Annotated in this window: 30 protein-coding genes and 2 pseudogenes (1 of these 32 running past the window's edge); 22 read left to right on the forward strand and 10 right to left on the reverse strand. The window is 45.4% G+C overall.

Annotation, left to right across the window (positions count from 1 at the left end; translation table 11 throughout):
* Positions 1–119: 119 nt before the first annotated feature.
* The 6 genes from LGZ99_RS02275 to greB all read right to left on the reverse strand — a co-directional run bounded on the left by LGZ99_RS02275 (position 120) and on the right by greB (position 7457).
* Positions 120–1082, reverse strand: coding sequence for an Abi family protein (locus LGZ99_RS02275; protein WP_051769221.1), 963 nt, complete (start codon positions 1080–1082; stop codon positions 120–122).
* A gap of 170 nt (positions 1083–1252) precedes the next feature.
* Positions 1253–1525: a FeoC-like transcriptional regulator gene (locus LGZ99_RS02280; RefSeq protein WP_051769224.1), complete on the reverse strand. Its 273-nt coding sequence runs from the start codon at positions 1523–1525 to the stop codon at positions 1253–1255.
* A 9-nt stretch (positions 1526–1534) separates the two neighbouring features.
* Positions 1535–3847, reverse strand: coding sequence for a Fe(2+) transporter permease subunit FeoB (gene feoB, locus LGZ99_RS02285; protein ID WP_036837547.1), 2313 nt, complete (start codon positions 3845–3847; stop codon positions 1535–1537).
* A 47-nt stretch (positions 3848–3894) separates the two neighbouring features.
* Positions 3895–4128, reverse strand: coding sequence for a ferrous iron transporter A (feoA, locus tag LGZ99_RS02290; RefSeq protein ID WP_036837548.1), 234 nt, complete (start codon positions 4126–4128; stop codon positions 3895–3897).
* 271 nt (positions 4129–4399) lie between these two features.
* A complete protein-coding gene (locus LGZ99_RS02295; RefSeq protein ID WP_036837549.1) occupies positions 4400–6724 on the reverse strand; it encodes a Tex family protein in 2325 nt (774 codons plus the stop codon).
* A 259-nt stretch (positions 6725–6983) separates the two neighbouring features.
* Entirely contained in the window at positions 6984–7457 is a 474-nt protein-coding gene (gene greB, locus LGZ99_RS02300) for a transcription elongation factor GreB (RefSeq protein WP_036837551.1), read from the reverse strand.
* A 313-nt stretch (positions 7458–7770) separates the two neighbouring features.
* Here greB and LGZ99_RS02305 point away from each other — a divergent pair, with 313 nt between their 5' ends.
* On the forward strand, positions 7771–8031 hold the full coding sequence (locus LGZ99_RS02305; protein ID WP_021323369.1) for a type II toxin-antitoxin system ParD family antitoxin: 261 nt from the start codon (positions 7771–7773) through the stop codon (positions 8029–8031).
* Positions 8032–8395: 364 nt separating this feature from the next.
* On the opposite strand, the gene LGZ99_RS02310 is transcribed toward LGZ99_RS02305, so the two are convergent.
* Positions 8396–9556 (reverse strand): FAD-dependent monooxygenase, encoded by a 1161-nt coding sequence (locus LGZ99_RS02310; RefSeq protein ID WP_021323368.1) that lies wholly within the window; start codon positions 9554–9556, stop codon positions 8396–8398.
* Complete coding sequence (locus tag LGZ99_RS02315; protein ID WP_262978819.1) at positions 9553–16773, reverse strand: non-ribosomal peptide synthetase; 7221 nt, start codon at positions 16771–16773, stop codon at positions 9553–9555. Before LGZ99_RS02315 ends, LGZ99_RS02310 begins: the two co-directional genes overlap by 4 nt.
* Before the next feature lie 665 nt (positions 16774–17438).
* Between LGZ99_RS02315 and LGZ99_RS24770 the strand changes: the two genes are divergently transcribed.
* From LGZ99_RS24770 to pttC, 16 genes and pseudogenes are all read left to right on the forward strand, one after another.
* Positions 17439–17600 (forward strand): GreA/GreB family elongation factor, encoded by a 162-nt coding sequence (locus LGZ99_RS24770; protein ID WP_081704197.1) that lies wholly within the window; start codon positions 17439–17441, stop codon positions 17598–17600.
* Between the two features lie 139 nt (positions 17601–17739).
* The gene (ompR, locus tag LGZ99_RS02320; protein WP_021323367.1) at positions 17740–18459 is read left to right on the forward strand and encodes an osmolarity response regulator transcription factor OmpR; all 720 of its coding nucleotides are present in this window, start codon (positions 17740–17742) and stop codon (positions 18457–18459) included.
* A complete protein-coding gene (gene envZ / locus LGZ99_RS02325) occupies positions 18456–19787 on the forward strand; it encodes a two-component system sensor histidine kinase EnvZ (protein ID WP_262978820.1) in 1332 nt (443 codons plus the stop codon). The genes ompR and envZ overlap by 4 nt, the downstream gene beginning before the upstream one ends.
* Positions 19788–19999: 212 nt before the next feature.
* Positions 20000–21040: a phosphate ABC transporter substrate-binding protein PstS gene (pstS, locus tag LGZ99_RS02330; protein WP_262978821.1), complete on the forward strand. Its 1041-nt coding sequence runs from the start codon at positions 20000–20002 to the stop codon at positions 21038–21040.
* A gap of 97 nt (positions 21041–21137) precedes the next feature.
* Positions 21138–22094 (forward strand): phosphate ABC transporter permease PstC, encoded by a 957-nt coding sequence (gene pstC / locus LGZ99_RS02335; RefSeq protein WP_262978835.1) that lies wholly within the window; start codon positions 21138–21140, stop codon positions 22092–22094.
* Between the two features lies 1 nt (position 22095).
* Complete coding sequence (gene pstA / locus LGZ99_RS02340; protein ID WP_023044412.1) at positions 22096–22980, forward strand: phosphate ABC transporter permease PstA; 885 nt, start codon at positions 22096–22098, stop codon at positions 22978–22980.
* A gap of 32 nt (positions 22981–23012) precedes the next feature.
* Positions 23013–23783 (forward strand): phosphate ABC transporter ATP-binding protein PstB, encoded by a 771-nt coding sequence (gene pstB, locus LGZ99_RS02345; protein WP_390893998.1) that lies wholly within the window; start codon positions 23013–23015, stop codon positions 23781–23783.
* 14 nt (positions 23784–23797) lie between these two features.
* Positions 23798–24517: a phosphate signaling complex protein PhoU gene (phoU, locus tag LGZ99_RS02350; RefSeq protein ID WP_021323362.1), complete on the forward strand. Its 720-nt coding sequence runs from the start codon at positions 23798–23800 to the stop codon at positions 24515–24517.
* 153 nt (positions 24518–24670) lie between these two features.
* A complete protein-coding gene (locus LGZ99_RS02355; RefSeq protein WP_262978822.1) occupies positions 24671–25507 on the forward strand; it encodes an ABC transporter substrate-binding protein in 837 nt (278 codons plus the stop codon).
* 79 nt (positions 25508–25586) lie between these two features.
* Positions 25587–26324: an amino acid ABC transporter permease gene (locus LGZ99_RS02360; protein ID WP_262978823.1), complete on the forward strand. Its 738-nt coding sequence runs from the start codon at positions 25587–25589 to the stop codon at positions 26322–26324.
* A gap of 1 nt (position 26325) precedes the next feature.
* The gene (locus LGZ99_RS02365; RefSeq protein ID WP_036837563.1) at positions 26326–27069 is read left to right on the forward strand and encodes an amino acid ABC transporter permease; all 744 of its coding nucleotides are present in this window, start codon (positions 26326–26328) and stop codon (positions 27067–27069) included.
* Positions 27070–27497: 428 nt separating this feature from the next.
* Positions 27498–27650 (forward strand): annotated as a pseudogene (locus LGZ99_RS02370) (ISKra4 family transposase); the annotation flags it as partial.
* A 253-nt stretch (positions 27651–27903) separates the two neighbouring features.
* Entirely contained in the window at positions 27904–28107 is a 204-nt protein-coding gene (pttA, locus tag LGZ99_RS02375; RefSeq protein WP_231398182.1) for a phototemtide A NRPS accessory protein PttA, read from the forward strand.
* Positions 28108–28206: 99 nt separating this feature from the next.
* Positions 28207–28991 (forward strand): annotated as a pseudogene (locus LGZ99_RS02380) (IS30 family transposase).
* Between the two features lie 78 nt (positions 28992–29069).
* The gene (gene pttB, locus LGZ99_RS02385; RefSeq protein WP_051769231.1) at positions 29070–39947 is read left to right on the forward strand and encodes a phototemtide A non-ribosomal peptide synthetase PttB; all 10878 of its coding nucleotides are present in this window, start codon (positions 29070–29072) and stop codon (positions 39945–39947) included.
* Positions 39929–47083: a phototemtide A non-ribosomal peptide synthetase PttC gene (gene pttC, locus LGZ99_RS02390; RefSeq protein WP_051769234.1), complete on the forward strand. Its 7155-nt coding sequence runs from the start codon at positions 39929–39931 to the stop codon at positions 47081–47083. Before pttB ends, pttC begins: the two co-directional genes overlap by 19 nt.
* A gap of 121 nt (positions 47084–47204) precedes the next feature.
* Here pttC and LGZ99_RS02395 read toward each other — a convergent pair whose 3' ends face one another.
* A complete protein-coding gene (locus LGZ99_RS02395) occupies positions 47205–48668 on the reverse strand; it encodes an ArnT family glycosyltransferase (RefSeq protein ID WP_036837566.1) in 1464 nt (487 codons plus the stop codon).
* A 189-nt stretch (positions 48669–48857) separates the two neighbouring features.
* On the opposite strand from LGZ99_RS02395, the gene yihI reads away from it, so the two are divergent.
* From yihI to LGZ99_RS02420, 4 genes are all read left to right on the forward strand, one after another.
* Complete coding sequence (yihI, locus tag LGZ99_RS02400; protein ID WP_023044097.1) at positions 48858–49370, forward strand: Der GTPase-activating protein YihI; 513 nt, start codon at positions 48858–48860, stop codon at positions 49368–49370.
* Between the two features lie 193 nt (positions 49371–49563).
* Complete coding sequence (gene hemN, locus LGZ99_RS02405; RefSeq protein ID WP_021323349.1) at positions 49564–50937, forward strand: oxygen-independent coproporphyrinogen III oxidase; 1374 nt, start codon at positions 49564–49566, stop codon at positions 50935–50937.
* A 375-nt stretch (positions 50938–51312) separates the two neighbouring features.
* Complete coding sequence (gene ltaE / locus LGZ99_RS02410) at positions 51313–52371, forward strand: low-specificity L-threonine aldolase (RefSeq protein WP_036837568.1); 1059 nt, start codon at positions 51313–51315, stop codon at positions 52369–52371.
* 1127 nt (positions 52372–53498) lie between these two features.
* Positions 53499–53936 (forward strand): hypothetical protein, encoded by a 438-nt coding sequence (locus LGZ99_RS02420; RefSeq protein WP_036837575.1) that lies wholly within the window; start codon positions 53499–53501, stop codon positions 53934–53936.
* Between the two features lie 271 nt (positions 53937–54207).
* Here the strand turns inward: LGZ99_RS02420 and LGZ99_RS02425 are convergent, their stop codons facing one another.
* On the reverse strand, positions 54208–55887 hold the full coding sequence (locus LGZ99_RS02425) for a ShlB/FhaC/HecB family hemolysin secretion/activation protein (protein WP_021326206.1): 1680 nt from the start codon (positions 55885–55887) through the stop codon (positions 54208–54210).
* A gap of 1174 nt (positions 55888–57061) precedes the next feature.
* Here LGZ99_RS02425 and LGZ99_RS02430 point away from each other — a divergent pair.
* Positions 57062–57671, forward strand: partial view of an Eco57I restriction-modification methylase domain-containing protein gene (locus LGZ99_RS02430; protein ID WP_023043811.1) — the beginning only. Its footprint extends 2597 nt past the window's final position; 610 of the gene's 3207 nt are visible here — the first part of the coding sequence; the start codon lies at positions 57062–57064; its stop codon lies beyond the right edge, outside the window.

Raw genomic sequence — 57671 nt, forward strand, 5'->3', positions numbered from 1 at the left:
TTACGGCGGGGAGTAGTCACAAGGGTAAAGAATCCGCCGCAGGAATGTGGCGGTTCAATGTCAGTTTTCCTGATCATTTGATAAATCATGGAGACTCAATTTATTGCTAAGAAAGGCTTTTAATTCCATATATTTTCTTTGTCCCATCCTGGGGGAATTCCCATTGAATGAGTTAAGATATGTATGTAACTGTATTTATTTATGAGGTTTTTTAATTCAACTTCGAATTTTTCTGATGGACTTATCAAAGTCTTAGACATTATTTTTAATACAATCAATGTCGTATAAATTTTATTTTTCATTGTTGGTCTGATTGTTATTCTATTTCCAATAATATTGTTATTATTATCTACGAATCCTGATGGTAAACGATAGTTACTATTCCATGTCCTGGAGCTATGCGAAGATTTGTTTCTTAACTCCTTTAGTGCGTAAAGCCACGATTTTACTTCTTTAAATGTATTGGCACCCATAGCTGTTGCAAAGTCATTGAGATGATTTTTTCCTGAGGATGTAAATTTTGTCGTGTCTAAAGCAGCAATCAGTTTCATCATCGAATCAAAAGACATTAATTCTATAGCTATCCAAAATGGAGGATTTTGCCTATAAGACTCTTTTGTGCTTGTATAGTTATTTTTATAGTAAACAGCGAATTCCTGAGTAGATTTTTCCATGAGTGCTTTTATTTTCATTCTTTCTTGATATGGTGCTTTATTTGGTGTGAATACATCATCGCAGAGATACCAAAAAGGGTCGTTTAGATACTTTGTTATTACTTGGTCAAGAATACTCTTTGCTTTAACTTCTATTCTTAATATGTATTTGTTACATAGTTCTCTTAATTCACAGTCAAACAAATATAAGTCAAAGCCATTTTTAAATTCAGTACCTGATACATATTCTTTCGTTGAATGATTTAGATAAGGGTATAAGTATGATTTAAATCTATACCAGTTAATCAGGGATAGTGTTTTCTCAGCAAAAACTTTATCAAATGGAGGAGTAAATAAAACACCTTTATCTTCAAGATGAATATTTACCAGCTCTGCTGGAGTTAAAAAAGGCTTGTTATAGACAGACATCTAATAGAATCTCATATGATTAGTGTTGAGAAAGTGCTATTAACAAAATAATTCTACTAAGTTTTTTCTGTATATGATAAAAAACCCGCTGATTTCGTCGATGAACTGACGCTATCGCGGGTGTTGATATTCACAATTTATAGTATCTTTTTAGCAAGGTCAAGTGATGACTATATATTGAATTGATTAGTTTTTTTTATTATCTGATGCCCCTCGGCGATCCGATAAACTGCCGTATCACATTTCTGTGTTTCAGGGCATTGTTTGCAACTGCCGCTCAGGCAGGCAGTTGCATCAACCTTTTCCAGTTTGCCCATCACGGTAAGCTGTTCAAGCATAGCGGCAATCATCTGTACGGACGCACAAAGCTGGCGGCTCAACAGCCTGGCATCTGCCCGTCCATTCAGAGCGACTGCATCCCTTACTTGTAACAGGCTAATCATTCTTAGCTCCTAATGACAGCTTCCACTGGAGCAGTGGCAACTATTTCCTGGGTTGTTGATTAACTTCATTGCCACGCGGCTGCGCGCCCGACGCAGGAAGCAGAACACCAGTGCGTTAAATAGAACGACGGTCAGAATGATGATCAGGCTGCTTTGTGGATGCTGTGAGAAAGTCACCATCTGGTAGAACAGGGCTGAAATTGAATAAGCCACATTCAGTCCCCACAGAATGGAGAATATCATCCAACCACGGCTTGTTTCACGCGCGATCGCGCCCATTACAGAAACACAAGGCACATATAACAGAATAAAGATCAGATAACTGTAAGCTGAAATAGCGGAGCCAAATTTTGTACTCATGATTCCCATAGAACCGCTATCCATCTCTCCGTCGCCTTTACTGGCTTCGATTGGGTTGGAAAGCACGCTCAAAGTGAAGGTGTCTTTCAGGCTTTCCCAGGTCTCACCAGCAGCATCTTTCAGTTCACCAAGCAGGTTGAACCCATTTGCATCAAATGGCTTATTTGTAATGCTTTCTGCGGTGTACAAGGTATTCAGTGTCCCGACAACCACTTCTTTTGCCATCGCACCGGTTATCAGTCCCACGGCTGCCTGCCAGTTATCTGCGTGAACGCCAATTGGCTGTAACAGTGGTGTAATAACTTTGCTAACCGAAGCCAGTGCTGATTCGTTGATGCTATCCACAGTTTTACCAGAGAAAGAGAAGCTATTGAGCGCACCAATAAACATACTGGCGATAACAATGACTTTACCTGCACGGATAACAAAACCTTTCAGGCGTTGCCATGTTTGCAACAGCAGGGTTTTCAGATGAGGAATATGGTAAACCGGCAGCTCCATCACAAATGGTGAGGCTTCACCACGCATAATGGTGTATTTCAGCATCAGGCCAGTCAAAATCGCGACTACAATGCCCAATATATAAAGAGAGAAAACAACGGTTGCACCGTTTTTGCCGAAGAATGCAGCGGCAAAAACGGCAAAGATGGCCAGCCGTGCACCACAAGACATAAACGGCGCCATCATAATCGTGATCAGGCGCTCACGCGGTGCATCCAGTGTTCTCGCACCCATAATTGAGGGTACGTTACAACCGAAGCCAACGATCAATGGGACAAACGATTTGCCCGGTAGCCCCAGAACCTGCATCAGACGATCCATAACAAACGCTGCCCGTGCCATATAACCGGAGTCCTCAAGGAAAGAGAGGAACAAATACATCATGCCGATTTGTGGTACCAGTGGCAGAACCGTGTTGATACCGCCGCCAATACCTTGCGCGAGGAAAATCGTCAGCCCTTCAGGAAAATGTAATGTATGACCAAGCCATTGAACGCCATGAATGAAAACAGCGATAGAACCCGCGTCGAAAATAGGCTGTAATGCACCACCGATATTAATCGCCAGTACGAACATGAAATACATAACAGCCAGGAAAATAGGCACACCCAACCAGCGGTTGAGTATGACGTTATCAATTGCCTGGGTTAGTTTGTTTGGCATGGCTTTTTGGCTGTCGATCACGGCCATGCATAATGTGTTAATACTTTGATAGCGTGCATCGGCAATAACCAGTTCAAGTTCTTCGTATTGCTGTTGTTGCAGGCGTTCTTTGGATTCAGCCAGTATTGAGGCCGTAAGGCCGGAGCGTTCCAGGCTGTAAATGTCCCCTTCAAGTATCTGAAGGGCTAACCAGCGGCGTTGTTGAGCATTAAAATCGTCTGAAATTGCACCAGATAGCTGATCAACTTCTTGCAACAAGCAATCAGGATAGCGAATCAGTGACTGCCCGGAATTCTGTTTATGGCGGTCAATTGCTTGTTTTAGTTCATTGAGTCCGGTTGCGCGGGTTGAAACCATTGGAATAACCGGACAGCCAAGGCGCTTCTCCAATTCAGCAATATTGATTTGAATATGCTGGCTTTTAGCGATATCCAGCATATTCAGCGCAACAATGCATGGAATGCCTAATTCCAGCAGTTGTAATGTCAGGTAGAGATTTCGCTCAAGGTTAGAAGCGTCTACGACGTTAATCAGCATGTCAGCATCACCGCTCAGGATGTAGTGGCAAGCTATCTGCTCATCAAGTGATGTTTGTTCAGAAATTGTGGTCAGAGAGTAGGTTCCCGGCAGGTCAACCAGCTCAATTTTATGGTCTTCAGTGGTAAAACGGCCAACTTTGCGTTCTACCGTGACGCCTGCCCAGTTGCCTACACGTTGACGGGCGCCAGTAAGTTGGTTGAATAATGTCGTTTTGCCGGCGTTGGGATTGCCGATTAAGCCAATGGTCAGTGCTTTCATATTCTTGGTGCCAGATTAGGAGTAACAGTTTTATTGCTTGCAGTGGATTATGCATTGCATTGGACGTTGTCTAATGTGAGAAATTCCAGGTCTTTTTTTCTCAGAATCAGGTTAACTCTACGGGTCTCAATTTGTATCGGATCACCTAAAGGTGCTAAACGGACAACATGAAAAGAGGAACCGGGCAACATGCCTAATGACAGCAATTTCTGTCGGTAAGCCGGGCTGATCTTGGGAGAAAAGCCAATAATCTTGTAACTGTGGTCTGGAAGAAATTGCATATAACCTTCCGGGATGCGTGATAAGTAAAATAATCTCGAGAACCTGAGTCGTACTTAATATTATGTAAAGTACGATTTTTATCCTATGTATGTTAATTGCAAATAAGAATAATAACCAACATTAATTTCAATGTTAATCGTATTTTCAATAATAGTTGATGTTCAGTAAGTAACCGAGATTGACAGGGATAAGTGTATTTGGATTTTGTCTGACAGCCGAGATGAGATATGCACTACCAAAGCAGTGCATATTGTTGCGGTTATAAAACTATCAACGTTTTTTTCCGAATGCGGCAGCCAGTGCGTCACTCATGGCACTGTTTCCGGCTGGCGTTGAAGCGCGCGGAGTAGTACGGTTTCTGTCATTGCGCTCAGGGCGGCGGTCAGTTTGAGTATTGCTACTGCGGCGCGAGTTGGTTTCTCCCGGTTGTTCATCAAGACGCATGGTCAGAGCGATACGCTTACGGTTCAGGTCAACTTCCAGCACTTTGACTTTGACGATATCGCCTGCTTTTACCACGGTATGAGGATCTTCCACAAAGCGATCTGACAGCGAAGAGATGTGCACCAGGCCATCTTGATGAACACCGATGTCAACAAATGCGCCGAAGTTAGTCACGTTAGTAACCGCACCTTCCAGTACCATCCCCAGGCGCAGATCATTCATCGTTTCCACACCGTCGGCGAAGGTCGCGGTTTTAAACTCTGGGCGTGGGTCACGGCCTGGTTTTTCCAGCTCTTTCAGAATATCGGTAACGGTTGGAACACCAAATTGTTCTGTGGTGAAATCCTGAGGCTTCAATCCACGCAGTGAGGATGGATTGCCCATCAATGCTTGGAGTTTTTGCTCAGTGGCCGCCAGAATTTTCTCAACCACCGGATAGGCTTCCGGGTGAACAGTCGATGCATCCAGCGGGTTATCACCGTGATTGATACGCAGGAAGCCGGCGCACTGTTCAAACGCTTTTGGCCCAAGACGGCTGACTTTCAGTAATTGTGCACGGTTATTGAAGCGGCCATTCTCATCGCGCCAGTTTATGATGTTCTGGGCAATCATGCGGGTCAGCCCGGCAACTCTGGTTAATAGAGGAACAGATGCAGTATTCAGATCCACGCCGACGGCGTTTACACAATCCTCAACTACCGCATCCAGTTTTTTAGCAAGTTGGGTCTGGCTGACATCATGTTGATATTGACCTACGCCGATAGATTTTGGATCGATTTTCACTAATTCAGCCAGTGGATCTTGCAGGCGGCGGGCGATAGAGACTGCACCGCGCAGTGAAACGTCCAGGTCAGGAAATTCCTGTGCTGCCAGTTCAGATGCAGAATAAACAGATGCTCCTGCCTCACTGACAATCACTTTTTGGCCTTTTATCTCCGGGAACTGTTTTTGGACATCGGCGAAGAAACGTTCTGTTTCGCGGGAAGCGGTGCCGTTACCAATAGCGACCAGTTCCACCTGATGTTTGATACACAACGCGGCCACGCTTGCGGCAGCTTTGGCGGTTTGCCCGGTGTGCGGATAGATAGTGTCTGTAGCGATCAGTTTGCCGGTTGCATCAATAACGGCAACTTTAACACCGGTACGCAGACCGGGATCGAGCCCCATTGTTGCGCGCATACCTGCTGGTGCGGCCATCAACAGATCTTGCAGGTTACGGGCGAATACCTTGATAGCTTCATCTTCTGCTTTTTCACGTAAAGTGCTCATCAATTCCGTTTCAAGATGCAGTAATACTTTGACACGCCAGGTCCAGTTTACAGCGGCTTTGCGCCAGCTATCCGCCGGTGCATTATTCAGGCGCAGATTAAGATGTTGGGTAATAATCTGTTCACCGTAGCTCTCTTTGGGTGGTTCATCAAACTGGGGATCAGCATTTAGGGAAAGTTGCAGTATTCCTTCATTACGGCCGCGGAACATGGCTAATGCGCGATGAGAAGGGACCTGTGCGATAGGTTCATGGTAATCAAAATAATCGCGGAATTTAGCACCTTCTTCTTCTTTTCCTGTGGCGACTTTGGCGACCAGATGGGCATTTTTCCATAAATAGTCACGAACTTTTGCCAATAATGCCGCATCTTCAGCGAAACGTTCCATCAGGATATAACGAGCGCCATCCAGAGCGGCTTTAGTATCGGTTACACCTTTATCGGCATCAACAAAGGTGGCGGCAACCTGCTCCGGTTCTTGTTGTGGATCTTGCCACAGAGAGTTTGCCAGAAGTTCAAGACCTGCTTCAATAGCGATTTGCCCACGGGTACGACGTTTCGGCTTGTATGGTAGATAAAGATCTTCCAGTTCTGTTTTGCTCAGGGTGCCATTAATTGCTTCGGCTAATTCTGGTGTCAGCTTGCCTTGCTCGTCAATGGATTTAAGAATGGTTTGGCGGCGGTCTGACAGTTCACGCAGATAACCAAGGCGGCTCTCAAGTTGGCGAAGTTGGGTGTCATCCAGACCGCCGGTGGCTTCTTTACGATATCGTGCAATAAAAGGGACAGTATTCCCTTCATCAAGCAGACTCATGGCTGAAAGTACTTGTTGTGGCTGGGCCTGTAGCTCACTTGCAATAATTCGGCTTAAAGATTCATTCATGTTGTGTTTTCTTCTGGTGGATAGGCTTCAAATATTCACAAAAACCCCTTTATACGTTCTGAGAGAAACAATTTCCAGTTCGCGTCTGATCTTATTCTGACGGGTTACAACATGATTCAACGAATTTATTGTCATTGATGTTATAGCAACGGTTGCTAAATCAAGCCTTTTCGTTAGATGGAAAAAAGTGACCATATTCCCCGCAAGGGCTGATCTGCTCTGAATCACGGGATATAGCTATGTCGAAATAGTTGGTATGTTATTTCACATATTCTATTTCATTTACGTACCACAAAACTTCTCCTGTTGGTGTATAAACGATTGCACTGTCTCCGACCTCTTTCTTCAATAAAGCCCGGGCCATTGGAGAATCGATTGATATGTAGTCTTTGCGACCAAAAATTTCATCGTACCCGACAATACGGAAGCGTTTACTCTCCCCTTGATCATTTTCGATTTCTACCCATGCACCAAAGAACACACGCCCATCTTGTTGAGGGGAGTAATCAACACACCGTAGTTCTTCCAGACTCTTGGTTAGGTATCTGACTCTTCGATCAATCTCCCGTAGTCTCTTCTTGTTATATTGATAATCTGCGTTTTCGCTCCTGTCTCCGAGACTTGCCGCCCAAGTGACTTTTTTGGTGACTTCTGGGCGTTCTTCACACCATAGATAATCTAATTCTTCCTTTAGTTTGTTGTAACCTTCGCGGGTTATAAGCTTAGTCTTCATTTTATGTTGTAGATACAGTGAGTTGCATTGATAAACATCATTATAAATAATTATGGCAATCCTTATATAGTAGACTTTAACGAAACTGTGGAATTTTCCCCTAAATTCTCATTGAGAGTGAAACGAACTGTTAGGATTAGGGGGCGATGGATAGCTAACAACCCATCGGGCTGTCATTAATGTAGCGGCTGTGGTCACAAAATGGAAAAAATGCCCTTATCATTGAGAAATTAGGCCTGTCCAATGTGTGGACAACACCTTGACGATAATAAGAAAAAGGAAAATATTAATAGATAATAGTGGAGAAAGTATCATGGCTACAAGTGTTGCTTTAAGTCCTCACTTCGAGGGGTTTATTCGTGAGCAAATCAACAGCGGACGTTACAACAATGTCAGTGAAGTGATCCGGGCTGGGTTACGCATGTTGGAAGAGCATGAACAGGCGCAGAAGCTGGCAGAGCTACGTGCAGCGGTGAGTGCTGGCATTGAAAGTGGGGAAGGTCTGGCAGCAGGTGAGGTGTTCGGAGAGTTAAAACATAAATATCAGCGGATGAACACAAACGGACAGGAATAATGAGGTTAAGCATATCGCCACTGGCGGCGCAGGATAATCCTGTTTTCAAGCTCAGGAAACCAGACCCGAATACAAAGAGTGTTACATGGTTCAAGAGATATAACTTTATTACTTTGACAGTCGGAACATACAGGCTGGATGTCACAATGTTGCTGGGTAGGTAACAGGTAAATAACCTGTTACCTATAAGGTCGCCGGAGTGAGGTGCAGGGCAAGTTTGTTACCAGCCTTCCCACCTTCTATTAAAAGCATGATGACATCGGAATGTGCCCGATGATCCGATAGGCATCTCAATAGTGGTCTGAACCTGTATCAGTATGCACAGGATTCGGTGACGTAGATTGAATTGCCATTTTATAATGTCTCAACTATCCAGGGTAAATATCAGGGAGCTTTTGATATTCTGTTTTAATGCGGACTCAGGTGCCAAGCGCAAGGCCAGATTTCGTTTCAGTCGAGGGAAAAAATGATCCTCCTGCTCAATATCACTCATCGCTCTTGAGGCATTGACCATCATTTCTGCCCTTGGGATGCGTGTTTTTTCATAAAAACGCAACGCAGCTATAGGATCAGCTTTCTGCATGATAGCGTGAGCCAGAACAGCAGCGTCTTCCATTGCCATTCCGGCGCCTTGCCCTAAGCTGGGTAACATAGGGTGCGCGGCATCGCCTAATAATGTAATGCGGTTTTTTCCCCAATGTGGAGAAAAAGGACGATCCTGAGCGGGAACGGCGATAATGTCTGTCGAAGGCGTTTTTAAGATGATATCTGAGACAATATTTGACCAGCCTTGGTAGAAACTTGCAATGTCTTGGTTGGAGCCTTCCCATGTTCGCGCCTGTTTGTCTTTCATATTGGCCGTTCCCCACCAATAGATTTCTCCCCCGCCAATGTCAATTAAACCAATCCGTTTACCGGCCCCCCAATAATGCACGATATAACCTGGCGTAATTTGCTGATGCTGGTAACGCGTGATAGCCAGCCAGCAAATATAATCAGCAGTGCGGATAGGTTCTGAACCATGCATTAGAGTCCGCACAGTAGAATAAATACCATCGGCACCGATGAGTATGTCTCCTTGGGCTTCACGGCCATCAGCAAACTTCACAGACACTCCAGTGGCGGATTGATTAATCTCAACCGCCTTGGCGAATACTTTGACTTCAATATCAGGCAACTGTTGCAGCAGTGCTTGCTGTAATGCTTGACGCGAAATACACACGCTGGCAGCGCCATTTTCTGCGGAAACCTTTGCCAGAGGTAGTCGCCTTAATAAACGATCGCCCGCGGTACGTATTTCAAAGGTTTTGACAGGAGCACCGAAGTGCTCCAAATTAAGATTGATGCCCAAGGCGTTAAGCGCAACTGAGGCATTAGACATCACTGATAACCCAGAACCACTGGTCCTCAGCTCTGGTGCTTGTTCGTAGATCTCAACGGTGCAACCGATGTGTTGCAGAGCGACAGCGGTCGTCAACCCACCAATTCCTGCTCCGATGATAATGACTTTCAAAGGTTTGTTCATTTTATGCTCTTAATTGATGTTGCGGTTAGAGAGGAGGAGATACGCATTTCATGCAAAATCACTTTTGCTACCTCGGCAACGTAGGGTTCTTCCATTATTTCCAGATGATCGCCAGGGACATCAATGACATTTAACTTACCTGTAGTCTTATTGCCCCAGCCATTTTTGGGATCACGATATTCACTGCGAACAGCGTCATGCATTGAACGTAATACGTTTGGTAAAGGCTGGGTCGCATGTAACAATGTCATATCAATATCGGCAATATTTTGAGTTGAATAATCCGCCGCAGCCTGCCAATTAGTCTTGTAGACTTCAAACAGTCGCTGCACCACAGCTCTTGAACTCGCTTGTGGAATGGCTCCGGTAGCGATGGCATGTTCGGTAATATGTTCAAAACGTTCCTGTAAGGTGGTGATGTTTTCAGGAACAATCTGTTCAGGTAAACCCGCCCCTTGGTTAAGCCATAGCAGTTCCCAGAAGAACCAATTCAACAAGGCATTATCATCTGTTTTCCAGCGTGATTGTGCATTCAGCGACATCGTATCTAGTACGAATAGGTTAGCCGTTTTTTCGCCTGACTCTTTCAGTTGCCGGGCTATTTCAAAAGCGACAAAGCCGCCATATGACCAGCCGCCGAGTGAATAGGGTCCTTGTGGCTGTACTTGGCGGATAGCTTGAATATAATTAGCTGCCTGCTGTTGTACCGAGGCGAGAGGTGTTGATCCGGCGTCAACGCCATGAGCCTGCAATGCATAAAATGGCTGGTCAGCTGGAAAGTGCTTAACTAAACGCAGGTAAGACAGAACGTTACCGCCCATAGGATGGACAAAGAATAGCGGGTGGCGTTTACCGGTGGTACGCATCGGCACCAGTGGGCTAAAGTGCGCTTGTGCATCACTGTGGCGAACCCGCAGCGCCAACTGAGCAATTGTTGGATCACTGACAAATACCGATAGCGGAATATTGACGCCAAAATGTTTTTCAACCAGTACCACCAAACGCATGGCTGTCAGAGAGGTTCCTCCCATATCAAACAGATTCTGATGTACAGAAATCGATGGGATCTTTAATAAATCGGCGGCCAGTTCGCATAATATGCGCTCATAGCTATCGTCAGGTTTCCCATCATGATTGTCGATATGTTGCCGGGTGATAACGGTTTGGCTTAATTGATTGTCATCCCTTTTGCCACTCGGTGTTTTAGGCAGGGAATCCAACCATTCGATATGGCTGGGGATCATATATTGCGGCAGAGTGGCAAGCAGATGCTCAGATACCTTATCAACTATATTGTCACTCTTTTCTCCCACCAGAAATGCCACCAGAAAATGGTCATTGGTGTTACGTTGCTGAACAACAACGGCGACGTCTTTGATGAATTTATCTGCACCTGGTGTACTGGCAATAGCGCGTTCTACTTCGGCCAGCTCGACCCGGTAACCACGTACCTTAACCTGGGCGTCTTTACGTCCCAGGCACAATATCACACCATTATTCAATTTGATGCCCAGATCGCCGGTACGATACCATTTCCCCGGAGAGTTTATGAGTGTAATAAAACGTTCAGCGCTCAGTTCCGGTTGATTGTAATATCCCAGGGCTAATGAGGGGCCACTGACATAAATCTCACCACGTACTCCAGGTAAAACTTCCTGTAGATCATCATTCAGGATCAATACGTTAGTATTGTTAATCGCGGTGCCGATAGGTGGCAATGTTGGGAAGGTTTCAGTATTGCCGCTCATGGTAAATGAGGTAATAACGTGTGTTTCCGTTGGTCCGTACTGGTTTTCAAGGAGCCCATCTTCGAGTTTGCCAATGAACTTCCTGATTTCATCCGTAACGCGTAACTGCTCTCCTGATGAAATCACCACTTTTAGCTTTTCAGGGTAAATATTCAATGTATCCGCTGTTTCTGCCAATTGTTGCAGGGCAACATAAGGCAGATAAATGCGCTCGATTTGGTGCTGATGAAGCAATCGGAGCAGGTTAGCTGGATCTTTGCGCTGCTCATCGCTGACAAGATGTAATGTTCCGCCCGAGGCTAATGTGGAGAAAATTTCCTGGAACGAAACATCAAAACTCAGTGGCGCATATTGCAGTGTCGATGATGCCCGGATTCCACTGGCTGTTGTGTTTTGCCATTTCACTAAATTAGCCAGACTTCGATGCGGCATGGCAACGCCTTTTGGTATACCGGTAGAGCCGGAAGTGAAGAGTAAATAGGCTATCTGCTCAGGATCAATAGTAACGGCGGTAGGTTGTATTAATGAGTCTGGCCCTTGCAGCAGCTCATTCACATCAATTAATGGAGTAGAGGAAAGTCGGGGGCTTGCTGGCTGCTGTTCTGTATTGGTCATAATGATCAATGGTTTTACCTGCCCAATCATTGCTTCAATGCGTTGGGCTGGATAACTTAAATCCAGCGGAAAACAGATCCCCCCTGCACGTAATACACCGATCAATGTTGCAATCAATTCCGGTGAACGCGCCAGAGCAATCCCGATTGGCGTTTCTGCGCGAACGCCCTGCTTTACTAAAGCATCAGCGATAAGTGCCGATTTATGCCAAAGTTCATCAAATTGCCATTTTTCATTACCATATTTCAGTGCGATTGCCGACTTATGCTGGCTGACAGCCCAACTGATCGCATCAATAACCGATGTGAAAGTTGAAGAAGGGGTAATAGTCTGAGTGGGTATTTGGGGTATGGTGCTAAGTGAGGCTTTTTCGTCACTTTGGTTGACAATATTTTTGAGAATGGCTAAGTAAGCATCAATAAACATATCAGCCTGAACCGATGAGAACACCGTACCATCAAAGTCACAGCGTAATACGTTACGGCCGGTAGCAAAATCCGTCATAACGTTGACCAGGATTTCAAAGTTGGTTTCTTCCCAAGGCGTGAATGAAATCAAACGCAAATCGGGGGAATTAAAGACTTCTGCTAGCGCATGGAAATAGACATAGTTAAAAGCCGTGCTGATTTTTGCTCCATCACCCGCAGCTTGCTGGATAGCATTCAGTGGGTATTTTCGATGTGGTGAATGACGTTGCTCTGTGATAAAGACGTCATTGACACATTCTATCCAGGTTTTACCTGTTGCTGAAAAACGAACCGGTAATGTATTAAGGAATAACCCCAATAAATATTCTGAGTTCTGTACCTCAGGCCGGCTATGAGTGATCAAACCTGTTGCAATTTCATCCTGTTCAGCAAATAAGGCAATTGTGGCGCAGTGTGCAGCGAAAAATACGGATTTAGTTGATACACGTTTTTGTTGTACCCAGTCTTTTAGCCGTTCTTCTATATCATCAGGTATTGATACTGATTTCGATATCAAAACCTCATCAGATGGAACATCATAGAGTCTATAGCCTGTGACCTGTGTTCGGGATAATCCGGCAAGTTCATTCTGCCAATAGATTTTGTCCTCCACGGATGTCAATGATAGTAACTCATTCCGCACAGACAATGCGGGTGACGGCAGACGGATATCAGTAATACCCTTTCCATCGCTATCAATATAGTGATGCAGTAATTCACGTATCAGATTAGCCACACTGCTGCCATCCAGGATTGCATGGTGAAAACTCAGAATGAGTTCAAGCGTTTCTGCTGTTTTAAATAATCTGATGTTAAATAGTGGGGCACGATCGAAGAGATAATGATGGCGTGTCTGCTGATGTATATATTGGATAATTTGATATTCAGCGTGGACAATATCAATTTCACTGAGATCAGTAATTGCAACGGCTGAATCAATATCAATAGATTCACTCACAATTTGCAGAGGTTCTTTAAAATCAGCCAGATTAAAGTGTGAACGCAGGGCTGGGTGTCTTTGAATCAATATTGCCGCACTTTTCCTGAAGTGATTGGGTTCCCACTCAGCTTGAAGGGTATAGCGGAAAACATCTTTGTACTTTGCTGAATCATTGGCCTGCTGGCTATGATAGATCAAACCCAGTTGTAGCTGTGTCGCCGGATAGGCATCCGCAAAACCAGATAATCTGGCCTTTTCAGCTTCATCAATCAGGGCAAATGGCAACAGATCCAACGTGTCTGCGATAGGTTGCGAGAGTTCAACCTGATGGCTCAACTCAGAAATGGTCGGGTATTGCGTCAACTGTGACAGAGTGACTTTGATACCTGCTTTTTCAGCTTCAGAACGGATTTTCAGCATCAGGATTGAATCACCGCCAATAGCGTAGAAACTATCCTTGATACCAACATTGCTGATGTTCAGAACGCTTTGCCATATTTTAACCAGGGTTTTTTCAAGTTCGGTCGAGGGCATGTGTGCCGCCTCAAGAACTTTATCCTGCGTTAGCTGACTCAGCGCATTGCGATCCGCCTTACCATTTGGTGTTAGGGGAATAAAGGGTACAGCAATAAATTTTGCAGGTACCATAAATTCAGGTAAGGAGTCTAACAGGCGGTCACGCAGCGTATCAGCGGTATAATTTTTACTGGCGACATAATAGGCGCAAAGATAGGTGCCACGTTGTTCATCATGCTCAGGCAGGACTTCTGCACTGGTAATGCCTGACATTCTCTCCAGCGTGTTCTGGATTTCGCCCAGTTCGATCCTGTTTCCGCGGATCTTCACCTGATTATCAATACGTCCAAGATATTCGATGCTGCCATCAGACAACCATCTGGCTAGGTCTCCGGTGCGGTACCAACGCACTGTTGTTGCTAAACCGGATATATCACGGATAAACTTCTCATCAGTTAATTCAGGCTTGTTAAGATATCCACGAGCCAGGCCCACGCCACCAATTTGCAGTTCCCCTGCTACACCAATTGGTTGCCGGGTGTTGTGAAGCGACATAATACGCAGCGCGGTATTATTGATAGGATAACCAATTGGCACCCTGGTAATGTCTTCTGTTGAATTAGGAAAGATCTCATAATAGGAAACATCGACTGTTGCTTCGGTTGGCCCGTACAGATTAACTAATAACGGCATGTCTTTGCCAAACTGCGTAAATATCCTCCTGAATTGATTTACCCGGGCGGGGGATAATGCTTCGCCACTGGTGAAAATTCTGCGCAAACTGCCGATCTGAGTGATCAACTCAGGTTGCATTTCCAGTGCATTAAGGAAAGGAAGCAGCATCGAAGGAACAAAATGCACGGTCGTTACATCATGTTCTTTAACCGCTTTAATGATCTCTAAAGGATCTTTTTGTGCTCCGGGCGGCAGCAAAGCGACAGAGGCGCCAGTCATTGACCACCAGAAGAGTTCCCATATGGAAACGTCAAATGAGATGGGTGTTTTTTGCAAAATAACATCGGTTTCATTTAACGGATATTTTTCCTGCATCCATTCCAGCCGGTTAACAACGGATCTGTGCTCAATCATCACACCTTTCGGCCACCCAGTGGAACCTGAGGTATAAATGATATAAGCCAATGAATTGGGGGCAGAACGATTAAGTAGCGGTAATGTTGCGCTATCAGATGAATACCGGCTGTTTAGGACTCGATAGTGTTCAGCAAATGTTCCATTTATCGGGTGTTCTGTCAGAATAACGGAAACGCCACTGTCTTGCAGAATATACTCTATTCTTTCAGCAGGATAAGAAATATCAATGGGCAGGTAAGTTGCCCCCACTTTCAGAGTGGCAAAAATGCAAGCCAGCATTTCCTCGCTACGTTCCATCATAACGGCAACAACATCCCCGGATTGCACTCCATGCCTGACCAGCATGGATGCGATATTATCGGTATGAGCCTGTAATTGTTGATAGCTCCAGGATTGTGGCGCGTGTTGTGCCGACTTAATGGCAATGGCCCCAGGATGTAAAGCAGCCTGTTTTTCAAATAAGGTAGACATGGTTTCGCGATCAGAGAAAGAGACATTCGGTCCCTGTTCAAAGGCTTGCAGTTGTTGTTCCTCTGTCGGAGAGATATCAATATGTGAAACCCAACTGTCCGGTGCTGTGATGATTTGTAAAATGATCTGTGAGAGTGATGCGGTAAATTGTTCAAATGAATAGCCAGTATTGAAAACATCAGCGGCACCCCAGAAATTGATAGCGACATCATTGTTATCACCATGGGTAATCATATGAATGGCTAATACATCTGCTTCATGACCATTAGCGCAAGCATTTGAATAGTATTCAATTTTTTCGAACGCAGGAATTTTCTGTAACTGAAGATAGGAAACGGTGACATCAAATAGTTGGCGGGAAATATTGCCAGCCCTATTGTGTGTTTTTATCAGTTGGCTCAGAGGAACATATTCATATTGTTTCAGAAATTTAATTTTTTTCTTAATTTGCTGTGCTAATACCCGCAAGCTCATCTCGGAGTCAACGGTTACGGAAATTGGCAGCGTATTGGCCCATTCACCAATAATATTGATATTACTTTGCTGACGGTTAAATAGCGGGATGCCGATAGTGATATGAGAATTATTGTGTATCCGTGCTAATAAAATAGCAAGTGCCGTGGTCATAACAACAAGAGGGGACATTCCAGTTGATAATGCACTTTCAACCTGAGAACAGGTTAATGTCATCTGTTGTTTTATAAATTGGGTATTTTTGGTTGACTTCTTACGGGTAAATAAAATGGGTTCAATTCCCTCGATAGTTTTCGCCAGCGCAGAGACATCATTCACTATGGAATGGTGTTTTAGATGTTCTAGCGAGCGGGTAATAGCTGCCAGATACTTTTTTTGAGTGTTAACATATTCAGAGAAGGGTTCTGGACTTTGATATTGCTGGAGGATTTTTGTGCTGATTAAATTCATTCCCCAGCCATCGCAAACAATATGATGGGTACGTAACAAAAGGGCAACATAATTAGCCTGGTTCGGGGTAACAATGGCGACTTCTAACAGAGGAACATCGGTTAAACTGAAAACTTTAGCCGGCCATGCCGAAATAAAGTCTTCACCAGTTTGAGATTGTGATTGTAAATATTCGCTGTTGATTATCTCGACTTTAACCTCAGCCATACAATGATTGATACGCTGGGTTAATAACTCATTTTCTTCTAAAATTTGTATTTTGCCGATGATTTCCTGATTAAGAACATTATTTGCCGCCATAACGAGCTTATCAAGATTAATATCCCCGGAAAGGTACCGTATCTGTGCCAAAGTGTATTGAGCGCTTTGTGGGTTGCGCTGATTTTCAAAAAAGATATCTTGTTGATATGGAGTAAGAGATATTACTTTTTGTAATTGTTTCATATCGTAGCCCTTGAAGACGAAAAAGAACACTCTATGTCATTGCGATGATGCCGACTTTTCATTGTCAAGAAAAAAAATGACATAACAAATTGATTTATAATTAAAATAATCATGTTTTTGATTCTAATTGTGTGATCCATTTATTATTTTTCATATTTATTGATAATAGACATAATTTATCATCTGCGGCATAAAATATAAATTATATTTAAGTTTTTAACCACTAAAGAGTAAAGTTTTCGCTGCGAAAATTGTGAATTAATAAATTCTTCCCATTTTGCAAGGTTAGCGCATGAGCTACATTTAGGGGGCAAGATCATCGTCGTTCCTTTAGCCATTGCCTGCGAAAAAGTGAGTAGCCATTCAGTTGTCTGGGTTAATTTATTTGTATCAGCGTTGAAGAATTGTATTGGTTGCATGACAGAAAATGTGATGCACTTCCTACTTTACTGATAATGAAAAACAGGGCAGAGGGTTCAATCGGAGAAAAAGCGAACTAAATTGTTTATTATGGTAAGAAAAGATTAAGAGAAACCTATCCGGGTAGTTTTTTGTCCAAACATTTGGGATGTACGATCTAGATCCTCGTCAGGAAGGAAAGGTTTATGCTGGCGCGTGGATCTGATGGGAAGATGATATGAAGCGGAAAGCATTGTTCGTTTAGCCTGTCTGATGAATTTGATGCAGCTAGTGGGTGGATTTCGGTTAATTCCCCGGTAGCCAGGATATTGATGAGTAAACCAGCCGGTGACGAAATTATCGTAAAAAATCAATGTATAACAGCCGGTTATGGGGTTTTGGCAGTCAGTGGCTTACCATTGAATTAATCATTCAGATTAATAACGTACGAAAATAAGTCCTATAGAAATTATCTTAAAATATATATATCTGGTTTCTATCTTTGGTTTAATCTTCTTCATAATGATAAATTTAGCAAAGCATGTAGTATTTATTTGGAGTTCAATAATGCAAGAAGGTAACAAAATCCTTGTGGTGGATGATGACATGCGTTTACGAACGTTATTAGAGCGTTATCTGACAGAACAAGGTTTTCAGGTACGTAGTGCTGCTAATGCGGAGCAGATGGACCGCTTATTGACACGGGAATCTGTTAGCTTAATTGTATTGGATTTAATGTTACCTGGAGAAGATGGGCTTTCTGTTTGCCAAAGACTGAGAAAACAAAATAATCCGGTGCCGATTATTATGGTGACGGCAAGAGGGGAAGAAGTAGACCGCATTGTTGGGTTGGAGATTGGCGCTGATGATTATATTCCTAAGCCATTTAATCCTCGTGAGTTATTGGCGCGTATCCGGGCGGTATTACGCCGTCAGGCGAATAAGTTACTGGGCATACCCGCTGAAGATGACGCAATTATTAATTTTGGTAAGTTCAGTCTTAATCTAAGTACCCGGGAAATGTTTCAGGGAGATGAACATATGGTACTGACCAGTGGTGAGTTTGCCATATTGAAAGTGCTGGTTTCTTATCCTGGTGTACCGCTGTCCCGTAATAAGCTGATGGGTTTAGCCCTTGGCCGGGAATACAGCACTATGAAGCGATCTATTGATGTTTTGGTTTCACGTCTGCGCCGTGTGATTGAAGAAGATCCTGCACACCCGCGCTATATCCAGACCATCTGGGGGCTGGGTTATGTCTTTGTGCCTGATGGAAGCCGTGTATGAAGCGATTACGATTTTCCCCTCGCAGCACTTTTACCCGTACTTTATTCCTGGTCATGGCTATGCTGTTTATCAGTCTGGTAACCAGTTACCTGGTTGTTGTGAATTTCGTTATCATGCCAAGCTTGCAGCAGTTCAATAAAGTGTTAGCGTATGAAGTTCGTACTTTAATGGCTGAAAGATTGAAGCTGGAGGACGGATCTTTTCTGGTGATCTCACCGGTAGTGCGCCGGGAGATTTATCAGGAGTTGGGTATTACGCTGTATTCTGAGTCTGACGCGGAGATACAAGGTTTACGCTGGGCCAGGCATTATAATTTCCTGAGTGAGAAGATGAGTCAATACCTGGGTGGCAAAGCTGATCTGCGTCTGGAGATAAACAAAGAGAGCCCTATACTTTGGCTTAATTCTTATTTGGCCCCCGATATTTGGGTCAGGGTTCCTCTGACTGAGATCGAGCAAAATCAATTCTCACCCATTTTCCGTTATACATTGGCCATTTTATTGCTGACGTTTGGTTGTATTTGGCTTTATATCCGTTTTCAGAACCGGCCCTTGCTGGAAATGGAGTATGCTGCCAGACAGACAGGTAAAGGTATTATGATGCCTACGGTGCGAGAAGCGGGGTCGCTGGAAGTTCGCGCTTCTATTCGTGCATTTAACCAAATGTCCGCAGGAATAAAGTTATTGGAAAGTGACCGGACGATATTAATTGCCGGGGTAAGTCATGATTTGCGTACTCCACTGACACGTATCCGCTTGGCAACAGAAATGATGAGCAAGGAAGATGCTTATTTGTCTGAATCTATCAATAAAGATATTGAAGAATGTAATGCCATTATTGCGCAATTTATTGATTATCTCCGTACCGGGCAGGAAATGCCAATGGAATTCTGTGAGCTTAATTCTATTCTCAAAGAGGTTATTTCCGCAGAGAATGGCTATGAGCAGGATATTGAAAATAATCTATCTCTTCCCCCAATAACCGTTAACGCGAACCCGATTTCCATTAAACGGGCATTGGCTAATATGCTGGTTAATGCCAATCGTTATGGTAATGGCTGGATTAAAGTCAGTAGTGGTCAGACTCATGAATTTGCCTGGTTTCAGGTAGAGGACGATGGCGCAGGAATTAAGCCGGAAGATTTGCCGCAGTTATTTCAGCCATTTGTTCGGGGCGAAAGAGCGCGCAGCAACAGTGGAACGGGGTTAGGTCTGGCTATTGTTCAGCGGATTATTGATGCTCATGACGGGAAAATTGAAATTGGCACCAGCCCCAGAGGGGGATTATCTATTCGTGCCTGTATTCCTGTTGTGGAAGATAATTTTTAATGGCCTGATGATAATCTCCAGCTTTAATTTCATGGTCTGTGGAGATGACAGTTTTATGTCAGCATCAGGCTGAATTTGCATTGCGCTGTCATAAAAATGTCATAATTAAGACATTTTGCTGTAACTAAACTGACCTATTTTCCCTTCTGCACCTTTTTTAATCTGACGAACACATTTCTTTGTTGATTCTCAATGTCCCATGAGGAGGGATTATGAAACTGATGCGTACCACTGTAGCCGGCATAATGGCAGCGACGTTTTCTTTGATAACCCTGTCGGTATTCGCTGCTTCCAGCTTGACGGGGGCAGGTGCGACATTTCCCGCCCCGGTGTATGCCAAGTGGGCAGATTCTTATCAAAAAGAGACCGGTAATAAAGTCAATTATCAAGGCATCGGTTCTTCCGGTGGCGTAAAACAAATTCTGGCAAATACCGTTGATTTCGGTGCTTCCGATGCGCCCTTATCCGATGAAAAATTAGCGGCTGATGGTTTGTTTCAATTCCCGACGGTCATCGGCGGGGTCGTACTGGCGGTTAATATCCCTGGTATTAAATCCGGCGAATTAACACTGGATGGTAAAACGTTGGGTGATATTTATTTAGGTAAAGTGAAAAAGTGGAATGATCCGGCGATGACTAAATTGAATCCGGGGATGAAACTGCCGGAGCAGGATATTGCGGTGGTACGTCGTGCGGATGGTTCCGGCACCTCTTTTGTGTTTACCAGTTATCTTTCTAAAGTGAATAGCGAGTGGAAAGAAAAAGTCGGTGCAGGCTCCACGGTAAGCTGGCCTGTTGGCTTGGGTGGTAAAGGCAATGATGGCATTGCTGCATTCGTTCAGCGCCTGACAGGTTCTATTGGTTATGTTGAATATGCCTACGCTAAACAGAATCATTTGGCTTATACCAAACTGGTCTCTGCTGATGGCAATGTTGTCAGCCCGACAAAAGAGAGTTTCAGCGCCGCAGCGAAGAAAGCGGAATGGCACAAAACGTTTGCTCAGGATTTGACACACCAACAAGGTGAAAACGCGTGGCCGATTACTTCCACTACATTTATTCTGCTTCACAAACAGCAAAAAGACGCCGCCAAGGGGGCAGAAATACTGAAATTCTTTGACTGGGCTTACGAGAAAGGCAATAAACAAGCGAATGATCTGGATTATGCAACCCTGCCAAAAGAAGTGGTTGAGCAAGTTCGGGCGGCCTGGAAAACCCATGTGAAGGATAGCAGCGGTAAAATTCTGTATTAAATCGTGTCGGTGGCAACGGTTTGAAGTATCGATTAAATTTGTAGTTTTGATTTCTCCCCCATTAAAGGGGGAGTTAACCCGGATGAGAATAAGCTCTATGGCCGAACAGAAAACGGCAATAAAAGCACCCAGTAAAAACGGCGATATTATTTTCAGCGCACTGGTTCGGCTAGCTGCGCTGATGACTTTGTTTTTGCTGGGAGGCATCATTATCTCGTTGATTATTGCCTCCTGGCCCAGTATCCAGCAGTTCGGCATCTCTTTCCTCTGGCATAAAGAGTGGGATGCCCCGGCAGAACAATTTGGTGCATTGGTGCCTATTTACGGTACGTTGGTCACTTCGTTGATTGCTTTGATCATTGCGGTGCCTGTCAGTTTCGGGATAGCACTGTTCCTGACGGAACTGGCGCCTAACTGGCTGAAACGCCCGCTTGGTGTAGCAATTGAGTTGCTGGCTGCAATTCCAAGTATTGTCTATGGCATGTGGGGGTTATTTGTGTTTGCCCCTCTGTTTGCCACCTATTTTCAGCAGCCGGTCGGCAATGTCCTTTCCGGTATGCCAATTGTCGGTGAACTGTTCTCCGGTCCTGCCTTTGGTATCGGCATTCTGGCGGCGGGCGTCATTCTCGCTATCATGATTATTCCTTATGTCGCCTCGGTTATGCGTGATGTGTTCGAACAAACACCGGTCATGATGAAAGAATCCGCTTATGGTATTGGTTGTACTACCTGGGAAGTTATCTGGCACATTGTATTGCCTTACACCCGCAATGGCGTGATTGGTGGTGTCATGCTGGGCCTTGGCCGTGCGCTGGGGGAGACAATGGCAGTGACTTTTATCATCGGTAATACTTACCAGCTCGACAGTTTCTCACTGTTTATGCCGGGCAACAGTATTACTTCTGCGTTGGCGAACGAATTCGCTGAAGCTGAATCTGGCTTACATACCTCAGCATTGATGGAGCTTGGTCTGGTTCTGTTTGTGATCACCTTTATTGTGCTGGCGTTGTCAAAATTAATGATCATGCGTCTGGCGAAGAATGAGGGGCGTTGATATGGCAACAATGGATGGACAAAAGCCTATTGATGAAAATGCACGTAGTCGTAAGCAGGCATGGCGCCGTCAGAAAAACCGGCTCGCTCTGCTGTTATCAATGGCAACCATGTTGTTTGGTCTGTTCTGGCTGGTGTGGATTCTGTTCTCCACAGTCACCAAGGGCCTCGATGGTATGTCGCTGGCGTTGTTCACGGAAATGACGCCGCCACCGAATACCGAAGGTGGTGGCCTGGCAAATGCCATTGTTGGTAGTGGCTTGTTGATTTTATGGGCGACGATTATCGGTACTCCGTTGGGGATCATGGCGGGTATCTATCTGGCCGAGTATGGCCGCCGTTCATGGTTGGCAGAGGTGATCCGCTTTATCAACGATATCTTGCTGTCAGCGCCTTCTATTGTCGTCGGCTTGTTTGTGTACACTGTCGTTGTAACGAAAATGCAGCACTTTTCCGGTTGGGCAGGGGTGATTGCCTTAGCGTTGTTGCAAGTGCCGATTGTCATCAGAACCACTGAAAACATGTTGAAACTGGTTCCTGATAGCTTACGTGAAGCCGCCTATGCCTTGGGAACGCCTAAATGGAAGATGATTTCGGCCATCACGCTGAAAGCCTCGGTATCCGGCATTATCACCGGTGTGTTGCTGGCAATTGCCCGAATTGCCGGGGAAACAGCGCCGTTGCTGTTCACCTCTCTTTCAAATCAGTTCTGGAGTACTGATTTGAGTCAGCCAATTGCCAACTTGCCGGTCACTATTTTTAAATTTGCGATGAGTCCATTTTCCGAATGGCAGCAACTGGCGTGGGCAGGCGTATTATTGATAACCCTGTGTGTATTGCTGATTAACATTGTAGCGCGTGTGCTGTTTGCCAAGAAAAAGCACTGACTGATATTTTCAACAGAGAGAAGTAAATGAACATGGCTAATGATATCGCTGGCAGTAAAATTCAGGTCCGTGATCTGAACTTTTATTACGGCAAATTTCACGCGCTGAAAAACATTACGTTGAATATTGCAAAGAATAAAGTAACGGCTTTTATCGGTCCGTCTGGCTGCGGTAAATCTACGTTGCTACGGACTTTCAATAAAATGTATGAATTGTATGGTGAGCAGCGGGCAGAGGGAGAAATTTTGCTGGATGGCAATAATATCCTGACGGATAAACAGGATGTGGCGTTGCTGCGTGCCAAAGTGGGTATGGTATTCCAGAAGCCGACCCCATTCCCGATGTCTATTTACGACAATATTGCTTTTGGCGTCCGTCTGTTTGAGAAACTCTCAAGAGCAGAAATGGATGAACGTATTCAGTGGGCTTTGACCAAAGCCGCATTGTGGAATGAAACCAGGGATAAATTGCATCAGAGCGGATACAGTCTGTCTGGTGGTCAGCAGCAGCGTTTATGTATTGCACGCGGCATTGCGATCCGTCCGGACGTTCTATTATTGGATGAGCCTTGCTCCGCACTTGACCCAATTTCTACCGGTCGTATTGAGGAACTGATCAGCGAATTGAAATCTGAATATACCGTGGTAATTGTGACTCACAATATGCAGCAGGCCGCGCGTTGTTCAGATCATACTGCGTTTATGTACCTTGGTGAATTGATTGAATTTAGTGATACAGACACATTGTTTACCACACCAAAAATGAAACAAACTGAAGACTATATTACCGGTCGTTATGGTTGATTACGGGGCGTAACATGGACAATCTGAATCTCAATAAACATATTTCCGGTCAGTTTAATGCTGAACTGGAGCATATCCGTACTGAACTGATGGTGATGGGCGGGCTGGTGGAGGAACAGCTCTCCAAAGCGATTACCGCGATGCATAATCAGGATGCGGAGCTGGCGCGTGAAGTGATTGATGACGATCATAAAGTCAATATGATGGAAGTCGCTATTGATGAAGCATGTGTTCGTATCATTGCCAAGCGCCAGCCGACGGCCAGTGATCTGCGGCTGATTATGTCAATCTCGAAAACCATTGCTGAACTGGAAAGAATCGGGGATGTGGCAAAGAAAATTTGCCAGACGGCACTTGAGAAATTTTCACATCAGCATCAGTCACTGTTGGTGAGTTTGGAATCGCTTGGCTGCCATACCATCCAGATGCTGCATGATGTTTTAGATGCTTTTGCCCGTATGGATCTGGAAGAAGCTATTCGTATCTATCATGAAGATAAAAAGGTGGATAAAGAGTATGAAGGCATTGTCCGCCAATTGATGACTTATATGATGGAAGATCCCAGAACCATCCCAAGTGTACTGACAGCCCTGCTTTGTGCACGTTCTATTGAACGGATTGGCGACCGTTGCCAGAACATCTGTGAATTCATTTTCTACTATGTCAAAGGTCAGGATTTCCGGCATGTCGGTGGTGATGAATTGGAAAGGCTGCTGACTAAAGATAACAAGTAACTTGCTGACAATGCTGGTATTTTTTTCCGGCATTGTTTTGTCTTATAATTCTTAATAGTTATAAATATAGTTTTTTATATTATTTCCTGCACTATAGTGAAATTGATAGCTTGTAGTGATTAATAAATATTTAATTACCGTCAGGAGTTTTCAATGAAATCCCGCGTTCTTGTCACGGCGTTGCTGACTGGGTTAGCACTGGTTACTGGTGTTGCGAAGGCCGATAAACTGGATGATATTAAAAAAGCCGGTACAGTGCGGATCGCTGTTTTTGACAGTAATCCCCCGTTTGGTTTTATTGACCCGCAAACTAAAAAACTGGCGGGTTATGATGTGGATATCGCAAAAGCGATTGCAAATGACCTTGGTGTTAAACTGGAACTGCGTCCGACTAACCCGGCAAACCGTTTGCCACTGCTGGCATCGAAGAAAATTGACCTGATTGCCGCCAACTTTACGGTAACGGATGAGCGTGCTAAACAAGTCGATTTTTCAATCCCTTATTTTGCCACTGGGCAAAAATTTATTGCCCGTAAAGGCGTTCTGAAATCCCCTGATGACATTAAAAACTTACGTATCGGTGCTGATAAGGGAACAGTACAGGAAATCACTCTGCGTGAGCATTATCCGACAGCGAAAGTCATCTCTTATGACGATACGCCTCTGGCATTTGCTGCGCTGCGTAACGGCAATGTACAAGCAATCACTCAGGATGATGCTAAACTGGTCGGCCTGCTGGCTAACGTACCGGCAGCACAAAAAGCGGAGTTTGAGATCTCTCCTTTCAGCATCACCCGTGAATATCAGGCTGTGGCTGCGGCAAAAGGGGAAGAGAGCTTAGTTGAGACGGTGAACCAAACGCTGCTGAAACTGGAAAAAGAGGGTGAAGCAGAGAAAATTTATAACCGTTGGTTTGGCCCAGAGACCAAATCGTCTCAGCCGCGAGGTGACTTTAAGTTTGCTCCTTTGGAGCAGCAAGCTAAGTCCTGATAGTTGCAAACCTTGGTAATCAGCCCCGCACCTTGTGTTGCGGGGTTTTATCATTGGTAATGTTTGGTAATCGTAAGATATGTTTGAGTTATTTGTTACAGAACACGTGCTTGCTCCCCAATACCTGGCGTGGCTTTGGCAGGGTTTCCTGATGACATTATGGATATCCGCCTGTACCGTTGTGGCTTCCACATTGCTGGGCTTTGTACTGGCTGCTGCCCGTGACAGCCAACTAAAAATTCTCCGTTGGCCGGTGACGGCTTACACCACCCTATTTCGTAATACGCCTCTGCTGGTACAACTGTTCTTCTGGTACTTTGCATCAGGGCAAATACTGCCGCAAGAGGTGATATTCTGGCTGAATACACCACATGAAATCAATCTGTTAGGTTTATCATTGGCATGGCCTTCGTTTGAATTTCTGGCTGGATTTATCGGTTTGACCCTCTATTCAGCCCCATTTGTTGCGGAAGAATTACGGGCAGGTATTCAGGGCGTAGGGCGGGGGCAGAAATATGCGGCTCATGCATTGGGGCTGACCGGCTGGCAGGCAATGTGTTATGTCGTACTGCCGCAGGCATTGAAGATAGCAATGCCGCCATTACTGGGACAGTACATGAATATTGTGAAAAACTCGTCGCTGACAATGGCGATTGGTGTGGCTGAACTGTCATATGCTTCGCGTCAGGTGGAGACTGAAACACTGAGAACATTTGAAGCATTCGGTGTTGCGACGGTGTTGTATATCGCCACGATTGCGGTCATGGAAGGTTGGGGACAATGGCGTCAACAACAAGCTATAGCAAGAGGACATTAAAATGGATTTTTCAGTCATTGCAGAAAACTGGCGCTACCTACTGTTAGGAACCTTCCCTGATGGCCCCCTTGAAGGGGCGGCATTGACATTGGTTATTAGCCTGATGGCTGGTGTGATTTCTATTGTATTGGGTACAGTTGCAGGTGTTGCTTTGGCAATGCTGAAAGGCTTTTGGGTTAACCTGTTAGCCGCAGTATTGGGTTTTTTCCGTGCAATTCCCGTCATTATGCTGATTTTCTGGACTTACTTTCTGTTGCCTGTGATGCTTGGCATGGAAATTCCTGAAATCACTACAGTGGTTTGTGCTCTGGCGTTGATCACCTCTGCTTATTTGGCTCATGGGGTGAAAGCGGGAATTATTGCGATTGGTGCGGGCCAGTGGCAGGCAGGGTTATCATTAGGTTTCAACCGTTGGCAGGTACTTTGGTACATTGTTTTGCCACAGGCATTACGCATGATGGTGCCTTCCTTTATTAATCAGTGGATCGCTCTGATAAAAGACACTTCTCTGGCCTATATTGTTGGCGTGGCAGAACTGTCATTCCTGGCAACTCAGGTGAATAACCGCAGTATGGTTTATCCGATAGAAGTCTTTTTATTTGTCGCGCTGATTTATTTTGTGATGTGCCTGACGCTGGAATTGACAGCAAACTATATTGTTCGCCGTTTTTCTCTGCAACGCAGGAAAATGTCTATTTTCCGTTTTTGGCGGAAGGAAAAATTAATTTTGTCTCCCCAATATTAATTTTTCCTTTATGTAATGATTTGTATTTTCGGCATAATCGCCCTATTTTAGTTATAGGGGGATTTTTAATATTAGTTTATTGTGTCTGATTTTATATTATTGAAATATATTTTCACTCTGAAATATAAACAATAATAAAATTATTAAGTTAAATAAAGATTTTTGTGAAAATAAGAAAAATCTGTTGAAATAACAGAATAATAATCTTTTTAGATAATCTATGGGCAAGGATGCCGGCATCTCAACATAATGCATGCTGATGAGACTACGACAACCAGAGATATCCGTCCTTTCATAGACGCTCTTGACGCAGTTAGATTTAACCGACCAAAAGTTAACCGCTAAGGGAAGCATGCGTTATACCTACATCAGAGTTAGCTCAACTGACCAAAGTATAGAGAGACAAAAAGAGGCTTTATCAGCAATAAATGCAATGGAGTCAACAAGGCGCTCATTATTTATTGCAAACGCGCCCGGCCGTATTAAACGGTGAGCTAGAGGCACAATTTGAGCTCTGGTATCCGGAAGTAAAATTGGGAGAGGAAACAGAAAACCATTTAACCGCAGCGATTACAGCATAGAATAATGCCCACGCTTTTTTATGCTATCCTTAATCAAATTAATCACAAAAGAGAAAGCTAATCACTAGATTATATGATACGAATAATATGTTATTCAATATGTGTCTTTGCAGTGAGTTTGTTATTTCATTGTGTATTTCAACTTTTTTTAAAAAAAATAATCATAAATGTGGATTTTGTCACGAAACAAATATTTTTTATTGACTTGCCAAAGTTAACATATAAGATTTTTTAATCATGAACCAAACTGAGGATTTATGTTTTGAGCAATCCATTTGAAAATGAATCTCTTGATTTCTTTGTATTAATAAATGATGAAAATCAACACTCACTATGGCCTGTATTCATTGCAGTACCTGCTGGTTGGCAAGTTATCTACGGACCAGAAAAACGTGAGAATTGTTTGAGTCTTGTAGAGAGTAACTGGAAAGATATGAGGCTAAAAAGTTTGCAGTGAAATAAATTAGAAAAGGCGGATTCGACTAATAAGTACAATTTTTCAGAAGGGCGGTCAGTTACTATATTAGGCATCTTTCCCGCCATAAGAAAATGCACTATGGTCTATAAACAACTGACCGAAACAGAAAGATACCCGATTTCCAGTTTAAAAAGCGGGTTTTTCATAACGTTTCATTGTCAATCACTCAATCGAAACCCATCAACTATTAGCAGAGAGTTGAAAAGAAATCAGGAAGTAAAAGAATATTGTCCGAAATAGGCCCATCTTTAGGGGCTTTCTCGCCGTCATTTTGCTAAGAAAGCCACAAAAGTGACCAAAGGAATAAAAAATGGATAAAGCGGCTAATTTGGCAAGATTTAAGTCCTGAACAGGTGGTTAACTATATAAGGAAGTATGAATAGATATCCTTGCATCATGAAACCATTTGTAGATTGATTTATAAAAATAAAATGGATAGAGGTGATTTATGGCAATATCTCAGAATTGTCAGCAAACCGTATCGTAAACGGTATGGTTGTTATGAAAGAAGAGGAAAAATTAAAAACAAAGTCAGTATTAATGAACGCCCAGAAATCGTTGATAAAAAAGCACGAATTGGTGATTGGGAAGGTAATACGATAATAGGAAAAGATAAAAAAAGTGTATTATTAACACTGGTTGAACGTAAGGCACTCTATTTAATTATTATTAAACTGAATAAAAAACAAGCATCAGAAGTGGCCGAAGCCACAGTGAAGGCTTTATACCCGTTAAAACAAAAGGTTAAAACAATGACGTTTGATAACGGTTTAGAATTAAATAATCGTCCCCGAAAGACTCGTGGTGGCAAACCCTCAAATGGACTATTTAAAGGGATACGAACTTGTTTACTCGTAGCTTAATTATGTTGCACTTACTATGCGAAACCACCAGACAAAAACATTATCCCTATAACATTTGTAGCGAAGGAAGAACTATATATGAATAAGGATGGATATTATAATTTAACATCTGCGCAGTTTGGAATTTGGTCATTCAACGAAATTATAGAAAATAAGTCAATAAATAATATAAGCGAATATTTTATAATTGATGGTGATATAAATGTCGAATATTTTTCTGAGGCGGTTAGAAAAACAGTAGAAGAAGCTGAGGCTTTACACTCTCGTTTTTATAAATTTGATAATTGTATTAAACAGAAGTTTTTCTCTATAAATAACTATGAACCAAAAATTATTGATTACAGCGATTTTCGAGAGGAAATTGCACTCCAGAAAGCTAAAAATTTCTTACTGGTAACAACGGAGCAACCTTTTGATATTTGTGAGGAGCTTCCATTCGAAATATTACTAATAAAAATAGCAGAAAATAAATTTTTGTATTTCCACTGTTATCATCATATAGCCATGGATGGTTTGGGAGCATCACTCATTATTCAACGTGTCATAAGTTTATATAACGCTTATTTTATTGAGGGTTCTCCTCCTCCTTCCCCATTCGGTAAGTTTAAGGAACTTATTGATGGTGATATTGATTATCGTAATTCTTCCAGATTTATTTGTGACCGTGATTACTGGTTAAATCTATTTGCTGATATTCCTGCCCCTGCTAGCCTAGCGAATCGAATAGCTCCTCCTTTAAAAACTATAATACGTCATCGTGTGAGTTTGGGTTATGAATTAACTGACCTACTGCATAAAAAAGCAAAAGAAATGAATTGCACATTACCTAACTTGCTTATTGCTATAACTTGCGTTTATTTGCATCGCATGACGGGGCTTTCTGAAGTCATAGTCGGTTTACCAGTAACAGGAAGGCTTGGAAGGAAAGAACGTATTATACCAGGATTGATGGCAAATATACTTCCAATGCGATTGATACTATCGCCAGATTTGAACTTGAAGATGGTTTTAGCCAGAGTGGCGAAACAAGTCATGACGGTCTTACGTCATCAAAAATATAGATATGAAGATCTGTGCCGTGATTTAAAAATAACTAATAGTGGTGAATCATTATATCGAATAAGTATAAACGTTGAAAGCTTTAATAATGGTGGGTATTTTCATCAAAGTAAAATACTACCTTGCAATATTGCAAATGGACCTGTTTCTGATCTCAATATTTTTTTCTTTGATTATAATAAAGAAGTTCCTCTGACCCTTGGATTTGATGCAAATAGTGAGTTGTATTCTCCAGAACAGTTGTCTGAACATGCCTCTCGGATGTTGAAAATTTTTTATGATTTGTTAACAAATCAAGATGCTATCATTGGTTCGTTGTTATTGCTAAATGATAATGAATATAGAAATTTAGAGATTATTAATAATAAAACTCTGGCATCAATCCCTTTCTTAACACTTACTGATTGTTTTGAAGATCAAGTAAGAAAATTCCCAAATAAATCAGCGTTATATTTTGGTGACATTTCTTTAACTTATGTTCAACTTAATGAAAAATCAAATAAGCTAGGTCATTATTTATTAAATCAACATTTTCTCCCTAATGACACCGTAGCGTTACTATTACCTCGGACCGTTGATTTAATTGTAGCATTGTTAGCTATATCGAAGATAGGTGCAACATATATACCGTTAGATCCTGATTATCCAGAAGAACGTTTGAAATATATTATTGAAACTGCAAAACCGAAACTGGTATTGACGTCAATTAATGTTAATTTTAACTTTTGTTTAGATGCTCTTCAGATACAGTTAGATGATATCAATACCTCCTTATTAGTCGATTCTCAATCAATTCACAACCCTATTAGAGTAGTCACTACGGCTAATCAAGCTGCGTATATCTTGTTTACATCAGGATCGACAGGGAATCCTAAGGGAGTAGTGATTACACACCATTCGCTTACTAATTTTCTGTACGCAATGCAAATGTCACTGCAAATAAAACCTGGCAACCGAATACTCGCTGTTACAACGATTGGTTTTGACATCGCAGGTTTGGAAATATTCTTACCATTAGTTAATGGAGCTTCAATAACGTTAGCGTCTCGTGACACTACACGAGATCCTAAACTACTGGCATCGGAAATCGTCCGAAATAAAATAACTCATTTGCAAGGTACGCCAGCTTTGTGGCAAGGATTGGTTGAGTATCAGCCGAACTCATTGAGTAACCTCACCGCAATCGTTGGTGGTGATTCGCTGCCTACAAACCTGGCTGAACGTATGGTGTCTCTAGCACATAGAGTTATTCAAGTTTATGGTCCTACTGAAACCACCATTTGGTCTACTTTACATGAACTGACGGCAAAGTCTGTGCAGCCAAATTCTATTGGTTTACCAATACTAAATACGCAGATCTATATCCTTGATACGGCTCTTCAGCCTGTGCCTGTAGGATATCCCGGAGAACTATATATAGCAGGTGATGGATTGGCTCTCGGCTATTTAGACCTCCCTACTATGACCAGCGAGCGATTTGTCGCAAATCCCTTTGGAACCGCAGGGCAGCGTATGTATCGTACTGGCGATCTGGCTTGCTGGGGAAGTGACATGAATGTCAATTTCTTGGGGCGTGTCGATAATCAAGTAAAAATTCGTGGTTATCGAATTGAGTTGGGAGAAATTGAAAATACCTTCCTGAAATCATCACTAATAAAGAATGCGCTAGTCATTGCGTACGGAAAAGAAAGTGTCAGCAACAAATATTTGGTAGCCTATGTTGTTTTGCACAAACCCAATTCTTGCTCGTCGGAAGAATTAAATAAATGGCTGAAAAAACATCTACCTGACTATATGCTGCCGGCAGTTATTATGATAGTGGATAGTTTTCCACTGATGCCGAATGGTAAAATAGATCGCCACGCCTTGCTAGCACCAATATTCAAGTCAGATGAGCAAGTTTTACCGGAATCATCCCAGGAAAAAATCTTATGCAAAATCTTTGAGGAGGTTTTGGGATTTGAGTCGATAGGTATTAATGATAGCTTCTTCAAGCTTGGTGGAAATTCTTTACTAGCAATCCAGTTACTTACTCATGTACGCACTCAGTTAGATATTGAATTACCGCTAAAAGCTATTTTTGAATCTCCAACGGTTAAAGAGCTTTCCAGGGTTATCGCTGACACAGACAAAAAATATTCTCTACGAGAAAAACTGACTCCCCAGCCGCGACCAAATATCTTGCCAATGTCATTTGCTCAGCAACGTCTGTGGTTACAGGAACAGATTAATGAGAGTAGTGCATATAATATGCCTATGGCATTACGCATCTACGGTGAATTGGATACCTTCGCACTTTCAGCAGCACTGTCTGATGTAGTGAAACGACACGAAAGTTTGCGTACTTATCTGACCCTACAGGATGATATACCATGCCAATATATTGTATCGACGGAAGAAATCTCGTTCTTATTGCATGTTCACGAGTTGGATGAGTCTCAAATTACAAAAGAGTTAACTCAGCAGGCTGGTTATATCTTCAGGCTTGATAAAGAATTGCCTATTAAAGCTTGGTTGTATCGGATAAAACCCGAGCAGCATATATTCTTGCTATTAATCCATCACACTGCGGGAGATGGTGGTTCTATCTCCCCCCTACTACATGATTTGGGCCATTACTATCAGGCTCACTTGAAAGGAGAAAATTCTTCACTGCCGCCTTTGCCAGTGCAATATGCAGATTACACATTATGGCAACATATATTACTATCTGATGAGCAAAAATCGGTAGGTTTGTATGCGAAACAAACATATTACTGGTGTAACCAGCTAGCGTTATTACCAGAAGAGGTAACAATAGCTAGTATGCAACCTAGGCCCACGAAGCCAAGTAGCAAAGGTGATTGCTATAAATTCTCAGTTCCTCCGGATATATATCAGGGTCTAAAACGCTTGGCTTTACAAGAGGAAGCCAGCCTGTTCATGGTTCTAAAAACGGCTCTTGCTGTGCTGCTTCATCAAATGGGGGCCGGTGATGATATATCGGTAGGCACTCCCGTTTTAGGTCGTACAGATGAAGCCCAAATGCCATTAATTGGCCTTTTTTCCAATACATTGGTATTACGTACCAACCTTTCTGGTAATCCTGATTTTGTCTCCCTGATAGCACAGGTTCGTAAAACAGTACTTGATGCTTATATGCATCAGGATTTGCCTTTTGAGCAAGTTGTCGAGCTTTTAACCCCACATCGTTCCGCGTCCAAGCACCCATTATTTCAAGTCATGATGGTGTTGGAAGAGGAATTTTCATTGGGCAATATCTTTTTGCCGTTACGTATTGAGCAACAGGAGGTATTAACTAAAACGGCAAAGTTCGATCTCCTGTTTGTTTTCAAAGAGGATGTACAACAAGGTCTTTTAAGAGGACATATTGAATTTGCGACTGACCTTTACGATGCGCAAACCGTTGCGGGATTTGTAGACCGCTTATTCAGTGTATTGAACATTATGGCAAACAGGCCCACTGAAAAAATTAGTGAAATTTGCCTATTAAATACGTTTGAACGTCAACAACTGCTCAAAACTTGGAACAATACGCTCGTAGAATTGCCGAACTTGTCGTTGGGTGTGCTGTTTGAACAGCAGGCTGCCCGTTCACCAAACGCTATCGCTGTTAGCGAAGGCAGCAAAACGTTAACCTATGCCCAGTTGAACAGCGCGGCCAATCGCCTTGCACACCGGTTACGCGAACTCACCGGGGCGGAAGTGTTTTGCGCCGGGTTGCTCATGGCGCATTCGATCGATCAGGTCATTGCCACGTTGGCGGTGATCAAGGCAGGTGCGGCCTATCTGCCATTGCGCGCCAGTGATCCTCTGGAACGGCAGCAAATGATGCTGGATGACGCAGGTGCAGCGGTATTGATTACTGATGTCGATCACCACCTGCCAACGGCGCGCTTTGTGATACGTAATGTGGCCGATTCTGCTGGGAAACGCTGGCCAGAAATCAACCCGGCAACCAACGCCGGACCCTCCAGCCTTGCTTACATTATGTATACCTCTGGGTCAACCGGTAAACCTAAAGGCATTGCGGTAAACCAGGAAAGCGTTATAGCACTCGCCTGTGATCGCCGCTGGTTGCCAGAAGATCATCAGCGTGTGCTGCTGCATTCCTCCGCTGCGTTTGATGCCTCGACCTACGAGTTTTGGGTGCCGCTATTGTGCGGTGGGCAATTAGTGGTGGCGCCAAAGGGTGAGCTGGATATTGATGTGCTGGCGCAGACCATCGCCAATGAAAAAATAACCGCCCTGTGGCTAACGGCTGGCCTGTTCCGGCTGATGGCTGAAGACCACGCCTCTTCCCTGGCCAGTGTGCGCCTGTTACTCGCCGGTGGCGATGTATTGCCAAAATCCGCTATCGAAACCGTTATGCGGCGCTGCCCTGGACTGGTAATGATGAACGGCTACGGGCCAACCGAAACCACTACCTTTGCAACAACCTATGTTATGTATAGCGTACCGGATAGCGCTTCGGTGCCTATTGGTACGCCGTTGGACAATATGCAAGTGTATGTGCTTGATACCTACTTGCAACCCGTGCCTGTCGGCGTTTCTGGCGAGTTGTATATCGCCGGTACTGGGCTTGCGCACGGCTACCTTAACCAGCCTGGCCTGACGGCATCACACTTTATCGCCAATCCTTTCGGCAGCAGTGGCGATCGCATGTACCGTTCTGGCGACTGGGTTCGTTGGCGGCAGGAAGGGGTTCTGGAGTACCTAAACCGTGGCGATCAGCAGGTCAAAATACGCGGTTTCCGCATTGAGCTGGCAGAGATAGAGGCGACATTGCTGGAGCAGGAAGGCGTTGCCCAGGCGCTCGTGTGCATTTTCGAACCGCAAAAAGGAAATAAACAGCTGGCCGCGTATGTCATTGCCGAAGAAACCGGACAGTGTGAACCCACATTGCTGAGACAAACGTTGAGCGCCCGGTTGCCTGACTTTATGGTACCGGCAGTCGTGAGCGTAGTAGAGAGATTCCCGCTGACTGCCAACGGGAAAGTCGATATGCGCGTGTTACCTGTTCCAGAATTCAACATTGACCACGGGCGAACCGCACGCAATGAGCAGGAAAGCAAACTGTGCCACTTGTTTGCCGAGGTCCTCGGTTTGTCCCAGGTTGGCATCGACGATAATTTCTTCGATCTGGGTGGTCATTCCCTGTTGGCATCGCGTTTTGTCAGCCGTATCCGCAAAGTGCTAAAGGCGAACCCCAGTATCCGAGATCTGTTTGAAGCACCAACGGTAGCGCAGTTTGTGCAGCGCCTGGGGCAAGGGAGCACACTGCGCCCAGCGTTACAGGTGAAACCAAGGCCAGAACGCTTGCCGTTGTCTGCGGCCCAGCGCCGGCTATGGATGGTTGACCGCATTGAAGGGGGTCAATCCCTCTACAACATGCCGTTGACACTGGAGTTGCAGGGGGAATTGAGCGTTCCTGCCATGGCAGCAGCGTTGAATGATGTGGTGGCGCGCCATGAAAGCCTGCGTACACGCTTTCAGGAGCTGTCGGATGGTAACGTTTATCAACAGATTGCCTGCGGGGAAGACGCACGGTGCGAACTGACGCTGCACCGCGCCCTTGCTGAGAATTTAGATGAAGAGGTGCTGGCAGCATCAGAATATATCTTTGATTTAGCAAATGAAAACCCCTGCCGGGCCTGGCTGTTCCATGTTGAACCGAATCATCATGTGCTTTTATTTCTGATGCACCATATCGCCAGTGATGGGGCATCACTTGCTCCTCTACTGCGCGATCTAGCGCTGGCGTATCATGCTCGGTTGCAGGGTCAAGCGCCGAACTGGACGCCACTACAGGTGCAGTATGCCGATTACACCCTGTGGCAACACGAGCTGCTGGACGATCCCCGTGATACGGACAGCCTGCAAAGCCGCCAGTTGGCGTATTGGTGCGAAGTGCTGCATGGGCTGCCGGAAGAGTTGCAGTTGCCAACTGACAGGCCACGGCCACAAAGCTCAAGCTATCAAGGTGGGCAATGGCGTTTTGAGGTTGATCCAGAGGTCTATGCACGCTTGCTTGAGGTAGCAAGGCAGCAGAATGCGAGCCTGTTTATGGTGTTGCAGGCGGCCTTGGCGGTGTTGCTGAGCCGGTTAGGTGCTGGTCATGACATTCCACTGGGTGTGTCTATTGCTGGCCGTACCGATGAAGCGCTAGAACCTCTAATCGGCTTTTTCACCAATACATTGGTGTTGCGCACCGATGTTTCTGGGAATCCAACCTTTGATCAATTGCTGGCGCGCGTGCGCGATAGCGCATTGCAGGCGTATGAACATCAGGATCTGTCGTTTGAAAACTTGGTGGAAACGCTGAACCCAGAACGTTCCTTGGCGCGCCATCCGCTGTTCCAGGTAATGTTGGTATTGCAAAACAACGCCCGTGGCGAGGTCCATTTTGATGGACTGAACACCCGCGTTGGTACACCGCTGCTACCGGTGGCGAAGTTTGATTTGACCTTCAACTTTGAAGAAACGCCAACCTCATTAAACGGCATCGTTGAATATGCTACCGACTTGTTTGACGGCAAAACCGCTGAGCGCCTGGCGGGCTATTTTACTAATATTCTGGCGGCCATCAGTCGAAATACATGCTGCAATATCAATGAGCTGGAGATATTTAGCGCGTGTGAACGCCAGCAGATTGTCAACGAATGGAATAACACCGCCCGGCAATTGCCGGCCAAGACGTTTGCAGAACAATTCGAAACCCTTGCCAAAGCAACACCGGATGCGCCTGCCCTGCTGGGGGAAAGCGAACGGCTGACCTATAGCCAGTTGGATCAACGGGCTAACCGGTTGGCGAATCTGATGATGGAAAGGGGCGTTGGCACAGAAAACATCGTTGCTATCGCACTATCGCACTCGGTTAATCTGATTGTCGCGCTGATTGCTACGCTGAAAACTGGCGCTGCATATTTACCGCTTGATCCTGATTATCCTCAGGAACGCCTGAATTATATGTTGGAACACTCGCAGCCTGAGCTGGTCATCACGGATTCTGCGTTCGTGCAAAAACTGGGGGCGCAGTATTCCCGCTTGCAGATTGACCAACCGGCGCTGCATACGCAATTAGCCCGGCAGCAAGCAGAAAGCATCACTTTGCCAAGGAAGTTGAGCATCAATAATGCGGCCTACATTATCTATACCTCTGGTTCTACTGGTTTGCCGAAAGGTGTTCTGGTGACGCACCGGGGTATCAGCAACCTGGTTGCCAGCATGGTCGAACGATTACATGTCACGCCGCAAAGCCGCGTGTTGCAGTTTGCTTCACCGAGCTTCGATGCCTCGTTCTGGGATATCAGTATGGGGCTGTTAAGCGGTGCGGCGCTGGTCGTTGCAGGCCGTGATGCGTTATCACCGGGGGAGCCGCTGTATGAACTGATGCTGGCCCAGGGTGTGACACATGCCACGTTGCCACCGGTGGGATTGGCGGTTATGCCGCGTAAGCCATTGCCTGCGTTGGAAACGTTGGTGGTGGCGGGCGAAGCCTGCCAGCCGGAGCTGATCGACTATTGGGGCCAGGGGTGCCGGATGATCAATGCCTACGGGCCAAGTGAATCCACGGTCTGCGCCACCATGAGCCAACCGTTGGTGGCCGGAAAAGCGCCGCCTATCGGCACGCCGATCGTTAACATGCAGGTCTATGTCCTGGATGAGCGTTTGCAACCGGTCGCGCCAGGGGTAAAAGGCGAGCTGTATATCGCAGGTGAAAGCTTGGCCCGTGGCTACGTACGGCGCCCGGATTTAACGGCGGAACGCTTTGTGGCGAACCCGTTTGGCGCGGCAGGTAGCCGAATGTATCGCACCGGAGATGTTGCCTATTGGCAAACCAACGGTGAGCTAATGTTTACTGGGCGTGTGGATCATCAGGTCAAGATCAGGGGTTTCCGTATTGAACTGGGTGAAATTGAGTCCTTGCTGCTGAAGTATCCTCAACTGAGCCAGGCCACGGTGATCGTGCGTGAAGATAAGCCGGGGCTTTGCCAACTAGTTGCTTACGCTGTGGCGAATGAAGGGGATGTTAATACCGCAGAACTACGCGAATATCTGCGTAGCCACCTGCCGGAATATATGGTACCTGTGGCTATCGTCATGCTGCCGGCAATTCCGGTTACGCCGAATGGTAAAGTCGATCGACGCGCATTGCCGCAGCCTGATTTCCATCAGCCTCATCACCGTGGCCCGCGCAATACGCAAGAGCAACTGCTTTGCACGCTCTTTGCCGATTTATTGGGCCTGGAACAGATTGATATTGACAGTAGCTTCTTCGAAATGGGGGGCGATAGTATCACTGCGATACAGCTGGTCGCGCGTGCGCGCCAGGCTGGTTGGATATTCACACCACGCCAGGTCTTTGAGCACAAAACTGTTGCCTCCCTGGCCAGAAAAATGCAGGCGAACATTTCCACGGTTGCTGAAACGCGGGTTGGCGCGGTAGGTGAATTACCCGCTACGCCAATTATCCATTGGTTGATGGAAAACCCCGGCAACATCAACGGGTTCAGCCAGGCAACGTTGCTGCAAACGCCGGAACATCTGGATGAGAAACAACTCAGGCAGATTCTGACCCTGCTGTTAGAGCAGCACGATGCCTTGCGCCTGGTGGCGAATCGCTCCACAAGCGGTGATGTCCTGCTGACCATTCCGCCAATGACGGCAGACATCGTGGATGGCGCATTGAGCATTGTGGATTGCCAGGCGTTCACGCTGGTGGAACTACAACGCTGCATCAAGGCAGAAAGCCAACGCGCAAAACAGCGCCTCGATCCGGCGGCGGGCAAAATGCTACAGGCGGTTTGGTTCCGTGCATCTGCCGGACAGCCTGGCCGGCTAATGTTGGTGCTTCACCACTTGGTGGTGGACGGTGTCTCTTGGCGTATTTTAGCGCCGGATTTGCAAAACATCTGGGCAGCCCTGAGCGCGGGGAAAACGCCGGATACGTTGCCGGTGGGTACCTCTTTCCGTGCGTGGGCGTATCAATTGCAGCAAGAGGCCAATGCGCGGCGTAACGAACTGAATCACTGGCTAACGGTGCTGGAGAAGCCGGATACGTTGCTGACTTCCCGCCTGCTAGACGGGGCGCAAGACACCGTTGCGGGCAGCGATTCATTGCGGCTTGAGTTACCGGCGGCGTTTACCCAACCGTTGTTGGGGACGATACCGGCGCTCTTCCATGCCGGTATCAACGACGTGCTGCTCTGCGCCTTTGCTCTGGCCGTTAATGACTGGCGGAAAACTTCACAGACGGATGTCCTACTGGATCTTGAAGGGCACGGGCGTGAAGAACTTTCCGGTGCGGAGCTGTCACGTACCGTCGGCTGGTTCACCAGCATGTACCCTGTGCGGCTCGAACCGGGCGCTACGCAGATAGCAGATCCTTATTCATTAGGTCATGCGCTAAAACGCATCAAAGAGCAGCTACGTCAGGTGCCTGCGAACGGCCTTGGATATGGGTTGCTACGCTATCTGAATTCGCAAACACGGCAGATCTTGTCACAGCAGCAGCAGGCCCAGATTGGCTTCAACTATCTGGGCCGTATGGCTGTGGGCGGCGATCGCGACTGGCAGGTGGCTACAGAAGCAAATTTGCTGGATACAACGGCTGACGACAATTTTGCGCTCCCTCATGCGCTTTCACTCAATGCGTTGGTAGAAGAGCGATCGGAAGGGCCGGTTCTGGTTGCCAACTGGTCATGGGCGAGAGCGCTGCACACTGAAGAGCGCATTAGCGTGTTGGGTAACCATTGGTTCCGTTGGCTAAAAGCAATATCGCAGCTTTCTACGGTGCCTGACGCGGGGGGATTCACACCATCGGACATCACGATGCTATCGCTTAAACAGAATAGCTTGGAAAAACTTCAAGCCAAGTGGAAGAAGAAAAAATAAATATGGAAATTAAAGAGATACTACCGTTATCGCCATTACAGAAAGGTCTGTTGTTTCATATGTTGTACGATACCCAAGGCAGCGATGCGTATCAGGTGCAGCAGGTTTTCCAGCTTGCTGGCGTTTTAGATAGCCAAAAGCTGAAACAGGCCGTCACAACCTTACTACAACGTCACCCGCACCTGTGTGCGGGGTTTGAGTACGAAGACGTAGAAACGCCGGTGCAACTGATCTTGGCGGGGCTACCGTTGCCGTGGCGTGAGGTGGATGTGAGCCATCTACCACCAGAGCAGCAACAGCCAGCATTCGCAGCGCTGTTACAGACCGATTATGATGAGCGCTTTGATCCGCACGATCCACCGTTGCTGCGATTCACCCTGGTCAAACTGACGGCACAGCAGCATTATCTGGTCTTTACCAACCATCACCTGTTGCTGGATGGCTGGTCAATTCCTATCTTGCTGCAAGAGTTATGCACTCTGTATCTGGGTGATGTGCAAGGCAGCACCTTGCCGCCGATCACCCCTTATCGCAACTATCTGCAATGGATTGCGGCGCGTGATGTTGACGAAATGCGTGCCGTATGGCGCGAAACGCTCAGTGGCCTGGCGGTGCCAACTTGCCTGGCAAAAGGGCGCACCACGGAAAATCTGCAACCGAATCTGTTGCATAAGCATTTGGATGCGGCATACACCCAGAGACTGAACTTACGCGCTAAACAGCTTGGCGTGACGGTAAATACACTGATCCAGGCCGCATGGGGTGTGCTGCTGGGGGGGATGACGGGGTGCAGTGATGTGGTGTTCGGCGTCACGGTTTCTGGCCGATCAGGTGAATTGTCCGGCGTGGAAAGCATCGTTGGGTTGCTAATCAATACCGTGCCATTACGCCTGACGTTCAGTCTGGCGGAGACGTTTACTACGCTTTTACAACGCCTACAGTCAGAGCAAACCCGGCTGCTTGATTACCAATATCTTGACCTGACGACCATCCAGGCGGATGCCGGTTACGGCGAGCTGTTTGATACCTTGATGGTGTTCGAGAACTACCCGCTTATGGAAGGCAGTAGTGAGCAATCTGATACCGCGCTGAACATCTCGCTAACGGTGCACCATGGCGGGGATGCTTCACATTACCCGCTTGGGTTGGTGGCGGTTCCGGGTGAAATGCTAGCCCTGCGTTTCAGCTCATTGCCAGACCTGTTTGATGATCAAACGGTGGCAAATCTGGCCGAGCGCTTCATACTGATACTGCATGCCATCATTGACGATCCGCAGACGATTATTGGCAGCGTACCGTTGCTGCTGGCGCAAGAAGTTCAGGCCATGGTTCAACCTTACCCTGTGTTGGCATCATTGCCAGCCGATACGCTCCATGGAATGTTTGAAAAACGCGCGAGCGAAACGCCGGATGCGATTGCGCTGAGCCTGGGCAACGATCGCCTGAGCTATGGCGAACTTAATCAGCGGGCCAATCAGTTGGCTCGTTATCTGGTGAACCGCGGCATTGGCACTGAGGATGTCGTGGCATTGGCGTTGCCACGTTCGATGGAGACACTGATTGCGCTGTTAGCCGTATTAAAAGCTGGTGCTGCATATCTACCGCTGGATCTCCATAACCCTGCCGAACGGCTTGGTTTTATCGTGTCTGATGCCAAACCGACACTTATCATCACCAACGCAGAAAATGCCGGCACGTTAAACGGCTCCACGCCTGATTTGGTAGTTGATATGCCTGAATATCAGCAGCACCTGGCGCCGTTCAACAAACGGGATCTTCAACCCGATGAACTTTTACGGCCGGTTAGTACGGCAAGCCTGGCCTATATCATTTACACCTCTGGCTCTACGGGGAACCCGAAAGGGGTGCTGATCCCGCACGAAAACGTGTTACGGCTCTTTACAGCAACGCAATCGTGGTTCGATTTTGGCCGTAATGACGTTTGGACCCTGTTCCATTCGTATTCTTTTGATTTTTCAGTGTGGGAAATCTGGGGAGCATTGTTATATGGTGGCCGGCTGGTCATCGTACCGTTTATGGTGAGCCGTGATCCTCAAGCATTCCTCAAGCTACTGAGTGAAGAGAAAGTCACGGTATTAAACCAGACGCCCTCTGCCTTCTATCAATTGATAGAAACGGATCAAAACGATCGCGAGAAGAAATATCCACTGGCGCTGCGCAAAGTGGTATTCGGTGGGGAAGCTCTGGATCTTAGCCAGCTTGAACGTTGGTACCAACGCCACGATTCGGCAGCGCCTGAATTAATCAACATGTATGGCATTACCGAAACCACCGTGCACGTCAGCTATCAGGCGCTGACCCCGGCAATGATGCGCAGCCAATCCGGCAGCCCGATTGGCGTTGGGATCACCGATCTGCGTATCTATGTGTTGGACGACGCTTTACGCCACGTTCCTACAGGTGTTGAAGGGGAAATGTACATTGCTGGCGCCGGGCTGGCGCGCGGCTACTTGAACCGCGCGGGGTTAAGCGCCGAGCGCTTTGTTGCCGACCCGTATGGTGAACCGGGTTCCCGTATGTACCGTTCGGGCGATTTGGCCTTCAGATCGCCCGAAGGCGGGCTGATTTATATAGGCCGAGCCGATCAGCAGGTGAAACTACGTGGTTTCCGCATTGAGTTGGGGGAAATTGAAGCGGCTCTGGCGGATAACCCGCAAGTCACCCAAGCCGTGGTGCTGATGCGTAAAGATCAGCCTGGCAATCCACAATTGGTGGGGTATATCACCAGCGACAGTGACGTCGCTATTGACACGGTGGCACTGCACCACCGCGTGGCGGCAAAACTCCCTGACTATATGGTGCCTGCGGCCATTCTTCAGATTGAGCGTTTCCCTTTGACGGTCAATGGGAAACTGGATAGACGCGCATTACCGGCTCCAGACTTCAACCATAGCGGCAGACGGCGCCAGCCGCGCACGGCACAGGAAGAAATTCTGGCAGGGTTGTTTGCTGAGGTGCTGGGGCTGGAAACGGTAGGCATGGACGACAACTTCTTTGCGTTGGGCGGCCACTCGCTGTTAGTGATGCGCCTGATTAGCCGCGTATCCAGCGCATTAGCCATTGAGTTGCCGATCCGCACACTGTTTGATTACCCAACCGTGGCGCAGTTTGCCGAGCAGTTGGCGACAAAGGGCGCTCAACGCCGTGAAAAGCTCACGCGCCAGGCTCGTGAGGAATATTTACCCCTTTCCTTTGCCCAGCAGAGAATGTGGCTGTTAGATAACATTGGCAACGATCATGCCGCGTATAATATGCCGCTTGCTCTGAAGCTGAATGGGTCGCTCAATGATGAAGCATTGCGCCAGGCATTGGGCGATCTGGTACAGCGCCATGAGGTTCTGCGCACGCTATATCCTCTGCATCTTGATCAGCCTTATCAGCATATTCTTGCGCTTGATAGCGTGGCACCGTCTTTGATCATCGGCAATGTGACGCCGGAGGAGCTGTCGGAAAGCATCGACAAGGCTGCCGCTTGGCAGTTCGATCTGGCAAATGATTTGCCGCTGTGTGGGTGGCTGTTCCACTTACCGGACCAGAACGAACATGTGCTGCTGCTGGTCATTCACCACATTGCCTGTGACGGTGGTTCGTTAGGGCCAATGCTGCACGATCTGTCTTTGGCCTATCAGGTGCGCTGCGAGGGCCAGGAAGCGAAGTGGGCACCACTAACCGTGCAATACGCCGACTACGCGCTATGGCAGCGTCAACTATTGGGGGATGTGCAGGATGCCTCCACACGCGGCGCACAGCAAATCGAATTCTGGCGTAGCGCGCTGGCAGGATCGCCCCAGGAAACTTATCTACCTACCGATCGCCCGCGTCCATCTGTACTGAGCCAACAAGGCGCCCGGGTCAGCTATGCGATTGACCAGGCGCTTTATGGCCGCCTGAAAAAACTGGCGCGTGATGAGGGCGTAACGCCATTTATGTTGCTGCAAACCGGGGTTGCCGTCATGCTTAGTCGGATGGGGGCTGGCGATGATATTACGTTGGGCACAGGCGTTGCTGGGCGAGCCGACGAGGCCATGACCAATTTGATTGGTTTCTTTGTCAATACGCTGGTGCTGAGAGTAAATTGCGCGGGTAACCCTGAATTTAATCAGTTGCTTGCCAGCGTGCGTGAGTTCATGCTTTCTGCCTATGCAAATCAGGATGTGCCTTTTGATTGGGTGGTAGAAGCGCTTAATCCTGAGCGTTCTGCCTCACGGCATCCGCTGTTCCAGGTAATGTTGGTATTGCAAAATAACGGCGACAACACCCAACAATTTGCCAATTTGCAGGCAAAGCCGCAGCCGGTTGGTTTTGCCCCTGCCAAATTCGATCTGACGTTCAATTTTGATGAAGTCTATAGCGATGATGGCGAGGTGTGTGCACTCAATGCCCAGATTGAGTATGCCGTCGATCTGTTTGATCGCGATACGGTGACGGCGCTCGCGCAATACCTTGTTCGATTGCTGTCGTTCATTGCAGAAGAACCAGACACACCAGTGGCGAACATTCCACTGTTAACTGCCGAGCAGCAATGCAAAATGATAACCGAGTGGAATGCCACGGAACAGAAAGTGCCGATGGTGTCGCTGGCCTGCCTGTTTGAAAAACAGGTGGCGGTGGTACCAGAACACATTGCTCTGAGTTGTGGCGATGAGCAGCTTACCTATGCACAACTGAACGCGCGCGCAAATGATTTGGCACAACGTCTGCGACAGCTTGGGGTGAAAGCGGAACATGGTGTTGCATTGCTGATGGAGCGTTCGCTGTCGCTCGCGATCGCCATATTGGCGGTAATTAAGGCCGGAGGGTTCTATGTGCCGCTGCGTACCAGCGATCCCTTGGAACGCTGGCAGCATATAGTGGATGAAGTTGGGATACAGGTTGCGTTGGTGGATGATACACATAGCCACGTGGTTTTGCCGGCCAGTTTACAGGTGGAAACCGTAGTCAACGCCAGTACCCAGCACAATGTTGCGTGGGTCAGCGAGCCGGTAAGCGCCCAGAATCTGGCCTACGTGATGTTTACTTCAGGTTCCACTGGGCAGCCCAAAGGGATCGCCACTACGCAAGATAACGTCATTACCCTGACTCTCGATCGGCGCTGGCGCAGCGAGCATCACCAGCGTGTTCTGTTGCATTCCCCCTACGCATTTGATGCCTCAACCTATGAGCTGTGGGCCACTCTGCTTAACGGCCATCAGGCCGTTATCGTACCGGGCAACGATCTCGATCTGGATCTGTTGACATCGACCATCGTTGAACAACAGGTAACCGCCGCATTTCTGACATCAGGGTTATTCAGGCTGATTGCGGAAGAACATCCGCAATGCCTGGGTTCTTTGCAGAAGGTATTCACCGGTGGTGAAAAGATATCCGCCAGCGCGGTGCAGGCGGTGCGGGAACATTGGCCCAATCTTGAATTGATGAATATCTATGGCCCAACGGAAACCACCACCTACGCCACGGATTACCCCATCGCCAAAACAGATGCCCCTTATCTGGACGTCCCTATTGGTGCCGCGTTGGATAACACCAGCCTCTATGTATTAGATGAATTTTTACAGCCGGTGCCAGTTGGCGCGCCAGGGGAACTATACATTGCTGGCCGCGGCTTGGCGCGTGGCTATCTTAAGCGTCCGGGGCAAAGTGCGGCACACTTTATCGCCGATCCTTTCGGGCCTGCGGGCAGCCGCATGTACCGCACCGGAGACGTGGTGAAATGGCGGCGTGATGGCGTGCTCAACTTTGTTGGCCGCAGCGATCAGCAGGTGAAAATTCGCGGTTTCCGGATTGAACCGGGGGAAATCGAAGTCGTGCTGAAGCAGCACTCCGCCGTGCAGCAAGCGGCGGTCATTCCGCGCGAGGATCATTCGGGCAATAAACAATTAGTTGCCTATGTGGTGCCCTTTGCAAGCCACGAAGATCTACCGGTGTTGTTGCAACAGCATGCGCGTGAGCATTTACCTGATTTTATGGTGCCTGCTGTGGTCATGCTGCTGGCAGAACTGCCATTAAACGCCAACGGCAAGTTGGATGTTGCCGCGTTGCCACACCCAAACTTCGGTTTGCGGCAAGGCCGCCAACCACAGACTGAAAGCGAGAAATGGCTTTACGCGCAGTTCTGTGAGCTATTGAGTATTGAACACATCAGCATTGATGACAACTTCTTCGCACTGGGAGGGCATTCACTGCTGGCGGCACGGTTGATTGCGCGTATCGAAAAAGAATTGGATGAGAAGCTGACTATTCGTGACCTGTTTGAATCGCCCACCGTTGTACTGCTGGCGAGGCGTCTTGAAAGCAACCCGCGTGGCAATATTCTGGACATCATGCTGCCATTGCAACCGGCTGGCGAAAAAACGCCGCTGTTCTGTTTACACCCTGGGGGAGGATTGAGTTGGTCTTATGCGGGGCTGATCCCGTATCTGGGCGAGCAGCAGCCTCTTTATGGCATTCAGGCACGCAGGTTGAGCACCGGCCTTGTACCACCATCGATTTATGACATGGCGAAAAATTATCTGGCAGAGATTTATAAGATCCAGCCAGAGGGGCCTTATTCATTGCTGGGCTGGTCTTTCGGTTGCCATCTCGCGCATGAAATAGCCACCTTGCTGCAAAAGGATAATAAAGCGGTCAATGTCCTGATCTTTATGGATGGTTATCCGTTGTGGAAGACTTACAGAGACATGGTACGCACCGATCGGGAAAGCCTGCGTGCAATGTTTGAGGCATTTACCGGTTCGGCACCGGAAAACGAGCAGCAGCTAAGCGTGGCTGGCTTGAAAAAACGGTTGTCTGAGATCGAGCATCCATTAGCAAGCCTCGATCAGAATATTTTCGAACGTATTCTTGCCGAATTCCGAGATGCACCGCATTTGCTCAGTGAGTTTTCACCTAGCCGGTTTCAAGGTGACCTCGTATTCTTTAGGGCACTACAAGGCCATAGCGAAGCCGATAATGTTAATTACGATCCGCACTTATGGGGGGAGTATGTTGAAGGAAACATCGTCTTGCATGATATTAATTGTTCCCACGATAGTATGTTAGGTGAAGGTCCGCTTAAAGAGATTGGGCCAATACTTCAACAACGATTCGGCATTCTTACAGACAGCAGCATTGAGTAAGGTTTTCCGACAAAGAGTAACATTACATATAACTCTGTAGACAATACTATATTGCCATTATGTTAAAGGTGTATGAAGAGTTGAAAGCCTGTTAAATCAGGCTTTCAAATTTCAGAGAAAACTACTGATATTTTTCCGGTGATACAAAACCTACGCAGATTGGTATTGGTTTCGTTTCAGGTTCAGGCTGGAAAAGAAACTCCTCAGTGCTGTTTATTTCCAGTTTGGGCCAGTCTTGTAAAACGTCGTGAAAATCTTCCTGTTCACAGGTTTTACCCTTTCCTCCGATCAAAATAGCGCCGTCACGTACAATATCGCTTGCTTTAACATGGCGGTTATAGACATTTGGCGCTTGCCCTTCCAACGTCCAAGGTTGGATCGTATCTGGTTGACTTGGTGCGTAGAAAGTTAGCCACTGATGTAAGTATTCGCCCCCGACATAATGCAATGGTGTTGAATAGAGCTGATGCCAGCGTTGATCCAACTGCCAGGAAAAATCTTTGATACCTTTAAATTCATGGCCGGCGCCACGGACATTAGCGGCCATAACAAAAACATATCCCATCAAAACCAATACTGCGGTGACTGCCAGCCCGCGCAGGGTGTTGAGTAATGATTTTTGTGGAAAACGGGTGATAGAACCGACTAACAGCGCTGATGAAACAGACATAAAGGGATGCAACCATTCAGTCATTCTTCCGCCCTTATTGAATGAGAACCAGCAATAGATAATCAGTAATGGCAACAGAATAACCATGTTTGCCAGTCGGCCCGCTTGCTCTTTTGGCCAGCCAATACGGCCTCCAAGAGTGTAGATAATGATGCCAACAATAATCAGTGGATAAAACACGGATAATAACGATCTGGTCGTATGCAGATTAAAACCGCGATTAATCTGTGAATCTACCCATTTGAAAGCAGCAAAATCATTGTTCCACAGCCACCAAACATTAGGCAGTACCAGCATAAACCAGATAGCCAGGGCGATATAGAGAGCTGGTTGGCGGTAACACTGACGAACTCTGGGTACAAACAGTGTCAATAGAAAAACCGAACCGACTAGTGCCAGAGAGGAATATTTTCCCATCGTTGCCAGCCCGGAACTAAGTGCAAATGCTATCCACCAGCGTGGATTGTCATATACCGCTCGCAGAAAGAACAGCATAGTCCACGACCATAGCATAATCAGTAGATAATTATCGTTGTAAGGAATAATATCAAAGTTGATAATACCGGACAGGTTCAATGTCAGCATGGCGAGCCATGCCAGCTCTTTTTTCCCTGTCAGCCGGAACGCCAGATGCCATACACCCAGCATGCCAATAGCGATGGCGATAAAGTGTATGAGGTACCAGTAAAGACTTAATGAAATACCGCTTATATGGATAGCCGGCAGCATCATTGCGCCCACCAGCCACGGATTTTTAGGTGAGCCCCATTCTCCATTTTTACCCCAGTTCAATGCTTCGACGGCATCATAGGGGACAGTTGGATCAAATGAATAACCTACTATAATCCATAACAAAGCATAACTAATTACCCATAAATAGACGGGCTTGTAGGAAGACGTATCAGAAAAAAGCATATCAATTCATCACTTATTGAAAGCCAAGATTAATAGAATATTCGCTGATGGTTAAACCAATCATGAATAATAAAGGACTTTGGCTAGATTTTTAAGAGAAAGAATTGTTTGTGGCGCTTTTCTATACGTGTGGTTTCTGCTAGATTCCGCCGCAGCAATACCCTGATAAACCAAACTGAGTAATGGGCTATGAACCAGTTAAAGAAAAAAGCACCGGCGAAAGCATCTGCTGGTAAACAGAAAAGAAAAAGCCGCGAAGAATTGAATGCGGAAGGGCGTGAGCGTAAACGCCAGAAAAAGCACAGTGGTAATCCGGCAGGTAGCCGTCATAAGGAGCAAAGCAGCGACAAACATCAAGCAGGCAGGAAGCCGCATGATCCACGTCTTGGCAGTAAAGTGCCTGTTCCACTGATTGTCGGAGAGACACCGATGAAACCCGTGGCGGCTAAAGCAAAAGCTGAGACAAAACCACGTCTGTCGCCACAGGAAGAGCTGGCAATGCTGGAAAACGATGATCGTTTGGATGCATTGTTGGAGCGTCTGGAAAATGGCGAAAAACTGTCTGAAGAAGATAATGTTTATGTTGACGCCACACTGGATCGCATTGATACCCTGATGGAAGAGTTGGGGATTGAGCTAGGTGAGGAAGAAGGCGGAGAAGAGAAGCCAGATGACATTATGCAACTGCTGAAAGGCAATTAATTTAATCCTCCATGGTTAAAGGCGGATTAATCCTAATAACCACACTGTTAGTATGTTATTTGTTGTGGTTATTGGGTAAACTATGGCGATTGTCGCGGCGTAAAACCCGGCTGCGCAGAGTCACCACCGCGCAACATATCAAACATCTGCAAGCATTGCGCTTTGGTAGACAGAAACATCGGAAGGAATAAGAATGTCTGAGCAAGCTATAGTTTGGGATCTGCCTTTGATCCAGAAATACAACTACTCCGGCCCCCGTTATACTTCATACCCTACGGCGTTGGAATTCAATCAACAGTATGATAATGCAGCATTTATGCAGGCAGCTGCCCGTTATCCTGAACGACCGCTTTCTCTCTACGTCCATATCCCGTTTTGCCATAAACTCTGTTATTTCTGTGGTTGCAACAAACAGGTGACTCGCCAGAAGCATAAAGTAGATGAATATCTGCAACGGCTTGAACGTGAAATCCGTGAGCGTTCGAAACTGTTTTCTGGCCGTAACGTCAGCCAGATGCATTGGGGTGGCGGTACGCCAACCTATCTTGATAAAAACCAAATCAGTAAATTGATGGGAATGTTGCATAACCATTTTAATTTTTTGTCGGATGCTGAAATTTCTATTGAAATCGATCCGCGTGAAATTGAACTGGATGTGATTAATCACCTGCGCAGTGAAGGTTTTAACCGTCTGAGCATGGGTGTACAGGATTTTAATAAAGAAGTACAACGTCTGGTTAATCGAGAACAGGATGAAGATTTTATCTTTGCTCTGGTAACACGAGCCCGTGAAACCGGTTTCAACTCTACCAGTATTGACCTGATTTATGGCTTGCCGAAACAGACACCTGAAAGTTTTGCTTTCACTTTGAAACGAGTATTAGCGTTATCACCGGACAGAATGAGTGTTTTCAATTATGCTCATTTGCCAAATCTGTTTGCCGCCCAACGTAAAATTAAAGAGCATGATTTACCAAGCGCCGAACAAAAATTAGATATTTTGCAGGAAACCATCGCAACACTGACGGGAAATGGTTACCAGTTTATTGGCATGGACCATTTTGCACGCCCAGATGATGAACTGGCGGTAGCTCAGAGGGGAGGGAGGTTGCACCGCAATTTTCAGGGTTATACCACTCAGGAAACGTGTGACCTGCTGGGAATGGGCGTTTCTGCTATCAGCATGTTGGGCGATAGCTATTCTCAGAACCAGAAAGAGTTAAAAACCTACTATGCGCAGGTTGAAAAACAGGGGCATGCCCTGTGGCGTGGTTTAACCCTGTCTCAGGATGATTGTATCCGTCGTGATGTGATTAAAGCGCTGATCTGTAATTTCCGGCTAAATTTTGCTGATATTGAGCAACAATATAATCTGAGTTTTACCAAGTATTTCGCGGAAGATTTGCAATTATTGGCACCATTAGTTGCAGATGGGCTGGTGGAAGTGGATGAAAAACAGATCCGGGTGACATCACGGGGCCGGTTGCTTATTCGTAACATCTGCATGTGCTTTGATATTTACCTGCGTCAGCAGGTCCGCCAGCGACAATTTTCGAGAGTGATTTGATTATTCAACTAAATAGGGCTGGGTGATTGTCCTTGCCCTTATATCTTAAAAATATCAATATCACTTGGCAGGTTTTGGACAATCTTCTAACCATTTAAACGAATTTAGTGTTATTTCTAACTCTTTTGATAGCCATTGAGAGATCAATTCGATATTGCTTTATGCCATGTTTTTACTCTGCTGATGTTTTGATACTTTTCAGTAAATTATACTGGGGATATTTATGGCAAAAATTATATTATCTCTTACAGTTAGTACAGACGATTTGATCAAAAGTATAAGTGGATATAGTTATGGCATTGTCAGATACGAAAAAGATTATCCTCTGGCTATTTAAGTAAAATAACTTTTCAAAATAATATACAGGAGCCACCTATGATTGATTTACGTAGTGATACTGTTACCCAACCCTGCGAGGCTATGCGTAAGGCCATGGCATTAGCGGAGGTGGGCGATGATGTTTATGGTGATGATCCTAATGTTAACCAGCTTGAACACGAAGGCGCTGTACTGGCTGGTAAGGAAGCTGCGCTGTTTCTGCCTACTGGTACTCAAGCTAATTTAGTGGCGTTGCTCACCCATTGCCAGCGAGGTGATGAATATATTGTGGGTCAGAAAGCGCATAACTACCTGTATGAAGCGGGTGGTGCTGCCGTATTGGGCGGTATACAGCCGCAACCGATTGATATGGCGGCTGATGGAACATTGCCTCTGGATGTTGTCGCCAGTGTTATCAAGCCAGACGACGTTCATTTCGCCCGGACCCGCTTACTCAGCATAGAAAATACATTCGATGGTAAGGTACTACCACTTGCATATTTGCAGCAGGCCAGAGTTTTTACGCAGGAGAAAGGCTTGGCATTGCACGTTGATGGGGCACGTATTCTCAATGCGGCTGTGGCGTTAGATGTGCCACTGAGTACTCTCTCTCAGTATTGCGACACTCTGACCATCTGTCTGTCCAAGGGGTTGGGAGCGCCAGTGGGTTCTTTATTGTGTGGTGATGCAGAATACATCAGGCAGGCACGGCGTTGGCGTAAAATGACTGGGGGTGGAATGCGTCAGACGGGAATATTAGCTGCCGCAGCGCGTTATGCATTGCAGCATAATGTTCAACGGTTACGCGAAGACCATGATAATGCTCAGTGGCTTGCTGAACAATTGAGTGCGCTGGGTGTGGAAGTTTTGGCGCCTGGGGCACAGACTAATATGGTATTTTTACGCATACCAGCGCATGAAGCCGCGCAGTTGGGACCTTGGATGAAAGAACGAGGTGTGATTCTGAGTGTAGATTCTGTCACCCGTTTAGTGACACACCTTAATGTTTCCCGTGCTGATCTTGAGCGACTGATTACGTTATGGCGTGAGTTTCTTACTGTTGTTGAATCTGATAAGCGTGAGAATGTGACTGAAACTCGTGCTATTTATGGTTAAGATTCTGGTTATAAGCAGTTAAGTAAAGTCAGCTCTGAGGCACGTAGATTCAAATGGTTTTTTGGGGGAAGGAGTAGGTAATTAACACTGCTGCTACGTTTAGCAAAAAGCCTACTGAACTGCGTGCCTTGAGTGTTTCATAGTCCTGATAGGGCGGGCGCTTAATAAGTTTATTAGCGCTTATCAACGGGGGCAGAGCGGGATTCTACTTTGTTTTCCCTGCCATATTTAATTTATTTATCAGCGGTTTTAAGCTCCATTTATTCTATATTGATTTAAACCTGCTATAACCATTTAAAAATGTGAATATAGAGATTAAAGCTTTTATATAATAGGAAGATTTAACTCAATAAACGTGCTTTTCAGAAAGATAGTGAATTGTGTTTTAAACATTAATAGAAAGTTAAAAAGATGGCTGAGATTTACTACAGGCTATAATCTGACCATGGTATAAATATACTGCGGGCAGATTGCAGTGTTTCTGAATTATGTAAGGAGCTTGGGATAAGTCGGCAAAAATTATATAAGTATGTGGAGCTTGATGGGGATCTTCGAGCTCATGGAAAACGAGTATTAGAATCTTAGCTCCAGATTTGAACCATATCGGGCGATGGGCAAAAAATAAAAATTCCTTTCTAATGTTTCTGTTGAACAACTCCATTATCAATACTCATATTACACGTTGATTGTAATACATATTATACAACTGTAACTATTTTATAATTATCTAGTTATCAATAGAAACAGTTAAGATCATAAACAAGAACAGGGATTATAGATTCTTATCTAATAATAACTGTCTCTGATACACACAATTTTTTTACTTATAAAAAGAGAAAGATTTTATTTTTAATAATCACCCAGGCAGTGTCATTAATCATGGTAACGGTTGGACAACAACGACAACCCCAGTTTTTCCCGGCGTCTCAGGAGGCGGGCACACTATTTACCATTATACCGGTATCTATAATACCAATAAGCCAACGCAACCATCCACTTATAATTGGACTCCACCTGTGAATAGGCCATGGACATAGCCGGAAACTCAATATAAAAACGTACAACATTATGTTGAAGAAAATAGTCTCAACGGGGTTGTCAAAAAATTAAATGAAATTTCAGCCGAATTGGAAAAATCAAAAAATAATGTCTTTTATGATTTTGAAAATGATATTAAGGCAGCAGATGGATTATTGGTCATATTGAGTGATGAAGTAATAAAAAATCAATTGGGTTCAGAGAGTGCTATTGACGCCTTAAAAAATAGGGTTGCCGATTTTAAGTCATTAATTGAGCAAAAGAACAATCTGCAAAAATACATTGAAAATCAAGAAGTTTATAGACAAGAAAAAATAAGAGACTTGGCTATTAATCGGATATCTGTTTTTGGACGTAATATGGGAAACTTTCTAAGATTTGCAAAAAATGATGAAAGATATATGTTTACGTATGGATTCATCGAAAGTGCAAAAGCAGTACTTGGACGTCACGGAGATTGGGTGGGGGTTTGGAATGAATATATTATTACGCCAGCGATGGAGTTATACAATGCAACTCTATATTAAATAAAATCACCCCGGCGAAAGACGATATTAAGTCCAAGACTGAAAAATTATTGGCAGCACTGAATGAAACGCGAAAAAATGATGAAATGTATACCGGAAAAAGCAAATGGCTCCCGGCGGCAATAGCCGGATGAGGGGGATAGACGGCGGTCAGGTAAATTAAAAGAAAACTCGTGACCCTTGTTAAAGGGGTGCTACGTTGACTCATGTATCAGTCCTTATTTTATTGCAATGGAAATTTTTTATTTCAATGGGTTATGGTCTTGCATCGTTACAAAGTCAGTGATGCAGACCAGTAAACCACCCAGTGATCCGGTTTCAGGTGGTCAGGGTGAGTGAGTGGTTTGCCAACAGTTATCGACTGATTGAACCTGTGATGAGTTAGTGAGAGGCCAAGTGCGGTGCCGGTGACATTACCGCCATCAATTTGTCCTGCTTTTCCTCGTAACCAACCCGTATCCAGCGCACCGGTTAAGGTGAGTTCACCCAGTACAGGAAGCTCTGAAATTCGCCAGTTCAGCTCATTGCGCCAATATCCGCCGCGGTTGCCGGTGAGATATTGCTCTTTAAATCCCCTGACGGAATATTGACCTCCCAGCGAGAGGCGTTCGCTGGCGTAAAGGTTGTCCGGCGTGGTCTGGCCGTAAATGGATGAGAGGTAATAAATGGAATCTGTAACCGGCATAAAATAGCTGGCGCTCAGGCTAAATTTACGGAATTGACTCCGTGGTGCATCCGGGAAATAGGGATCATCTTTTGTCGCACCGAACACCGGTAAACCGTGGCTTATTGCAGGGTTAAACGTGATATAGCCACCTGCCAGTATTGAACTGTAGTTAATGCCAAGGTTGATAGAGCTTAACGTCGGGCTGCTGATGGATAATTTCTCTCCTGCCAGCAAATTGGTCGTCTGGCGGCGCGTCAATCCCATATCCAGCGCCAGCTTCTGTTCGCCATCACGGTATAACGCCCGGTTTATTGCCAGCCGGTGAGTCTGGTTGTCGCCTTCGTAGCGATAAGTTGGTGAGTCAACAAGGATATTCTGGAAAGAATCATTCCACGCATACTGATAACTGAACAACCAGTAGCCATAAGGGATCGTTACATTAGAAGTGAAGCTTCGGTTTTGGTGGCTATTGCGGAAATCACTGTTATGGCTGGCAGATAATGACCACTGATCAGCAAGATGTAATGGATTGTCCAGGTTCACACTGGCATTGATTTGCCCGGTGCCAGTGCTTTTCTGACCACTGTTATCAGCACTTAAATTGGCACTGATCGGTAAACGCGTCGAGGTTCGTTTTAAGATAACCGCAGAATAGCCGGGTTGTTTTCCTGGCTGAATATCAATGGCTACCTGTTGGGAAGGAAGGCGGTTCAGGCGTTCCATGCCTTGTTCAATATCCCGCAGATTGAGTGTTTTTCCAATCATGCCCGGAAAGGCCATTTTGAGTGAGTGTGGTGTTTCATCGTCAAGGCTGATTGACTCAATTTTGCCTTCATTCACGGTAAGAATAAGGGTGCCGGAGGATAAATCCTGCGCTTTGAGGTCGGCACGGGATGTGACATAGCCTCGTTCGATGTAGGCATTCGATACTTTACGCACCAGCTCGTTAATATCCTGCAAAGTTAAACAATGAGATAAGTAAGGGTGAATCAAGTTCTGTTTGACTGACCTTGACAGGCTTTCTGCGCCTTTAAACTCAATCCGGTGGATGGTATGGCAAACAGATCCTGGTGCACCGGGTGTTAGCTCGGGTGGTGGAGATAAGGTGATATTGTTGTGCAGCGCTTCCCGTTGCTGTTGGGCTTGCTGCAACAAGGCTTTTTGTTGTTGCGTGATCGTTTCTTGATCCGCCGGGCTGACAGGGATTGAAGCCTGTGCCAGTGCGGAGATTGCTAGCAGAATAAGCCCTGTCAGGCTTCGGTGATGAATGGATAATTTTCTCATAGATAATAGTTAATAATTTGATAGTAACATTATTAAACTATTCTAATGTAGCATTAATTGATTGTCTGAATGAATGGTATGAAATGTGATCAATATCTGGTTCTTTAATCCTGACAATGGGCAATGAGATATATTAAATGCTGGAAATGCTCTATTTTTACTTTTAATTCAGTATCAATTCTTTAAGTTTCTTGATGGTATGACATCCCCAATCCAGCAGGTGTGCGATATCCTGCTGACTATTCTCCAACGCATTTGTTGCCCGGTGAGCGAGTAGCGGCGTCAGTTTTCAAGTGTGATTTGATTGTTTAGTGGTGTTTTTAAATAGACTGACTAAAAGTCTGCAAAATTTTACGGGCTTTTAATTGTTCAAGGCACAGATTTAAATAAAGAGTTTTTAAATATTTAAAAAGAGATTTATTTTACATTTAGGATATCTTTTTTTATGTTTTTTATCTTGGTTTCATTAAAATAGGCTCGTCATGTGATTTTATATTTTCATTTAACTCCATTTACCCATGTTAATTTAAATGAATAGGTAAATTCATTTAATAATTACTTATTACATCAATAATGGTGAAAAGTCCGGATAATTAATTGTCCAGAAAGGTTATAATGATTAAACGGATATTTAAACGTTTAATCACATTAAAGATATAAAAAATGAATTATTTAAATGAAATCGTATAGAAGCAATGCTATTGGACAGGATAGAATGTGTAAAACAAGGTTAAATGGGCGATTTAAGAGACTATGATTAAAATCATGTATTTGCGGATTTTGTTACTCATTTTTTCATGTTAGATTATTTAACTGGTTTGTAAAAAAGTTTATTTCCAGGTTAAAAACGTTATTAAAGTCGGTTCATTTCTTAAAATATATTATCTGATTAGCCTATTCAATATTCTTATTCGCCCTTTTTTTACCGGATATATAAGCATTAATAAAACCAGTTATTTTTCTCATTTTTTACTGATAGCTTTATAATTAGCAAGTTTTAAACTGTTATTAAAAACCGTTTTTTAACCTCTGGTTTTAATCGGAATAATAAGGTTTTAACTGTTGATTCACTCTGTTTGATTCAGCCTTTTAAAATCGGATTATACGGTTGATGCCATGATTGTTCAGGTTCATAATTGGGAAAATTTTACACCGATTTACAAGATGGTACGTAATGAGTCAAGATGCATACGAAGCTATTCAGGAAAAGCGCCTAAAGCCTTGGGCAGGTGAAGAAGAAGTTCGATACATTTGGATGAAGGCGATAGAAGACGCTACTGGTCTTCATTTGAATGCTGAACGAGGACGTAAAGACTCAAGCTATAATCACGTAATCATTGAATTCAAAGCTCCAGGTTTGTTTCGTGGCAAGAAGGATAGCCCTGGCTTTAAAAATGCCACAGAAGAACGGCTTCTGCCATATATACAGCGCGAGTCAGAGAAAACAGGAATTCCCGAATCTGACTTTATTGGGATAGCGATTGATGGTGAGCACATTTGTTTTTCTCAGGTCCGTGGCGATCAGATTCATACTCAGCACTTAATTCCCTTTTCAACCTACGCGGTCGATTTGGTGATCGACGCTTTTATCTCTGATACGCGAAAAGCTTTAACAACTGAGAACCTATTGGCCGATTTTGGGCATGGGTCAGCAAATGCTCGTGAATTTATGCAAGCGATGTCTGATGGCCTGTTTCACTACTTAAAACAGCAAGGTAATAACAAAATTAAAATGCTTTTTGAGGAGTGGAGAACGCTGTACGGCCAAGTTGCTGATATGTCGG

This window comes from Photorhabdus temperata, from assembly GCF_025384845.1.
Classification (GTDB): Bacteria; Pseudomonadota; Gammaproteobacteria; order Enterobacterales; family Enterobacteriaceae; genus Photorhabdus; species Photorhabdus temperata.

Coding starts and splice junctions, on each gene's coding strand:
- LGZ99_RS02275 (WP_051769221.1), bottom strand. CDS start 1,082: ATGTCTGTCTATAACAAGCCTTTTTTAACTCCAGCAGAGCTGGTAAAT.
- LGZ99_RS02280 (WP_051769224.1), bottom strand. CDS start 1,525: ATGATTAGCCTGTTACAAGTAAGGGATGCAGTCGCTCTGAATGGACGG.
- feoB (WP_036837547.1), bottom strand. CDS start 3,847: ATGAAAGCACTGACCATTGGCTTAATCGGCAATCCCAACGCCGGCAAA.
- feoA (WP_036837548.1), bottom strand. CDS start 4,128: ATGCAATTTCTTCCAGACCACAGTTACAAGATTATTGGCTTTTCTCCC.
- LGZ99_RS02295 (WP_036837549.1), bottom strand. CDS start 6,724: ATGAATGAATCTTTAAGCCGAATTATTGCAAGTGAGCTACAGGCCCAG.
- greB (WP_036837551.1), bottom strand. CDS start 7,457: ATGAAGACTAAGCTTATAACCCGCGAAGGTTACAACAAACTAAAGGAA.
- LGZ99_RS02305 (WP_021323369.1), top strand. CDS start 7,771: ATGGCTACAAGTGTTGCTTTAAGTCCTCACTTCGAGGGGTTTATTCGT.
- LGZ99_RS02310 (WP_021323368.1), bottom strand. CDS start 9,556: ATGAACAAACCTTTGAAAGTCATTATCATCGGAGCAGGAATTGGTGGG.
- LGZ99_RS02315 (WP_262978819.1), bottom strand. CDS start 16,773: ATGAAACAATTACAAAAAGTAATATCTCTTACTCCATATCAACAAGAT.
- ompR (WP_021323367.1), top strand. CDS start 17,740: ATGCAAGAAGGTAACAAAATCCTTGTGGTGGATGATGACATGCGTTTA.
- envZ (WP_262978820.1), top strand. CDS start 18,456: ATGAAGCGATTACGATTTTCCCCTCGCAGCACTTTTACCCGTACTTTA.
- pstS (WP_262978821.1), top strand. CDS start 20,000: ATGAAACTGATGCGTACCACTGTAGCCGGCATAATGGCAGCGACGTTT.
- pstC (WP_262978835.1), top strand. CDS start 21,138: ATGGCCGAACAGAAAACGGCAATAAAAGCACCCAGTAAAAACGGCGAT.
- pstA (WP_023044412.1), top strand. CDS start 22,096: ATGGCAACAATGGATGGACAAAAGCCTATTGATGAAAATGCACGTAGT.
- pstB (WP_390893998.1), top strand. CDS start 23,013: ATGGCTAATGATATCGCTGGCAGTAAAATTCAGGTCCGTGATCTGAAC.
- phoU (WP_021323362.1), top strand. CDS start 23,798: ATGGACAATCTGAATCTCAATAAACATATTTCCGGTCAGTTTAATGCT.
- LGZ99_RS02355 (WP_262978822.1), top strand. CDS start 24,671: ATGAAATCCCGCGTTCTTGTCACGGCGTTGCTGACTGGGTTAGCACTG.
- LGZ99_RS02360 (WP_262978823.1), top strand. CDS start 25,587: ATGTTTGAGTTATTTGTTACAGAACACGTGCTTGCTCCCCAATACCTG.
- LGZ99_RS02365 (WP_036837563.1), top strand. CDS start 26,326: ATGGATTTTTCAGTCATTGCAGAAAACTGGCGCTACCTACTGTTAGGA.
- pttB (WP_051769231.1), top strand. CDS start 29,070: ATGAATAAGGATGGATATTATAATTTAACATCTGCGCAGTTTGGAATT.
- LGZ99_RS02395 (WP_036837566.1), bottom strand. CDS start 48,668: ATGCTTTTTTCTGATACGTCTTCCTACAAGCCCGTCTATTTATGGGTA.
- yihI (WP_023044097.1), top strand. CDS start 48,858: ATGAACCAGTTAAAGAAAAAAGCACCGGCGAAAGCATCTGCTGGTAAA.
- hemN (WP_021323349.1), top strand. CDS start 49,564: ATGTCTGAGCAAGCTATAGTTTGGGATCTGCCTTTGATCCAGAAATAC.
- ltaE (WP_036837568.1), top strand. CDS start 51,313: ATGATTGATTTACGTAGTGATACTGTTACCCAACCCTGCGAGGCTATG.
- LGZ99_RS02425 (WP_021326206.1), bottom strand. CDS start 55,887: ATGAGAAAATTATCCATTCATCACCGAAGCCTGACAGGGCTTATTCTG.